Source organism: Pseudobutyrivibrio sp. ACV-2 (assembly GCF_900107545.1).
In the GTDB taxonomy this organism is placed as follows: Bacteria; Bacillota; Clostridia; order Lachnospirales; family Lachnospiraceae; genus Pseudobutyrivibrio.
The window spans coordinates 403,700-461,370 of record NZ_FNQZ01000001.1; the positions used below are offsets into that span (position 1 = coordinate 403,700).

The following is a 57,671-nucleotide window of genomic DNA, read 5'->3' on the forward strand; positions in this document are numbered from 1 at the left end:
CACGCTAGACCTGATGTTATAGTAATCACCTGCCGTAAAAACAACGGACGTAACCAGGCTTTCCTCATATACCGGCACAATTTTAACATCTATTTCCTTATTTGAGTCAGAAACCGCTATAAAATGCCATACATCACCATGAGATTTGATTAGTCTTGAATGAGGACCTATATTCTCATATACAAGCTCCCCATCCGCATATACATATACATCCATATATGTAGTAGGAAAAGAAAGACAGCCACCAGCTTCTTTAATTATATCAGCAGAAAACTTGGCATTGTATGTATTATCAGCATCAAAATATTCCTCCTCCGGCATAATGTCAACACCAGTGCTATCAGGAAACATGTCATGGGAAGTAGTACCTGATCCATTAACCACAGTCATCCCTAAAATGATGCAAAAAATTATAAGAAATAAAGAATATATTCCAAAAAGGCCTTTTTTCATATTAACCTCTATTTATCAAAATAATAAAATGAATCTACCCTAAATATACAACAACATTGAGTCCTATCAAATAATCTACAGAAAAATTCACATTCATTTAACATACAAAAAGACATAAAGATACAGTGTAATTATCTGCATCTTTATGTCTAATAAAAATATGAAAATTACGAAACTTTAATTACATATGAAGCTAATGCAGGAACATTAAGCTTAACCTCTCCATCCTGGCACTCAAATGCAATATCTGAACCAAATACATCTTTATCACCCTCAAATGCAGATGCTCCAATTATCCATAAAGGAATGTTAATTGTTCTTTCCAGATCATCCATTGAAATTACGCAAATGTACTTGTTTGAATCTAAAAATCTTGCAACAACAAGTACTCTGTCATTTGCATATAAAACTTTTCTTCCACCTTCATATAAAGCAGGCTCATTTTTTCTCATATCAATAAGCTTTTTGTAAACATCATAATATGGCTTTCCTTCAGCCTTTTCACGTCCCCAATGCATAGGATATCTACAGCCAGCATCAGAAATTGTATGGCCTTCAATACCTACCTCGTCTCCATAATAAATACAAGGAATTCCTGTCCAGAAGAACTGAGATATTGCTACGCTCTTCCATTTTTCAAAACCTATACCCTCATAGTTATGCACTCTGTCTACATCATGACTATCAAACAGATTCATCTGGCAATCAGCGATAGCCTGCGGAATCACAGTGTAATGTAAATCAGTTCTTGTAACTACATCAGCTGCGGTAAGCTTATATGGTACCTTTGCTATTTTGTCATTTCTTGCAAGGAAAAGATCTGGCATGCCTGCAAACTGGCGCATAATACGTCCAAATCCAAAATAATTCATTGGAGTATTCCATAAATCTCCCTGAAGATATTCACTGCAATCTGCCCAATGCTCACCTATAATGAAGGCATCTGATTTTACTTCTCGAATAGAGTCGCAAACGCCCTTCCATACTTCTTCAAATAGCTGGACATCGTCGTTCTTTGCCAATACGTCAGCAACGTCAAATCTCCATCCATCAATATTGTATGGTGGCTTAAGCCATTTTTTAAGTACAGAATCCTCTCCCTTATAAATAATCTCTCTAAGCTCCTCATTTCTATAATCCAGTACTGGAAGGGTATGGATGCCTGCCCATCCAAGGAGACTTCCGTCTTCTTTTTTGAAATAGTAAGGCTTGTGTTCATGAACCCACTTGTGCTCAATTCCAGTATGATTAATAGAAATATCAAGAATCAGCTTCATATCATTTTTGTGAAGTTCCTCTGATAAAGCAGCCAATGCCTCATCTCCACCAAAGTGCTTATCTACATGGAAATAATCTGTACAGTCGTATTTATGTGTGGAATATGACTCAAAAATAGGATTTAAGTAGATAGCTGTAACACCAAGCTCCTTTAAATAAGGAATCTTTTCGATGATACCCTCTAAATCGCCTCCAAAAAAGTCCATTCCATGGGCATCCTGCACTGAAAGTGGTGGCTGACTCCAGTCATCCATCTTAATGCACTTATGCCCCATATATGTGTACTCGCCATCCTGAACGTCATTATCCTTATTTCCATTGCAAAAACGCTCTGGGAAAATCTGATAAAAAACAGCCCCCTTTACCCAATCAGGATTTCTATAGTTGGTAAGAAGCACGAAATCATGCTTGTAATCAGTATCAACTGTTGAGATACCTGCCTGAGTGTAGAAATATACAACATCCTCTGTAGTGATAACAAAATGATACTGTAATTTAGGCTCATTAATCTTAACCTTTGCAGAATAATATTTTAGGCCTGATTCAATTTTAGAAACTTCCATATCTATGTATTGCTCAGCACCATTTATTATTCTTCTCAATAAAACATCCTTAACAGGAGACTCTTCCCATAATCTAAGGGATATCTCAATCTCATCTCGAAGCTCAGGTGTAGGATTACTTACAAATCCTATTGTTCCGTCACTATAAATGCTATCTAGCCAGTTTCTCATCTTAACACCTCGTTAATTTCTTTTTAAAATATAAAAGCTATATGGATTTAACTTTTCCAAATTCAACTCATTATTACTGTATAGTACTTCTTCATCGCCGCTTATAATAATTGATAAGTCAAGCTCCTCCTGTACTCTAGTAGAAAAATTAGCTATAAACACAAGGCTTTCATCGTCAGAGTTTCTCTCAAAAGCAATTATGTTTTTGTTTCCCACATCAAGGAATTCAAAGCCAGCAAAATTATCATTATTTTGAAGTGCACTATGGTTTTGCTTTAATTCAGATAAATCTGCAATTACACTACGATAGTCGCCTGTTCCTGCCTCCCAATCTACAGGATCCTTCTCCATGAATTCTATGGCATGGTCATAGCCGATTTCATCAGAGGTATAAATCATAGGAACACCCGGAAGTGTAAAAATCAAAGCAAGACTTGCAGGCATTGACTCTGTACTGAAGGCCTTTGAAATAGTCCTATCATAGAAATTCACATCATGATTGTCCAAATAATTAAGTGGGAATGTGGTTTCAGGCATCTTTGGCAAATAGAGCTTTAATTTATCTGCAGTCTTTCTATCCTGTGCCACCTCTACTAAGGTTTCGTAGAATTTGGAATTATAATTTGAATCAAAGGCATAATTTAAAAGTTTTTCGTTTACCCAGCCTAAATCCTCTGCAAGCATATAAATGTCTTTTTCTTTATCAAGCTCTGCTCTGGCCTGTTCCCAAAAATCTACTGGAACGCCTGGTGCATAATCACATCTAAAGCCATCCACATCGAATTCTTCAATCCAATATTTCATTGATGCAATCATTTCAGTTCTAAGCTCTTCATTGTCATAATTTAGATCAGCAACATCAGGCCAACCCATTCCTTCTGGTGAAATGATTTTTCCATCAGCTTGAGTATACCAATCAGGATGCTCACTAACCCATGGATTATCCCATCCTGTATGATTAGCAACCCAGTCCATCATTACATGAAATCCCATTTCATGTGCCTTATCAACCAGATTTTTAAAATCTTCCTTGGAGCCGAATTCAGGATTTACCTCTGTATAATTGTCTACAGAATAATATGAACCAAGGGTTCCTGAGCGGTTTGTCTTAGAAATAGGATGTATCGGCATAAACCATAGTGTGTTTATACCCATGTCCTTTAACTCCTGCAAATGCTCTGCAAATTCGTTGAATGTGCCTGACTTAGTATATTGTCTAACATTAACTTCATACATAACTGCAGAATTAACCCACGCTGGAGCTGTAGAGTCTTCATTTTTTAATGCATCCTTGGCTTCAGCTACAGTGTCAACTGTATCAACGCTTTCTGCTTCTTCTATTGTATTACTTGTGCTTCCACAAGCAGTTAATGCTAAAGTTCCTGCTAACATCAAACTGGTCATTTTTAACTTAAACCCCATTATAAATTACCTTTCTATAAAACCTGTTACATTTTCCTTTAAAAGAGTTTCCCCAAGGCATTTAACCTTGGGGAGAGAATGAAGAAAATATAAAAATTAAAATGGATTAACCAAAATCACATATTTATCTTACTATCCCTTTACAGATCCAGATAATCCTTCTACGTAGAATCTCTGAAGCCATACGAATAAAATTACGATTGGAATAGCTACGATTACAGCACCAGCTGCAAACTGTGTGTAATATGCATCAATTCTTCTAAAATCAGTTAACCAGTACAAACCTACTGCAACTGTATATGAGCTTTGCTTGTCACCAAAGAGCATACTTGGGAAGATGTAGTCTGACCAAGCTCCAAGGAAAGCGCCAAGTGCCTGATATACAATAATTGATTTTGAAAGTGGCAATATAATATGGAAGAAAATCTGTGCTCTTGAAGCTCCATCGATAATAGCTGCCTCGTCAATTGCCTTTGGAATTGTATCAAAGAATCCCTTACTGATGTGGTAGCCCATAGCCGCTCCTGCTACGCCTACTACGATAAGTGCTACAAGTGACTGATTGATACCAAGTCCCTTTAAAATATTATAAACAGCGATAAGTGACATAAAGCCTGGGAATAAACCGATAATCATCAGAATATTCATAAATGCTTTTCTACCTGCAAATCTTGTTCTACTTAAGATGAATGATGTAGAAAGAATTACAAAGGTATTTAATACACAAGCAAACATTGCAACGATGAATGTGTTGATCCACCATTTTGTAAATGGAATTACACTATCTTCTGCAAATAAAGCTGCAAAGTTCTTAAGTGTAAGGTGCTTAGGGAAGAAATATCCTACATAGTAACCTGGCTCCTCACGAAGTGCTGTAAGAACAATCCATAAAATAGGGAACATCCAGATAACGCTCATGATTGTAAGGGCGATGTAGCCTCTGTCTGTCTGTGTTACCTTCATAATGTAGATAAGTGTAACAAAAGCTGCCACAAGTCCAATCCAGTATCCAAATGTGAGATAACGGTTTAAAAAGTTGCTGTAAACTCCTACACCTTCAAGGATAGTCTTTGTTGAGAACATTGCGAATACCCAGAAAGCTGTAGATAAAGCCTGAACACACTGCCAAGCCTTATAGCCAACAACAGTTGTTTTAATAATGTTAAAGACAGCTAAAGCCAGCGAAAGTACTGTGAACAATATGAGGAAAATGATAATAATACTAAGTGCCGGCTTGTTGTCTGCTGCCAATATATGTCCAGCTCCGGTAATAAGGGAGATTGTCTGTCCATCTTTACTTGCATATGGCAAGAAAAGGCAAATGAACCCTACAACCGCACCAATAATTGAGTTTAAGAAATATTTTAGATTTAATCCTATTACTGTACGATTCATTAGCTAAATCCCTCCTCATTTTTCAAAGCATTAGACCTAGAGAAAGATACTAATGTAAATATAGCAGAGATTACAAATATGATGATACCGATTGTAGCAGCAAGGTTGTAATCGTTACTATCCTTTGTCAGCTTGTAAAGCCATGTTACAAGCAAGTCTGTCTTTCCTGCTCCCTTATAGTAGTCAAGAGTAAGAGGCTCTCCTGCTGTAAGGAAATAGATTGTATTAAAGTTATTAAAATTTCCGATGAGGTTTGAAATAATATAAGGGGTTGTAACAAACCACATGTAAGGAAATGTTATTTTTCTAAACATCATGAATGGGCTGGCACCATCAATCTTTGCTGACTCATATAATTCGCCAGGGATGTTCATCAAGATACCACTAACCATAAGCATGGTAACAGGAACTCCAATCCAGAAGTTGACAATGATAACTGAAAATCTTGCCCATGTTGCATTTGATAAAAATGGTAATGAACTTGCAGTGAAGCCCCACTGCTGAAGTAATACGTTAAAGATACCCTTTTCACCAAGCATTGTTGCAACTACTCTTAGTGAAATAAATGCTGGAATCGCCATTGTAAATACAAAGATTGTTCTCCATACCTTTTTGAACTTGATTCCATTTGAATTGATAATGATTGCAAGAATCATTCCACCGAAATAGCAGGTGAATGTTGCTGCAAATCCCCAGATGAGTGTCCATCCAAGAACTGGCCAGAATGTAGATGAAAGTCTATCACTTGTAGACAGAAGTGTGATAAAGTTCTTGATTCCAACCCAGTTGAAAAGATTTCCTGGTGGCTGGTGATTTGAGTCGTAGTTTGTGAATGCCATTAGAATCATGTAGATAAGAGGCATTACTGTGAATACACCAAGACCAACAACTGGAACACTCAGGAATAAAAATCTAATGTTGTTGTTTGCTAAGCTCTTTACATCCTCGATAAAGTTGTTATTATGCTTGCCCTCTTCTGCTCTTCTAAGGGCTTCCTTTCCTGAGGAAATTGTAAATAGCCAGAATAAGATAAATGCAATAGTAACTACTATTGTCACAACACCTGATAAAAGGATCAGCATTGAGTTATCTCCTGCTGTCATCTCATAGATACCAAGTGCTTCATTGAAAGCCATTCCCTGAACATTTTCGCCCAGTGTAGCTAAATCTCTTAATTTTTCAGCACCATATAAAACCATATATAAGATGTATGATATTTCAATGGCAAGGAAAATAAGTCCTTTTAATATTTGCCCGCAGGCGGCGTTAGCCGCTCCGCAGACAACATATGATATTTTAGAAATCGTATTTTTATTCATATTTTATTATTCTGTTAATGTACCTGTAATACTGTCTACAAGTGCATCAAGCTGCTCCTGAAGATTTGCTTTTGTTACATCACCGTAGTAAATTCCTTCGCCAAGGGCCTTCATTGGATCCCAATAATCACCCATCTTTGGAATACTTGGCTGGTTTGTAGCCTTTGAAGCCTGATCGTTAAGTGCAGATGCTACGAAATCTGCCTTGATTTCATCACTTGAAGCAAGTGACTCAAGTACTGGGATATCACCCTGCTCGTTGTATCTGATGAGGCAATTCTCTGGGTTAGCCATGTAAACTGCTAACTGCTGTGCGCAAAGTGGGAACTGAGTGTTTGACTTTACTGTGATTGTCTTGAAATCTACAAAGTTTGAAAGCTGAACTTCATTTCCACCGATTGTAGCTGTAGGAAGTGCAACTGCACCAAGGCTGTCACCAAGAGCTTCCTTGAACTCTGGAGCTGACCATGCACCTGATGTTACAGCACCAAGGTTACCATTCTTAAACTCTGAACCTGCAACACCGTCAACATCCTCGATGTACTTTGGATTGTTTGCAAGATCGATTAAGTATTCACCAGCTTCAAGACCGTTTGCATCATTGAATGAGCAATCTGTTGGGTCCTTGCCATCTTCTCCGAAGAGTGTACCGTTGTTTCCAAGGAAGTACATTTCTGTGTACCATGAATCTGTCATCTTAGAACCAAAGTTGTACTTTCCACTTCCAAGATCCTTTGCCATCATTGTGTCAAGGCTCTTTACCTCATCCTCTGTGTAGAGGTCCTTGTTGTAATACATGAAGAATGTATTTGGCGAGAATGGTACAGCATACTGAATATCATCAACTGTTACAGCATTAAGAGCTGACTCTGGGAGCTCATCCTTGATTGTGTCGAAGTCTTTTACGATAGGAAGAAGAAGTCCCTTTGCTGCAAGATCAGCAACACCGCCTGATGGTGTATAGAAGATATCTGCTGCTGTATCAGCATCTGTCTCAAGGTTTGCTGGTGCCTCGTCGATACCAACTACTGCGATTTCATAAGTGATGTTGAATTCATCATGAATCTCATCAAACTTCTTAACCATCTCATCTGTGATTCCAACTTCTTCTTCTGGAACCCAAATCTTAAGTGTGACATCCTGTGTCTCACCTTCTGCTGGTGCAGAAGCATTTGATCCTGCATCACCTGTGCTTGAACTGCCGCAACCAACTGCTACGCTTGCGAGCACTGTAGCACTAAGTGCAAGCGCTCCTAATTGTTTTAATTTCATTCCTTTTTCCCTCCATTAACTTTCTTAACTTAGTTTTTGCTTAACCATTTAACTAATTCGTTAAATAGTTTAGGCTTGTGAACCTTAAATGTTTTGGGTTTTATTTAGGTTAATCGCTTAACTGTAGTATAGGACCTAGGCCTCAAATCGTCAACCCCTAATATTCATTTCGATAGTTTTGACAATTTTTCTCTATGGTTTTTGGTCATATTTTACAAAACAAAAAACGAGTCGATAATCAAATCGACTCGTTTATTAGTAGTTTTATATAGTTTTTAGTTAACGAACCTGTGAAATACGTTAACGCAAGCGGATTTTATATTTGTTTTACCGACTGACGCTCTACCAGTTTAACCGGAAGATGTGCATCTAACGTATATTCCTTATTACCCTCAATCATTTCGAACATGCCTTTTGTGGCTTCCTTTGCCTTTTCCCTGAAATCCTGGGAAATGGTGGTAAGCTTTGGCGTTACGAACTCTCCTTCAGGCAAATTATCAAAGCCGATGATAGATATATCATCAGGAACATTGAAACCTACCTGTCTAACTCCCTCAATAAGACCAAAGGCTACTATATCTGACATAGTAGCAATTGCAGTATATTTATTCTTGGATAAAGCCACATCCTGTCCTACGTTTATGGCATCATCATAGTCAGTATTAGTCCTGAATATATCGTCTTTATTAAAGTTAATTCCAGCTTCTTCACAGGCTTTAATAAAACCAAGATATCTTCTTTTAACAACACTTGACTCATTGTAGTCCGGACAAACTAAAGCAATTTTGTTATGTCCTTTTCCTATAAGATACCTGGCTGAAAGATAGCCTCCACGATAGTCATCAAGACCGACATTTACTATGCCGTCTTCTTCAGTGTAGGTATCAAGAAAAACAGCCGGTGCATCTAAGGCACTACAAATCTCATGAACATCCTGTTCCATTACACCTAGGAAAAAAGCTCCATCCACATTCCATGAAGAAAGCTGCGGAATAACCTGGTGACAATCTGGAACACATCTAAGCATTACATAGTAATCCCTATCTCTTACTTCTTTTTCTAAAGAAGCAACCATCTGAGCGTAGTAAGGATTCATAAGGAAATCCTCTTCAGGGCCTATGTATGGAACAACTATACCAATCATCCTGCTTTCTCTTTTTGCAAGAGATCTGGCCATAGCATTAGGCTTATAATCCACTTCTTTAATAATTTTTTCAATTCGCGCCTTTGTCTCAGCTGAAACTTTACCAGTATTTCCATTTAAAACATTTGAAACTGTGGCTGTGCTGACTCCAGCGAGATTTGCAATATCTTTAAGATTCATCATTTCTCCTAGGTTAACAATTTACTTACGATTAACCCCAATTAACTATAATCATTTATAGTCACATTGTCAAACCCAGCTTATACATTAAATCAATTCCCTTATAGAGTCTTTGATTTCAAGATCGATGTTCTCAAATTCAATAATTTCTTTAAGCTCTTCTATGGTAGAAATAGACTGAACAAGTTCATTTACCTTTTCTTTTTCTCCTATTTCAATCCATGCATTTTCAAGTATACCAAATACTTCATCCTTGAAATTGTTTTCAGTCTTAACCTTTCCAGATACAAATACTGTCTGGCCTTCGCTTACAGGTGCAGCATCTAATGTAACGAGCTTTGCCCCCTCAAGACCTAAAATTTCAATTTCATAGCTTCTCTTCTCTGGGATAACGCTTAAATCACCCTCTGCTGGATGGATGGTAACTGTTGTCTCATTTGTGCTTTCATCATATTTTACAGTAAATCTTGTGGTAGCAAATTTACCATTTTCATATTCCATAGTGAGGCCATCATCCTCGTACATAACGAACTCGCCGTCTTTTCCAGCACCGATGAGAAGCTTAAGCTTGGTAGGATTTGCCACACCATTTCCCTCTTCTAATGAAAGAGGTATAATGCCGCCTTCCTTTAATAAAACAGGGATAGAATCAATCTTTCTATAGATGTTCTTTCTGCCACCTTCATATACTCTGCCATTGAAAATATCAAACCATCTTCCCTCTGGGATAATCATGTTAGTCTTTGACATTCTAAGTCTTGGGCTTGTTTCTTCTGTGATTGCACCTACAAGAAGTGAATCGCCGAAGAAGTATTCATTGCCCTGGTGATATGCTGCCTTGCAGTCAGGCATATGATAATACAGTGGCTGAATCAGCATCTGTCCATCCTTGTGAGCCTTGTAGCTCATGGTATAAGTGTATGGAAGCATCTGATGACGGAATCTCATAAAATCACCCATAATCTTGCGATATGGTTCATTTACTGCCCATGGTTCCTTGTTAAAGAATGGGCTACAGCTACTGTGAAGACGCATAACTGGAGAAAAAACGCCATACTGAATCCAACGAATAAGTCTCTCCTCATTTTTATCTCCCATCATATGACCACCTATGTCATGGCTCCACCAGCCGTAACCAATGTTTGAGGCTGTTGATGTGAAATATGGCTGAAATGCAAGGCTCTTCCAGCTTGAAACTGTATCACCTGAGAAGCCAAGTGGATATCTGTGGCTACCAACTCCTGCATATCTAGAGAATATCATAGGGCGATTTCCGTCTCTTTTTCTATCCTCATAGTGATAGTGATTTAAAAGGAAAAGTGGATCAATGTTGCTATTTCCCTTTTTAGTTCCCTGCTGCCAGTCAATCCACCAGAAATCTACGCCCTCATCCTCATATGGATTCATAACATGCTTAAAGTATGCTTTTCTAAAGGCTTTGTCTGCAAAATCAAACTCGATAGCTTTTTCTTCCTTTGTATCTACACCAAGCTCCTTTGCCATATTTTCGTACTGAACTTCAAAAGCACGAATACCATCTGCAGGATGAAGATTAAGTGTAGTTGCGAGGCCTCTGTCCTTAAGATTTTTAAGGAAACGGCGGTAATCTGGGAACAGCTTGTCATCCCAGGTGTAGCCTGTCCAACCTGTGCCATATTTACTGTCTACTTCAGTTAAATGCCAGTCCATATCGATAACAGCCACTGAAAGTGGAATATTTTCTGCTGCCATCTTATCAAGCATTTCGTTATAGCTATCCTCGGTATATCTATAATATCTGCTCCACCAATTGCCAAGGGCGTATCTTGGAACCATTGGTGTAGGGCCACATAATGTGAAAAAATCCTTTAGACCTGCTTCAAAATCAGTGCCATAACCAAAGAAGTAAAGATCAATTCCCTGACCTCTTCTGTCCTCAAACTCACCTTCTTCATTTAAAAGGGCTGTATCGCTATCATCAACTACCGCATATCCGTTTTCACCGAATATACCGCCATCAAGCCATACACCACCATCTGCCCCATCAAGTGTACGGGCCGTACCAAAAAGATTTCTGTCTGAATTGCCGTAAACTACACTGTAATGCCATACATTTCCGGTGTCCTTCATAGTGATAGAAAGACCCTCTGGAGAGAATTCTTCTCCATCATAGCTGAGTATAAGGTGCTCAGTGTTAATAATTAAATTTCCTTTTTCATGAGTGCTTGTATATTCCACATGTGGAAAATCACGGTTGACTACCGCTTGAGTAGGCTCGTTTACAAAAAGCCCATTTCTTTGATATTCCAGTCTTATTAATCTACTGGTAAGAACTGTAATACGATATTTGTTTCCTATTGTCATTTTTCGACCTCATTTCTAAATAATATATTTTTTAATGAGCGTCAAACCTAAAAACATAAAAAGGTCACCACTATCATTGATAGCGATGACCTAAACCCAAATCAATAATATAATAATCCCCAAAATATTTCAATAGAATTTTAAGTATTATTTGCCAGTTATAGTTTTATACGTCTGACTATTATTAGTTCCTTGCAACCGTTTAAATCTATTAAAATAAATACGATTAAATAATAAGAGGTTTATCATGACATTAAAAGACATTAAAATTGGCGAAAGCGCCAAGATATTATCAGTCGGTGGAGATGGTGCCTTAAGACAGCATTTTCTTGATATGGGAATTATCCCGGGGGTTGAAGTTAAAATCGTTAAATATGCCCCAATGGGTGACCCAATTGAAATACTTATACATGGATATAAGCTGACACTTCGCGTGGCAGAGGCTGCCCAGCTTGAAGTAACACCTGCAGGCAGCACTTTACTTTCAAATGATAATATTCAAAAGAAAAAATCCATACACCCGGGCTTTGGTGAAGATGGAATATTTCACCCTAAGGGAAGCGGAAATCCTCTAGCTGAAGGTGAGCTCATCACATTTGCTTTAGTTGGAAATCAAAACTGTGGTAAAACCACTCTCTTCAACCAGCTGACAGGAGCCAACCAGCACGTAGGAAATTTTCCTGGTGTTACAGTTGATAGAAAAGATGGTTCCATAAAGGGGCATCCTAATACATTAATTACCGACCTTCCAGGCATTTATTCTATGTCTCCATATACAAATGAGGAAATTGTATCCAGAAATTTCGTTTTGGATGAAAAGCCAAAGGGAATAATAAACATCGTGGATGCCACAAATATCGAAAGAAATCTTTATCTTACAATGCAACTTTTGGAGATGGAAATCCCAATGGTTGTAGCTTTAAATATGATGGATGAGGTAACTGCCAACAGTGGCTCAATCGATGTAAATGCAATGGAGGAAGCCCTTGGAGTTCCAGTCGTTCCTATTTCAGCAGCAAAAAACGAGGGCGTAGATGAGCTGATAGAACATGCCCTTCATGTAGCCTACTACAGAGAAAAGCCTTTAAAACAGGATTTCTGCGATGAAAATGATAATGGCGGTGCGGTCCACAGAGGTATACATTCAATAAGCCATTTGATTGAAGATCATGCAAAAGCAGCTAATCTTCCACTTCGATTTGCCACAACAAAGGTAATTGAAAAAGACGATTTGATAATTAGACAGCTAAAGCTGGCACAAAATGAGATAGAAACCTTAGAGCATATTGTTCTTCAGATGGAGGAAGAACGAGGCCTTGACAGAAGTGCTGCTATAGCTGATATGAGATATGCCTTTATAAACAGGGTCTGCTCTAAAACTGTAATAAAGCCTAGGGAAAGCAAGGAAACCATCATAAGTGAGCAGATAGATAAATTCCTTACTGGCAAATATACTGCTATACCTATATTTATAGCCATCATGGGACTGGTATTTTATCTCACCTTTAATGTAATAGGAGGCGGTTTGCAAGGACTCCTTGAAACTGGCATAGATAATTTAAGCCAGGGTGTAGAAACTCTCATGGTAGCGGGCAATGTAAATAAAACAATTCAGGGACTTGTTATAGATGGAATTTTTGCTGGTGTAGGAAGTGTGTTAAGCTTTCTTCCTATTATCGTCACCATGTTTTTCTTCCTGTCACTATTAGAGGACAGCGGATATATCGCAAGAGTTGCCTTTGTAATGGATAAACTTTTAAGAAAGATTGGTCTTTCAGGTCGAAGTATTGTTCCAATGCTAATAGGCTTTGGCTGCACAGTTCCAGCTGTTATGTCAAGCCGTACTCTTCCTAGTATGCGTGACAGAAAAATGACAATTCTTATGACACCATTTATGAGCTGTAGTGCCAAGCTTCCAATATACGCATTTTTCGTAGATGCGTTTTTCCCTGAACACAAGGCTTTGATTATGGTAGGCCTTTATGTTACAGGTATGGTACTTGGTATTGTATGTGCGTTACTTGCAAAAATCACCCGCTATAAAGGAGAGGCTTCACCATTTGTTATGGAGCTTCCAAATTATAGAATGCCAAGCCTTAAAAATGTAGGACAGCTTCTCTGGGAAAAGGCAAAGGACTTTATTCAAAAGGCTTTTACCATTATCTTCCTTGCAACCATTGTAATATGGGTATTACAAAGCTTTGATACACACCTTAATCTGGTTACAGATTCGAAGGATAGCATACTTGCTATGATATCTGGATGGCTTGTTCCTTTATTTGCTCCTGTTGGACTTGGCAGTTGGCAGATAGTTACATCCTTAATCAGTGGATTCATAGCAAAGGAAAGTGTAGTTTCATCCCTTGAGGTGTTGTTCTCAGGAGATGTGACAAGTGCTCTTTCAAGTGCATCTGCCGCCGCTCTTCTAGTATTCTCACTGCTCTACACTCCATGTGTAGCTGCTGTGGCATCAATAAAAAGAGAGCTAGGCCGCAAATGGGCTTATGGCATAGTCATTTGGCAGTGTGTTATAGCATGGCTTGCAGCTTTAGTAACTTATTCATTAGCAAGTCTATTTTAATAAATCTTCAAAAAAGAGTGGACGATTGAGGTGCCCACTCTTTATGTTTGTCTATTTATTTTTGTATTTTTTATTAATTTGTAGAGCTAAATAAATTGCAGATATTAGTATTACTCCAAGTATTCCCGCAAAGACAAAGATGCCAGAATTGTTAGCCTCTTCATTTGCAGCTGCTGGCACTGCTTCATCTGAGATACTATTTTCATCAGCATCAGATGATTGAACCACAGTACCTTCTTCTTTATCGCTTTCTTCGGTCTTACTATCATCATTATCTAAACTTAAATCATTTGAAAGTGAAATCTCTTCATTTTCAGTTACTGTCTCAGCTGAGGTTTTATTTGCTTTTCTTGACTGATTTTTAGATGTAGTAATATTGTTTGTTGTTGCCATAATCTTTTCTACATCTGCATTTGCATCGACAGTTTCAGCACTAACTGATACAGCTTCAACTTTTTGTCCATTATCACTTGAGTCAGTATTATTCGATGATGATACACTAGTCTGACCATCACTTCTGCCAGTGCTGACATTTTCATTTTTAACACTGTTATCCTGCTGTGAACTTTCAGCAGCTTCATTATCATTACCACTGACAACTTCAACAATATCTGTGATAACTTCTTTGATTTTATCAATAATTGTCTCTTCTTTCTCTTCAACAACATTTAAAACTGCATTTGGATTATTATTTTTAATAAATCCTACACTTAAGTTAGCAGTCTTGTTATTGCTAATCTCTGCATTTACTTTTCCTGCGCCATAATTAGATGAAGGCTCAAACACCTCAACTGCATATGTTGCACCATCAATTGAATTATTTTTGATAGTTACCTTATCAAGGGCGTAATTTGCTTCAAGAAGGATGCCTTCATATACTGCATCTACGATTTTGTTATTTACAATCTGATAATCTGCCTCCATTGAACGCTTTGATGCCCACATCCAAATTGCTCCAATATCATAGCTTTCATCTGACTGACGTGATCCTGCTCTTTCAAGAAGGTTTCCTGAAACAGTTGTTGTTCCGCCAAAATCCTTTTTGATATCAAACTCTGTACCAACTGCAATACCAGAACCATTGTTGATGATATCTGTTATGTAATTGTCTGTGGCCTTGTTATTTGATCCACCGTAAATTGCAATACCATTTGCAAGTGTTGGCACCTGGATTGTATTGTGTGTAATAGTATTATTTGAACTATCTGCAAGCCATGGCCAGATTGCGATTCCATCATCGCCTGTATTTCTAATGCTGTTATTTCTGACAACTGAACCATTAGTCTTTGAACACATATTGATGCCGTCTGCGTATGTATTTCTGATACGTGAACCCTGAATCACAAGATTTTCAGTATTTGCAGCCCATACACCGACCTTTGTATGCTCAATCCAAATATTTTCAATAGTTACATTAGTTGCTCTATCGCCACTACCCTCAAAAGCAGCTAAATCACCTTTGTCATCTCTTACTGTTGATACACCATTGATTGCAAAATTGTAAAACTTACTTGTTCCAGAATATTTGAATGCTGCACCAGCACCATTTAAATTTGTATACCACATACCGGCACCATAGATTTTTACTCCATTTACTTCAATGGCTTTTTTATCAGGGAAATCGAAATTTCCTTCTGGAATCCATACGCCCTTGCCAGTCTCCTTGGCAGCCTTTATAGCTTTTGTAAATCCAGCTAAATCACTATTACCATCATTTGCAACAGCTCCAAAATCTTCTACTGAGATAGTGTCTTCGGGCTGCGTAATTGGAGCATTTACATACTCTGTTTCAATTAAATCTACAACGTAATACTGGGTTGAATCTGTTTTTTCAAGCTTAAGCTTAGCGCCAGCTTCGAATGATTTAGCAAGAAGAATTCTTGTCTCATCAAAATATCTATGAGACTTTCCATTGCTTACAGTATTGTTAAAAGGATAGCTTCCATACACCCATGCATGCTTTGAAGATAATTCAATATCCTTTACAAATTCTCCGTCTACACTAAGAGCAAGGCTTCCGTTATTTCCCAGTCCATCCTCTGAGTCTGGCATAGCATATCTTAATACTAAAGAGTTTGCTTTTTCAGGAAGTGTAAATTCTACATAATCACCTGAATCATTAAGCTTTACAGCCTGTCTGCCAATTGCCTCTGATTGAATAGCTTTTGTGTACTCTGTGCTCTTTTCTAATACTTCACCATTTGTTTTCGCAGCTTCTGCCTGTAAAGTATTGTATGGTGTTTTTGCTCCAGATCCATCAAAAGAAATCTCTTTTTCTAGATCTGTATTTGGACCTTCCTCACAGTCATCCTTAACAGATGCCTCTTCTTTAGCTGCATTTTCAGCATCCTCTTTTGAAGAATAAGTAGCACCAGATGGTGTAACATATACCTTTTCTTTATCTGTAAAGAAAATATCTTCAGTCTGATTTACACCATTATTGAACACACCCCAAAATGGCTCCTCAGAAGCATCCTTAGGTACAGATACCTTCCACCAGTTATCGCCAAGACTTTCATCCTTTTTGGCAGCCTGACCTGGCCAGTCTGCACCAATTACATAGCTCTTAGAATCTTTATTTTCGTTATCTTCCTTTTCATAGAAGTAGCCATTTATGTCATCCCAGTTCTTATAATCATAGAAATAAATATCCGTCATAAGACTTGGATCTGCAAAGCCTTCTGCAAGCTCTGCTTCGTTTTTCGAGCCATATACAGCTTTTCCACCTGTAACATAAACATGTCTTTCATCAGATAATAAAAGCTCTGTTCTTTCGCTATCATTTTCTGCATTGAAGAAAATAATGCTAAATGGAGTTTTTGCAGGAACAGTAATCTTATCCCACTTTTCCCCTAGCTCGTCGGCCTTTTCAACCTCCTGACCTGGCCATGAGCCAAGAGCCTCACCAGGATTTCCATATACATAGCTTCTGATATTTCCCCAGTCCTTGCTATCTAAAAAATAAACTACTGTTTCACCTTCAAAATCAGTATTTGTATTTTCTTCCTCTTCTGGGTCTTCAGCGTCGGGAACAGAATTTTCCTCTGCCTCAGATGCTGAAGTATAGGACTCACTATTTGCTGTCACATATAGATTTTCCTCTGTTGGAAGATAAAGCTCTGCTCGTTTTGCATCATTTGATTTGTTGTAAAAAATAATATTGAAAGGTGGCACCTCTGAAACAGCAACCTTTACCCAATCTTCACCAATTTCTGATGCCGCAGAAGCTGTGGTATTTCCCCAGCCTCCAAGTAACTCACCTTTATCACCGTATATATATGCCCCCACTTCTGACCAGTGGTTAACATTGTAAAAATACACATATGTATTTTCCTCTGCTTTTGAAACTATGGAAAATTGATTGGAAAATACTATCGTGCTAAGAAGCAACAATGCAGCACATAAAAAAGATACGGCTCGTTTAAACCCCAATAATTTTTTCATAACATAATCCTTTCGTTATCATTAATAGTTAATCGGTTAACCTATTATTTAAAAAATAATCACCTGCAATAAGGCAGATGATTATTTCATAACGAAATTATTATCTTCTTTATATATTTGAAGATTATTCTATTAATTTATGAATATTATATCAATAATTAATTTTCACCAATATTTTATATACCAACTTGGTGATTATTTATAATTCTAGTATCACTGCAATAACAAGCTTATCCCCAGAGACAGTTTTATAACCTTACGGATTGCCTATAGATTTTCTTGTAATTGTTATTTTACCTACTCTTTGGTAATATATTTACGCAATCATTTTTGCCAAAACCATCTAGTTTTAGCAAAGATAATTACATTTTTATGAGGTGAAAAATGGATCAAAGTAAAATTAGAAATTTTTGTATAGTTGCGCATATCGATCATGGCAAGTCTACACTTGCCGATCGTATCATACAAATGACCGGCACTCTCACAGACCGTGAGATGCAGGCTCAGGTTCTTGATAATATGGAGCTTGAGCGTGAACGTGGTATTACCATCAAATCCCAGGCAGTCCGTATCATTTACAAGGCTGACGATGGCGAGGAATACATCTTTAATCTAATCGACACACCAGGTCACGTGGATTTCAATTACGAGGTTTCCCGCTCCCTTGCTGCATGCGATGGGGCTATTCTTGTTGTTGATGCTGCTCAGGGTATTGAGGCTCAGACTCTTGCCAATGTTTATCTTGCGCTTGATCATGACCTTGATGTTATTCCTGTTATCAACAAAATCGATTTACCATCTGCAGATCCAGAGCGTGTAATCGAGGAAATCGAAGATATTATTGGACTTGAAGCCCAGGAGGCTCCACTGATTTCTGCAAAAACAGGTCTTAATATTCACGATGTTTTAGAGGCTATCGTTCATCAGCTGCCTGCTCCAAAGGGAGACGTTTCAGCTCCTCTTCAGGCGCTTATTTTTGATTCTCTCTACGACCCTTATAAGGGTGTTATCGTATTCTGCCGTGTCAAGGAGGGCACTCTTAAGACAGGCGACAAGGTGCGAATGATGGCAACAAATGCTGAATTTGACGTAGTTGAGGTTGGATATTTCGGTGCCGGCCAATTCATTCCTTGCGACGAGCTTCCAGCAGGTATGGTAGGCTACATGACTGCTTCCATCAAAAACGTTCGCGACACCCGTGTTGGTGATACAATCACACACGCAAATAAGCCAGCAGCCGAACCACTTCCTGGTTATAAAAAGGTAAATCCTATGGTGTACTGCGGATTATATCCTGCTGATGGCGCTAAATATCCTGATTTACGTGATGCTCTTGAAAAGCTCCAGCTCAATGATGCAGCACTTCAGTTCGAGCCTGAGACATCTATTGCTCTTGGCTTTGGATTCCGCTGCGGTTTCCTTGGTCTTTTACATCTTGAGATTATTCAGGAGCGTCTTGAGAGAGAGTACAATCTTGATTTGGTTACTACTGCTCCATCGGTTGTTTATAGAGTTCACAAAACTGATGGAACAATGATTGAGCTTACAAACCCTAGCAACTTACCTGACCCATCAGAAATCGATTACATGGAAGAACCAATCGTTGAAGCTGAAATTATGGTTACCAGTGATTTCATCGGTGCAATCATGGACCTTTGCCAGGAGCGCCGCGGTCAGTATATTTCAATGGAATATATCGAGGAAACTCGTGCACTTATCAAATATACTCTTCCACTAAATGAAATCATCTACGATTTCTTTGATGCTCTTAAGAGCCGTTCCCGCGGATATGCATCCTTTGATTACGAGCTAAAGGGATATATGAAATCAGAGCTTGTTAAGCTTGATATCCTTATCAATAAAGAAGAGGTTGATGCCCTTTCATTTATCGTATTCTCAGGTACAGCTTATGAGCGTGGTCGCAAGATGTGTGAAAAGCTTAAGGATGAAATTCCACGTCACCTTTTTGAGATTCCAATCCAGGCCGCTGTAGGTTCTAAGGTTATTGCTCGTGAAACTGTAAAGGCTATGCGAAAAGACGTATTAGCAAAATGTTATGGTGGTGATATCTCACGTAAGAAAAAGCTTCTTGAAAAACAGAAGGAAGGAAAAAAGAGAATGCGTCAGGTGGGCAATGTAGAGATTCCACAGGCAGCCTTCATGAGTGTTCTTAAATTGGACGAGGACTAAAATGTCGGGAATAGAATTATATATTCATATACCATTCTGTGTTAAAAAATGTTTATATTGCGATTTCCTTTCAGGGGTTTTCGACGAAAAAATGCAGCGGCGTTACACCGCTGCATTGTGCACTGAAATAAAATATTTAGCTGCCACCCATCCTGATTGCAACATTTCTACTATTTATGTAGGTGGTGGCACTCCATCCTGGCTTTCAGAGGATTTAATGGATGATATTATCACTACTGTTAAAAAAAGCTTTAAGGTATCGCCTCTGGCAGAAATATCCGTTGAATGTAATCCTGGCACATTAACTGCAGAAAAGCTAAATGTTTACCGTTCTATAGGAATTAACAGGTTGAGCATTGGTCTACAGTCAGCTAACGATGACGAGTTAAAGGAATTGGGGCGAATACATGATTATAACAGATTCCTACACACCTATGATTTAGTCCGCAAGGCTGGCTTTGACAATGTAAATGTAGATATTATGACAGGATTGCCTCACCAGACAATTGAAAAGCTGGAAAAGACCTTAAGCTGTGTAACTATGCTTCGTCCAGAGCACATTTCTGCCTACTCTCTCATCATCGAAAAGGGAACTCCTTTCTATGAAAAATACAAATTCGATGCAGTAAAGCAGCAGGCCGGTATGGAAACTGAGGATTTACCTACAGATGAAGAATCATATCATCTTTATAAATACACCATGGAATACTTGGAAGCTCGTGGTTACAAACGCTATGAAATATCCAACTATGCCAGAAATGGCAAAGTATGCCGTCATAATATAGGATATTGGGACAGGGTGCCATATCTTGGAGCAGGACTTGGTGCCGCTTCACTATTCAACAATGTTAGGACAAGCAATATTTCAGACATCTACAAATATGTTGAGACCTCCGAGGCTATCGCCTCAGGAAAGGATATTTCCTTCGATTTAAGCTCTCCTTATTTTGAAACTGAAGAAACCCTTTCAAAAAAGGATGCAATGGCAGAATTTATGTATCTAGGCCTTAGAAAAATGGAAGGAATCAACAGAGCTGACTTTTACATGATGTTTGGCCTGGATATTGAAGCTATCTATGGTCCCGTCATAACAGCTCTTAGAAATCAAGGCTTTATGGATGCGAAAGAAGGTCGTATTTTCCTTACAGATATAGGTATTGACATAAGCAATCAGGTACTTTCAAAATTTTTATTGGATTAATTGGAAAAATTCTAATAAGCTATTGACAATTTACCATTCATTATCTATTATATTTGAGTATGCGTTGAACTGTCCGTGTCCGGCTACGACGCAATTTAAATTTAATTATAACATTTATTTTTATTCAAGTTGGAGGTGTAGCAACACATGGCAAATATTAAGTCTGCAAAGAAGCGTGTTCAGGTAGCTGCTATCAGAACAGAGCGTAATAAGGCAATCAGATCAGAGGTTAAGACATACGTTAAGCGTGTTGAGGCTGCTGTTGAAGCAAAGGATAAGGCACTTGCTGAGTCTGAGCTTAAGGCTGCTGTAAAGGTTATCGAGATGGCTGGTTCAAAGGGTGTTTATCATGACAACACTGTTAGCCGTAAGGTATCTCGTATTTCAAAGCTTGTTAATACACTTGCTTAATTAACGAATATAAACAAAAATCCAAGGTCCCGTCAGCCTTGGATTTTTTTATGTTAAAAATTATAATTTAAAAAATCAGAGCAGATGATAAACATCTGCCCCCACTATTATTATCTATTAAATTTCTTTGATTCTATCTCATCAAGGGATGCCTCTAAAGCATCAGCAAGCTTCCTCTGCCAATCCTCTCCTGTCGCGGTCTTTTTCACGCCAGCATGACCTTTTCTCGTTCCCGATAGTTTTTCCATTTGCTTAATTGCTATATATCGCTGAAGATATGATGCATGGCTTGCAGACAAAATGCATCCACTAACTACAGCACCAGAATCCATAGTTCTTTGGTTTAATATCTTACCAGTAAAGGTACCAACCATTTTCTCCCCTTCATCACCATCCTCTGTTAAATAAAGGCTGAAAGGCACATTTTTTTGTACCTGAGAACCATTAGGCTCAACAAAGCTCACACCACAATAAGACAAGTCTCTGACAACAACAGTGTAGGTTTGCCCCTGTTGTTCAATCTTCATAGCCTTGTCTAAATCAATCCTAACTCCTCTTCGTCTGTTAAATCTCTCTCCGAAGCGCTGTTTAGAAGTTAGCAGATTAATCTCCTTGCCTGTAGCTAGCTTAACTCGATATACATTGACATGCGCCCACTTAAAAACGCCATCTTCTGATATAGCAATTAAATCAAGAACAGAAACATGTCCTTTGAATGAGACTTCAAGCATCTTTTCCTGGATTTTGGTCATGATATTTTCGAGTGGTAGTATATCCTCTCCAAATCTCTTTTTAATTTCTGAAGTCTCTTCCATTGTAAGCCTAGCATACTCAGCAGGCATTTCAATGGTTTTTGATTCCAAAGTAGCTACAATAGACAGGGTATAATCTTTTGTAATATCTGAAATTGTTATCTCATTTAACTTTTTATTTTCCATATGGCTATTATAACAATAAATTCACCTAGAATACATATTTATATTGTATTATTCCTAATATAGATGATGTTATAATAGGTGAGCTAGGAGCAGAATAATGAAGCAATATAATTTTGAATTAACAAAACTATCAAACGCGAAAAAGATTTTGACAAATATTCAAGAGGCCTTAAGCGAGGACTCTTATTCTACACTTCTTTTTCACCTATATACATCAGAATTTAATGATGAACAGATTAGCGTTGTTCAGAAAGAAATTCTAAATTTCTTTCCAGAAGCCCATATCTGCGGCACCAGTACAAATGGTGATATATACCAGGGTAACATTTCTGAAAGCGGTATGATTATTGCATGCTCTGCTTTTGAATCTACCGAGGTAAATGTTAAGCTCTTTAACTGTCTGTCTTACCAGGAGACCGCTATAGGTGAGTCAATTCGCGAAATAATAGATACTACAGAAAATATAAAGGCTGCAGAAATTTTAATCACCTTAAAAAGCATTAATAGCCACACCATTTTAAATGCTGCTGAACAATTTACTACTGACATCCCTGTTTTTGGTGGTGGTAGCGCCAATGCTGAAATATCCGGCAAAGTCACAAAAGTATTTACAAATGACGCCATCAGCCATTACGGAGTTATTCTTGTAACATACTGCGGTGATGATTTGGTTGTTGATGTGCACCACTCCATCGGTTGGAAGCCTTTAGGTAAAGACTTTTCCGTAACAAAAATTATAGGTAAAAATCTTTATGAACTGAATAACATCCCTGCTGCTCAAGTTTACAAAAACTACCTGGATATAGACGCTGATGAAAATTTCTTCTCTAATATCTTGGAATTTCCTATCATGTCCCACCAACATGGATATGAGGTTTTGCGACTTCCGTTCTCTTGTGATAACTCGGATTTGTCCATAATGCTAGCAGCAGAAATAGATGCGGGAACACCTGTAAATCTTTCATATGGTGATCCGCAAGTTATTCAAAATGATACAGCCAAACTCACACAACATGTAAGGGATTTCGCACCACAGGCCATATTCCTTATCTCATGCGGAGTAAGAAAACTATATTGGAAATATCTTATCAATAAAGAAACCTCACCATTTGCAAATATTGCACCTGTCTCAGGCTTTTATTCAAGTGGAGAGATTATGCGTATGGGTGACTATCTTATAGAGCATCACGTAACACTCATTGCTGTAAGCATGCGAGAAGGCGGCAAAAGCACTACTCGACCTGCATTAAAGAGCGACAAAGAACTTCCAATGAGTGAAGAACAAAAGGTGCACAACGAGATGTCAATGGTTAGACGTCTTGCTAATTTTATAAATGTTACTGCTGCAGAACTTCAGGACGCAAACGAAAAACTTAGAGAATTGGCAGAAACAGATGAGCTCACAGGTCTTTATAACAGACGTATGCTAAGACGACTTGTTACGGACGCAATCCACCGTGCAAATAAATGTAATAATATTAATATGGTTGTTGGAATTATTGATATTGACCATTTTAAGGAAGTAAATGATACTTATGGACATACAACTGGAGATACTGTTTTAAAAGTACTCTCAGAAGCCATGTTAAATGAAGTTGAACAACTACCAAGTGGTATCTTTGGTAGATGGGGCGGAGAAGAATTCGTATTTCTTGCACCTACATTTACATTAACAGATGAAGCTTTCGATGCTATCGAAGCAGCAAGAAGACGCATCTCTTCTATTCCTATTTATCATGTAGGACCTAGAACTATCAGTATAGGCGTTACAGCTTATCAGCCAGGTGATACAGTGGAAAGCTTGTTTGAAAGAGCGGATGAGGCTTTATACGAAGCTAAAGAAACAGGCCGAAATAAAACCTGTAAAAGATAATAAAAAGGCTTATGTATTTTGTCATCGACAATTACATAAGCCCTTTTTTATGAAGCATATTTCATTATTATAAGCTCTACTGCCAGCTTTTCATCAAGCTGACCAGTCTTTACTTTTGTTTCAAAATCTGCTGAATCTTCAAGCAGTCTGCTTATCTCTTTATCAGTGTAATTTCTTGCCAACTGCAACGTTCTTTTAACAGCAAAATCAGGTGCTCCAACCTTTCTGGCTATGGTACCACTGTTTTCTCCAAAATCTGCTAGCTGCTTTATTACCTTCATCTGTCTGAACTGCCTAACTATCATATACAGGATTCTCATAGGAGGCTCCTTAGCCGCAAGCATATCCTGATACAAATCCATAGTCTTTCGTAGGTCTTTTGCGGCGATAGCATTAATCATATCGAAAATCTTGGTCTCTACTCTGGATACACATATAGCATTTACGTCGTCTATAGTAATCTGCTTTCTGTCTCCTACATAGGAGACAAGCTTTTCTAACTCTCTTGCCATATTATCCATGCTGTCGTGGGTCATTATAAGAAACTGGCTCCAGGCTTCTTTTTTCATCTGTACACCCGATTCTTTTAAAATACCTCCAACCCATCTAGCCAAATCTGATTCATTTGGCATATTTATTTCTATATCGCCACCGGCTGCTTTTGCCGCCTTATAAAGCTTTCCTCGTTTATCAGCTGTAGGTTCAACAAATATAAATATGGTAAAATCTGGAATTGTAGATAGATACTCTCCAAGCTTTTCTGGCATTTTCTTTCCAAAGCCACTGTTTTCAATGAGTATCACTCGATGTTCAGCAAAAAACGGCATGGTCTCAGCCTGATCTATAACCTGCAGCTCATTAATACCCGAATCCTGATATTTGGAGAAATTCATATCATCTCCCTCAGCCACAAGGGCATTTAAAAGCTTGTTCTTGTACTGGAGCTTCAGATAATCTTCCTCGCCGTATAACAGATAAATATTTCTAAATTGTCCTTTTGCAATATCTTCGTCTATTCTTTTCATAGCTAAAAGTATACCTTATATTCCTTCGCCATTAAAGTCTGGAATAAAGCTTTCCCTTGCCACTTTTCTATCTTGTATAAATGCATTTGTCACACCTAAATCAAGTGCATATTCCAAATACGTATCATACTCTCTTTTAGTTACTCTGCGATTTAATTCAGGATATTTATCAGCAATATGTGGCATAGGAGTATACTGACTCATCAAGCTGATATAAATGTCATCACCGTAGGTGCCATAAAGATAATCCAGTATAGCTTTGGCATCCTTTACGTGTCCTGGCAAAAGTAATTGACGTACTATAACGCCTGATTTTATAAAACCTTTGTCATCAAAAGCCGGCGCACCTGCCTGCCTAACCATCTCTTTTATGGCAGCTTTTACAACCGAAGGATAATCTAAAGCCCGAGAATATCTTCCGGCTAATTCTTCGTCCATATATTTAAAATCTGGAAGATACACATCTACTATACCTTCTAATAGCTTTAAGCTTTCCACCTTTTCGTAGCCACTTGTGTTATAGATTATGGGAATTGTAAGCCCCATATCCCTTGCTCTAGTTACCGATTTTACAATAGAAGGTATATAGTGAGTTCCTGTAACCAGATTAATATTATTAGCGCCTTTTTCCTGAAGCTCAAGATAGATTTCAGAAAGTCTTTCTATGGTAATCTCCTTACCTACTTTTCCATGGCTGATTTCTTCATTCTGACAAAAAACACAGTGGAGCGGACATCCACTAAAGAATACCGCTCCACTACCATTTTCACCAGAAATGCAAGGCTCCTCCCAATAGTGAAGAGCCGCCCTGGCCAGTTTGACTATATTTCCTACCTGACAAACGCCAAGACCAATCGTCCTATCAACATCACAATCTCTAGGGCAAAGAGTACATTTACTGTGAAATTCCATTATAAAACACCTCTTTTAGCTCCATTGGAGCCAATCTCCGGCAAGAAAGGCTTAGTTATGGCCTTTTGTCTTAATCTCGTTAACAATAAGCTCTACAAACTCGTCAAACTTAACTGTTGTAGTTTGCTGCTGCCCGTGAAGTCTGTAAGAAACTGTGCCCTCAGCCTCTTCGTTTTTACCTAAAACTGCAAGATAAGGAACCTTCTGAATCTGAGCTTCACGCATCTTGTAACCTAGCTTTTCTGAACGTGTATCAAATTCAACACGAACATCAGCGTCATTAAGAGCATCTACAAGCTTCTGTGAGTAAGCGTTAAGGTCTGCATCATCATTTTTAACTGGAAGTACCTTAACCTGTGTAGGAGCAAGCCAAAGTGGAAGATTTCCCTTTGTCTCCTCAAGGATGTATGCCATAAATCTATCAAGAGAACCAAGGATAGCTCTGTGGATTACTACAGGTGTCTGCTTGTTGCTCTCAGCATCTGTGTATGTAAGGTCAAACTTAGCTGGTAAGCAGAAATCAAGCTGACATGTAGAAAGAGTGATTTCGTTACCAATAGCTGGCTTAACGTTAACATCAAGCTTTGGTCCGTAGAATGCAGCCTCGCCAATCTCCTCTGTGAACTCAATACCAATTTCTGTAAGAGTCTCACGAAGAGCCTGCTCAGCTGTGTTCCACATCTCATCATCCTGATGATATTTCTTTGTATCAGCTGGATCACGAAGTGAAAGAACACATCTGTAATCTGTAATACCAAAATCCTTATATGTGCTGAAGATGAGGTCGCAAACATTTTTAACCTCAGACTTAATCTGCTCCTGTGTACAGAAGATATGTGAATCGTTCTGGCAGAAGTGACGGCCTCTTTCGATACCCTTAAGTGTTCCTGATGACTCAAAACGGAAATCGTGAGCGATTTCTGCGATACGAATAGGAAGCTCCTTGTATGAGTGAGGACGGTTTGCAAAAATTCTCATGTGATGTGGGCAGTTCATAGGACGAAGAACAAAGTTCTCTCCTTCAACTTCCATAGCTGGGAACATGTTCTCCTTGTAGTGATCCCAGTGACCAGATGTCTGGTAAAGCTGAACTGTACCAACACAAGGTGTCATAACGTGGAGGTAACCAAGCTTACGCTCCTTGTTGCGGATGTAGTTTTCAAGCTCTGTCCAGATTGTATAACCATTTGGAAGATACATTGGAAGTCCACGACCGATCAAATCATCTGCCATGAAAAGCTGCATGTCCTTACCGATTTTACGGTGATCACGCTCCTTTGCCTCCTCAAGGAGTGCAAGGTGCTCGTCAAGCTGCTCCTGTGTAGGGAAGCAAACACCGTATACACGGTTTAATACCTGATTTTCAGCATCGCCCTTCCAGTATGCACCAGAATGCTTGATAAGTTTGAAATAGCGGCAAAGCTTAACATTATCAACGTGAGGTCCACGACAAAGATCTGTGAAATCGCCCTGGTCGTAGCAAGAAATTACTGTTGTAGCTTCGTCCATATTATTAATAAGGTCAACCTTGTATGGGTCGTCCTTGAATTCCTCTAAAGCCTCTGCCTTTGAGATTTCTCTACGGTAAATCTTGGCACCTGACTTTGCAACCTTCTTCATTTCCTTTTCGATTTTAGCAATGTCCTCATCTGTGAGCATTACATCGCCAAGATCCATGTCGTAGTAGAAGCCCTCTTCTACTACTGGACCAACCCAAAATTTTGCGTTTGGATAAAGGTGCTTTACTGCCTGTGCCATCATGTGTGCACATGAGTGATTGAGCATGTTTAAAGCTTCATCTTCTTTGAAATTAACCATGTTTTTCTCCTTTTACTAATGAATGAATTTAAGTAGCAACTTTACTAAGGGTGCCATAAAATAAAAAAGCCCCTAGGATGACTATGATAGTCGTCCTAAGGGTGCAAATTAATCATAATAATAGGCACGGTTCCACCTTAGTGTTTCACTCATTTTGTCTTTAACGGAACTACCCGGAGACGCTTCACCGACCAAAATATCGGCTTCTACGTTCAGCTCAAGAATGGTGTTCATATAAGCTTCCACTAGACGCTTCCAGCCTAGGCGTCCTCTCTCTTAGCTTCCACAAATACTACTGTTTCTGTCATCGCTTTTTCGATTGTTATACTAACACAATTTAATTATTTAAACAACCCTGCCTTACCAATACCAGGTGGCTTTTACCATATTTTCTGTATCTTTGGTCTCCGCTTTGACCAAATCTATATATTTAGGAACAAAGGTATCTGTCTCGTGCCATAGAACAATAGCATCACTATCCCATGGTATCAAATCAGCTCTGCCTGCAGTCTTATCTTTCTGGCAAACTCCAGACCATCCTCATCCCTCTGGGCAATAAGAAGTGGCCTGTTACCCTTTATAGACATAATGTAATCTAAAACCTTTTGCCTTAATGTATCATCCATTCCTCTAAATGGTTCGTCTAAAACTATAAAATCCGCAGGAACAAAAAAAGCTCTTACAAGTTCCACTAGTCTTCTGTCCGCATCTGAAAGCTCTGATACAGGAAGTTCCATTTTATCAATGGTTATAAATCTTGAAAGCTCTTCAATGGCTCTTCCCTTGCTGGCCCATCTGTGGACTTTTTTTACATTCCATATAGCATTTTTTTTGAGGTTCAGCTGACCGTTCTGGGATACATAAGCACTCTGCAGAGTAGGATATTTATAATCTCCCATACGGCTAACCTTTCCTTCATCAGGCTTTTCAAGACCCATAAAAATCCTTAACGCTGATGTTTTTCCAGAGCCCTCTGGCCCAACAAAAGCATAACATCTGCCATCCTCTATCTCCACATTAAGCTTGTCTAAAACCTGTCTTCCCTCGTATGTTTTGCTGATGTTTTCTAGTATAATTGTCATTTTAGTTTATCCTTCTATCTAATTTAGTAAGCTTTTTTCCAGCTCTCTTAAAGTAATCTCATACTCACAGAATATATTTTATCATTGCTAGCCTGCACAAGATACTTATTTCTTATAGCAAATTTAATCGTTCCCCAAATATGTTTCTATCCCATCTAAAGTGATTTTAATTTGGCCTGAATTCATAGTGTAATATATATCATCTGTCACCTCTTCTATGCGCTTTATTGCCTCATCCGATGGATGACCATAGCGATTTTTCTTTGAGCAGCTAATAATAGCTGTATCTGGCGATAAGGCCTGCAAAAATGAACTATCGGAACTATAACGACTGCCATGATGACTGACCTTTAATAAATCTACATGATTGACATAGCCTGATTCAGCGATGGCTTGCTCCTGTGCTGCAGCTATATCTCCACCAAAGAAGGCTACGTAATCTGCCACCTTATCTAGATTTTTATCATATTTCATTAAAAGACAAAGTGATAAATCATTTACATCATCCGATGTCATCCCCTCATATGGATATATGCAAGTGAAAGATAAATGTTTTGTTCCACAGATTGTCCCCTGGGACATATAAATAATCTGAGTGCCGTTTGCTTCTGCCAATCCTTTTAGTTTGCTTAGTGTCTCACCATCAGGTATTTCTGATGATAACACTATATTTTTAATATCATAACCCATTTCCAGTAATTCAATCACGCCAGAAACATGGTCCAAATCCATATGTGTCAAAAACCAATAATCTATAGAACGTACTCCTTTGTATTTTAGAAATGGAAGCATGGTGTATTGACCTACTGCATCTGAAGATGTGCTTCCTCCATCGATAAAAAATTTTGTTCCATCTCCTGAGTTAATATATATTCCATCGCCTTGTCCTACATCTAAAACATCTATTTCAAATTCCCCTTTACCTGGGATAAGCCATATTAAAGATAAAAATAAAAAGCTACCCATAATTATATAAAGCTTTCTTTTTAACAAAATCAGGCTGTTTTTATCTTTTTTCTTTGTATAAATGGTAATGAGTGCTAATACACAGTAGTAAAGAAAAATGGCAAATATGTCTCTTTTTCCAACTATCACTGTTGAATGCGGTGTTTTATAAGCAATATCTGAAATCATCTCATAGAAATAAATAATAAAATGACATGGCAATAAAAACAAGCTACTCCCAGGTAGCCAAAATGCACCAATTAACCCAGCAACCAATCCTATCCCAAGCAAAAATGGCATCAGTGGCAGGATAAGTAAATTCAAAACAACTCCTAATATAGGAGTCTGATAAAATAGCCCCGTAACTATAGGAAGCATCCCTACAAACATTGAAAATGAAAATATAAGGCTATTTATTAAATATTCAAAAAGTTTTCTATGCAACGAAACTTTCTTAGCATAAAAACTGTCCTTTGGCTTTAAACCATGAAATCTAATTCTACAATAATTCGTATATACGTTATTAACTGGTAATACAAATAGAGCTATAGAAAGTACTGCTCCAAAAGAAAATATAAAGCTTGAATTCGTTATGTATAAAGGTTCTTGTAGCAATAGAATAAGACCTAAAAGCGATAATGAGGTGAGCATATCATAGCTTTCTCCTAAAATCTGCGCACCTAAATAAACAAGAAACATTCCTATGGCTCTTATAGAAGATATGCTCCCACCTGTGAGAAACCCATACACAATTGAAATAGAACCTGCAAAAATTCCACTTATGGTAAAATTGGCTCTCCTTTTTCTAAAGAAGGAATATACACCCATACAAATCACTGAAACGTGCAATCCAGACACTGCCAAAATATGTGCTATGCCAACATTTTGAAAAAGATTCTTTAATGACATATCAAGAGCACCTTTTTCTCCAACAACCACACTGGCTAAAAATCCGGCTTCTTCTGCAGGAAGGCAGCTTGAATAGACGTAAGCTATCTGCTTACGCAATTTGAATGGTATATCAAGTCTTTTCAAATACCCCGCGGTAAATGAATAGCCTTCAATATCTGTTATCTCAAAATAAAGTCCCAATGAATTATAGTACTTTGCCATATCAAAGGCCCCTTCATTTGTCGCAACAGAAAAATGTTGAACCTTACCATCAATATTTAGTTTACAAAAATTTGGAATTTCGTCTGAATCTAATTTGAATATAAAAGAAGTTTTTGATAGTGTTTCGCTTCTTGAGGTAATAGAAGCATTTTTAACATAATATAAAACTTTGTTATTTTTTATTTCCTTGTGATAAACATAACCGGTTGCTTTAATATGTTCCTGCTCTTCTAAAACAGTATCAGCAACCTTTGCTTTATCATATAGCCCCAGAAAGTCCCAGGGGCTATATGCACTTAAAGCAATTAGTAGAATAATCAGCAAGGAAATCTTACAAAGTACTCGGCCTTGTAATTGCAATACATATCCTCCTATTATTCCTGTATAATCTCATCCTCAGGAATATTTTCATCTTCTGTCGTTGAAAAATCTCCCTCTGGTATAAACCCATCTTCTTCGAATATCGTATAGTCATCATCTGCAGAAGTCTTATTTATTATATCTTCATTACGAGATAAAGGCGCAGATAAGTCTACGTCAATATTTGATAGATGAGGTGTAGCACCATTAACAAGTATTTGTACCTGTTTGATATTATCAAGCTTTGTTAATGAATTTATTATGGAATACAGTGTAACGTTTTCTGTAATACCTGCCATTGCCGTCTCAAAAGAGCTATCAAAGTTTACTATACATACTCCGTTTTCTGTAACTGAGATAGAATTAATCTTTGTGCTGTCAGGTATTGCAGATAATAATCCTTCGGTGCTTGGACCCTTAAACAACTGCTCCATTACAACTTTTTCAATAGTTACATTACTGCTGTAATATACAACCCTATTCTCTTCAACAAGTGACATTCCATCTGCACTGGCAAAATATAAGGTGAGCTCTGTTGAAAGTAAAGAATCTGTCTCCTGTCCAAAATCCTCAATAAAAGTATCAGCTGTCATGGCCCCTACAGCCTCACCTGAAGAATCAACAAGAGGCTTATTATTCACATAAATAGATACATTCTTTACATCTTCTATTTGAGTAAGCGTTTTTACGATTGCTGCCCTTACTAATACTTCAGTGTAGACATCTATTGATTCATAATCACCTATAAAAAATAGTGAAAGTGCTCCATCTGTTAATTCCCATCGACTTATTTCGATGCTTGAAGGTATTGTAGTAATATAATCTATATCATCAGTATCCTCTGATAGCATCTTAAGAGCCTCTTTTATCTGTGCTCTTCCATCGTCGCTATTATACTCATAATTAACAGCAGTAATGCTGTTTTTATCTGTGGAAAGGTAAAAAATCTGCTTATCCGAACCTGTCTCATTAAAAGTACATCCAACAAAAATCGCAATGGATAATGTACAACACAGCAATAGACTAGTAAGCTTTTTCATTAGTGCACCTCCTTTTCAATATAGTTCAAAGGAATACGCACATCAAATGTTGTACCCTCACCCAATTTAGAGCGAACTTTAACCTCACCATTATGCATGGCAATGGCACTCTTTGTGATAGCAAGACCAAGACCTGTTCCACCAATTTCTCTTGAATGAGATTTGTCTGCACGATAGAATCGCTCGAATATGTGATCCACAGAATCTTCTGGAATGCCAAGTCCGTTATCTTCAACCTTAATATAGAAAAATTGATGATCGCTGTTCAAAGAAATATGAACCCAACCGCCCTCATCATTATATTTGATAGCATTTTCAACAAGGTTAGTAACCACAAGAGTAAATTTAACCTCATCAACTTCAGCTACTACTGGTCTGAAGGACTCAAACACAACCTCGATATTGGCAGTATCCGCTATAGGCTTTAATCGCTTCAGTATGGATTCTATCAATGTGTTGATGTTTACAGCTGTTACATTAAGCTTAGCCTCACTTTTATCCATACGTACCAGGCTCAATAAATCATTTATAATTTTAGTTTCTCTATCGATTTCATCTCCGATATCCAACATAAATTCCTTGTACATCTCAATAGGAACATCTTCAGAACCATTTAAGGAATCGGCCAAAACTTTCATTGAAGTCAACGGTGTCTTAAGCTCATGAGACACATTGGATACAAATTCCTGTCTCGATTCATCTATAGCCTGAAGTTTCTTTATCACCTGATTGATTTTATCGGAAACTTGTTCCAGTTCATAATATGATTTTACGTTAGGCAACTCATTTGAATATTCCCTTGTGATAGCATCCAGTCCATCTGCCATTTTACACATAGGTCGTGAAAAATAAATAGAGAAAAATACACTAGCTATTATGGAAAGAATAATAACAAGCATTACACCAATCAAAATATATGATAGAAAAACATCTCTATTCTGATTAATATAATCCATCGATTTATTAATAACAAAGGTACCAACAATATCGCCATCAGAATTATTGATTGGAACTGATACTATAAGATAGTTTGTATCCTCATCAAAATAATAAAGATACTCTCCATGCACAGAACGAATGATATTCTCCCAAATGACAGTCTTTCCAATATCGGCTGAATATGAATCCTTCACTATCTTAAGAGAAGAATTAACAAGCAAAATTCGACCATTATAACTGTCGGCTACCGCTTTTAATTCTTTATCCATTAGCGGATTATTTTCTCCACGAATGTAGCCACTGGTAACAATCTGACTGTTATACTGAGCTGCCTGTGCCATAAGGTTGTTGGCATCTGTGCGAATGGAAACTGATTTGTATGCACTCAAAGAAATAGGCACGCAAACCAAAAATGGAATGATGCCTATGATAATAATAATCAGTGCCAATTTAAGTCTTAAACTATGAAAAGCCGCGAAGCTAAATCTATTTTTCATTAAAAACTCTCTTTTGTAAAAAACTAGTAACTCCCCCAATTCTACCAACGTCCAGATAGACTTATTGATAATAATATCCTACTCCCCATTTTGTACGTACGTATTTTGGCTCCTTTGGATTAGGCTCTATCTTTTCACGAAGACGTCGTACATGAACATCTACTGTACGCTCATCACCTGGATAATCAGTGCCCCAAATAGTCTGCAGTAAATCCTCTCTCGAAAAAACTTTGCGAGGATTAGTTACCAATAAAAGTAACATATCAAACTCTTTTGATGTGAGATTATATTCTGTTCCAAGAATGGTTAAACGTCTGTTACGTTTATCTAAAACAAGATCACCGTTTTCAATAATATTTTCGTCTGCAGTATTTTCTGTGGAAGCCTGACCAATAGATGCGCGCCTCATAATCGCCTTTATACGAGCTTTTACCTCTAGGATATTGAACGGCTTGGTAATGTAGTCATCTGCTCCATACTCAAGTCCAAGGATTTTGTCCATATCATCGCCCTTGGCTGTAAGCATTACAATTGGAACCGTAGAGAATTCTCTTATATTTTGACAAACCTCAAAGCCATCAAGCTTTGGAAGCATTACATCTAAAAGAATCATGTCGTAATGATTCGCAGTTGCTAAATCAAGTGCCTCCTGACCATCATAAGCACAATCTACTTCCATACCGTCCTGTTCAAGAGAAAAGCGAATTCCCTTTACAATGAGTTTTTCATCGTCAACTACCAAAACCTTTTTTGCCATAATCATCCTACCCTATTAAACTTTTATAAGTGAGTTAATTTGTTTGAATATCCCGTCACCAATTCCAGAAACATTTTTAATATCATCTACTGAAGAAAATGAGCCATTGGATTGCCTGTATTCTATGATTTGTCTGGCTTTGTTTTGACCAATCCCGGGCAAAGTAGTGAGTTCAGCTTCTGATGCTTTATTTATGTCTACTAAACCATCATTGATAGCTGCTGCTTCCTCTTTGGCTTGTTCTTCTTGTTTTTCTTCAAAAGTGTAAATATATATCTTCTGACCATCCTCCAAGACTGAGGCTTGATTAATATCAGAATCATCGGCAGAATCTAAAAGACCTCCTGCCGCTTCAATCGCTGCACATACTCGCGAACCAGCTTTAAGCTCATATACTCCAGGTTTTGCCACGGCCCCCGCAACCTGTACGAAAATCATGGTTGGAATAACTTCTGATAGCTCTTCCTGTGTCTCTTTAGTTTCTGTTGTTTCTTCAATCAGCTTAGTACTTTGAAAATATGATGTATTGCCACAGCCTGAAAATAAAAAAAGGCTAGCAAATACGAGAATAAATAATTTTTTCATGTAATCTCCTATCTAAACTTTGTTTAGGCTAGAAGATGTCAGTATCACTCGTATATTGTAGCCAAAATTTATAATTATTACAATAGTTTTACGGTATTATGTCACGTAAAAAATTAAATTAAAAATGAATCAAATACTTTCTCTATCTTTTCTTTGAATTCGTCTACGTCCTTTTCAGTAATAACAAGAGGTGGAAGAAGCCTTAAAACATCAGCCCCAGCAGACAAAACCACGAGATGCTCATCAAGTAAAGCTTTAGATACAACATCTTTTACAGGAATGGTAAGTACAAGGCCCTGCATAAGGCCTAGACCTCTTCTTTCTGTAATAAAATCATATTTATTTACAAGAATATCAAGAACCTGCTCAAAATAAGGGGTAATCTGATTAACATGATCTACGAGCTTATAATCCTCAAACATATCAAGAACCTGTGAAACAGCCGCAGTACAAAGTGGATTTCCACCATAAGTGGTTCCGTGATCACCAGGAACTAAAGAGCTCTTAGCCACTTCATCTGTAACCAAAAATGCGCCAACAGGTACACCATTTCCCAATGCCTTTGCTGTAGTCAAAATGTCTGGCTTGATTCCATATTTTTGGAAAGCATACATGCTTCCTGTACGGCCCATTCCGCATTGAACCTCATCAAGAATCAAAAGAATCCCCTCATCATCACAAAGCTGCCTTACTTTTTTCAGGAACTCCTCATCAGCTGGAAACAATCCGCCCTCTCCCTGAACGGTCTCCATAATGATTGCACAGGTTTTATCAGTTAGATTTGCAAGTACGCTGCCAAAATCATTGAAGGTAGCAAATTTCACACCTGACATCAATGGATAGAATGGCTCTCTGTAGTGGTCGGTTCCTGTAACAGAAAGGGACCCAACTGTACGTCCATGGAAGCTGTTTTCCATGGCAATAATCTCATAATCTCCCGGCCCCTTATTCGTATATGCGAATTTTTTAGCAGTCTTTAAAGCGCCTTCAATTGCCTCAGCACCAGAATTTGTAAAGAAAACCTTGTCCATACCTGAAGCCTTAACCAGCTTTTCAGCTGCTTCAATCATAGGAATATGATAGTAAAGATTAGAAGTGTGAGTAATTCTTTTAAGCTGTGTAGTAAGAGCATCCTCAAAATCCTCATTACCATATCCAAAGGCCATAACGCCTATTCCAGAAGCAAAATCCAGGTATTCTTCATCCAATTCATCATAAAGATGAACACCCTTACCATAATCAAAGATCACAGGAAATCTATTGTAAACATGTAAAAGATTTTCTTCAGCCTTTTCAATATATTCTTTCTTATTCATTGTAATACCTCGTGTCCTTGTCACCGATTATTGCTGTGCCAATACCTTTATTTGTAAAGAATTCAAGAAGCAGACAGTGAGCGATTCGTCCGTCAAGAATATGCACTCTGCTAACCCCCTGCTCAATAGCTTCGATACAGTTATTTAGCTTTGGAAGCATACCTCCGCCGATGTATCCGTCGCCAATTAAATCTCTTGCTTCATCAACTGTCAGCTCAGAAATAAGAGTATTTGGGTCATCCTTATCCTTGTATACACCTTCAATATCTGTAAGGAATGCAAGCTTTTCTGCATTTACAGCCTTTGCTATGGCACAGGCAGCATCGTCAGCATTGATATTGTAAGTCTGGAAATTGTCATCCATACCGATAGGGCAAACAATAGGAAGAAAGTCATTATCCAAAAGATCCATGATAATCTTAGGATTAACCTCTGTTATCTCTCCTACAAAACCAATATCCTGACCATTAGAAAGCTTCTTTTCTACCTTTAAAAGACCACCATCCTTGCCAGAAACACCTACAGCATTTACTCCAAGCGACTGAACATTTTGAACCAGCGATTTATTTACCTTATTAAGAACCATTTCAGCAATTTCCATTGTGGCTTCATCTGTCTTTCTAAGACCATTGATGAATTCTGGCTCCATACCAGTTTTTTCAACCCAACGGCTTATTTCCTTTCCCCCGCCATGAACTATGATCGGCTTAAAGCCAACAAGCTTAAGTAATGTACAGTCCTGAATAACCTGCTTTTTTAGCTCATCGTCCACCATGGCACTTCCGCCGTATTTCACTACGATAATCTTGCGATTAAATCTTTGAATATATGGCAGTGCTTCTATTAAAACCGCTGCTTTATCCAATATTGGTTGCATACTACTATCCATTCAATTATCCTCCTATATCTTACATTCAGGTAAATTAACTTCTATAATCCGCATTAATCTTTACATAATCGTATGTAAGGTCACAACCCCAGGCTGTTGCCTCTGCCTCACCTTCGTGCATATCTACAAAAACTGTAACTGCATCGGCCTTCATGATTTCAAGGGCTTTTTCCTCATCAAAAGCAATAGGTGTTCCTTTATCAAATACCTGCAATTGACCATTTTCGCTCTTAAAGAAAAGCTCCACATCGTTCTGGTCAAAATCTGCTCCTGAATATCCCATAGCACATAAGAAACGACCAAAGTTTGCATCGCATCCAAATATTGCAGCCTTTGAAAGATTCGAGCCAACGATTGCTCTTGCTAAGGTTTTAGCATCTTCCTTTGACTTCGCATTTACGATATGAGCTTCAAATAATTTACTCGCCCCCTCACCATCTGCGGCCATTCTTTTTGCGAGGGTCTCACATACATACAAAAGAGCCTCTTTAAATGTGTTATAATCCTCTCCCTCATCTGTAATTACAGGGTTTTCTGCAAGTCCATTTGCCATGCAAAGAAGAGTATCATTTGTAGATGTATCACCATCCACAGTAATCATGTTAAAGGTATCAGCTACCACTTCACTTACTGCCTTTTGCAAAAGCTTCTTTTCGATTGCAAGATCTGTGCCAAGGAAAGCAAGCATTGTACACATGTTAGGATGAATCATACCTGAGCCTTTGCTCATGCCACCTAAAGTAACTGTTTTGCCGCCAATTTCAAAGGAAACAGCCACCTCTTTATTCACTGTATCTGTAGTCATAATGGCCTTTGAAGCATCAGTTCCTGCATCTAAGCTTTCGTCAAGCTGTGGAGCCATTGCCTTCACACCTTCCACAAGCTTTTCCACTGGAAGCTGCATGCCTATTACGCCAGTAGATGCCACAGCTACGGAATCATAAGGAATTGAAAGAACTTCTTCTACACCCTTTGCTGTGGCTTCGCATGCATCAAAGCCTTCCTTTCCTGTACAAGCATTTGCAATACCTGAATTAATAACAACAGCCTGAAGTGGCTTATCCGTATTTACGATATTCATGTCCCACTGCACACATGCTGCTTTTACAACATTTGTAGTAAAAGTTCCTGCACTGACGCATGGAACATTGGAGTATACCATTGCCATGTCGGTGCGGTTTTGATATTTAATTCCTGCTGCTGTGCTGGCCGCTTTAAACCCCAGCGCAGCTGTAATTCCACCTTCTATTATTTTCATGTTTTTTCTCCTGTAGTCCGGCTCTTAAATCTAGTCCGCCTGCAACCTGTATAATAAATAATTTTTCATCGTTGTCGTCGGCAAAGCCTCCTGATTATGAATAAATTCATAATCACTTTGTCACTATACTCTCAAAATTATTCATTATACAGGTTACAGGCTCGTCTAAAGTTTTTACTTTTTATGATAAGAGCCTCATCTAATTATTTAAAAATATTAAGTAATCAACTTGTAATTACTGTACGCTTTTACGTTATTTTAACTGTTAAAACGAATAATATTTTCGTCGTTTAGGACGAAGTCGTAGGTGTTGTAGTCTATGCGTTCGCTCCAGCCTTCGGTGTGCCAGAATTGGTTGCCTATTTGGTTGCCGGCAAAGGCTACAAGTTGGATTTTATTTATGCCTTCGTCTTTTAGTCGATGCATAGCTTCTGTTACCATTGCTTTTCCTATACCGTGTTTACGATATTCTTCCTGTACACATACGTGATAAAAGCTGCCGTGTCGTCCATCATTTCCTACTAAAATAGAGCCTACAATTTTTCCATCTGCTATAGCAACAACTGACAACTGACTATTACGATTTAAAAACCTTTGAACCCCTTCCCGCGAATCATCTATTGAGCGCATCGCAAACCCATGAATTGAGGTCCATAAGCTATATACTTCGTCGTAATCTTCAATTGTCATTGTTCTAATTTCGTAATACATTAAATTCTCCCGTTCATGCCAGTTCTATGGGAACATTGGTGCAAAATCAAGTCCTGTTTTTTCATCAAGGCCAAATATAATATTCATGTTCTGAACCGCCTGTCCTGCGGCACCCTTAACCAAATTATCAAGAGCTCCCATCATAACGATTCTTCCGGTTCTTTCATCAATCTTGCAGCTAACATCCACAAAATTGCTTCCTTCAACCCACTTTGTTTCAGGGCACTCTCCATATTCTAAAACTCTTACAAAGAATTCATCGTCGTACATGTCATGATATGCTTTCATCACCTCTTCTTTAGTTGGAAGCTTACCATCTTTTTTTACAAGAGTTGCATATTCTGTAACTAAAATACCGCGATTCATTGGCACAAGATGTGGAGTGAAATTAATCATTATCTCCTGGCCACAAGCATATCCAAGCTGCTCTTCAATCTCAGGTGTATGACGATGGGATGTAACACCATAGGCTTTAATGCTCTCATTTACTTCGCAATATAGGTTAGGCAGCTTTGCTCCACGGCCTGCTCCTGATGTGCCCGATTTTGCATCTACTATAAGTGTAGTTGGATCAATGAAACCAGCCTTTACTAACGGATATGCTGTAAGAATTGAACAGGTTGTATAGCAACCAGGATTTGCAATAAGTCTTGCCCCCACTTCCTTGTCTCTATTTATTTCACACAGACCATAAACTGCTTCTTCTATGAATTGTGGACTCTTATGCTCTATTCCATACCACTTCTCATAGGTTGCAACATCTTTTATTCTGTAGTCAGCTGATAAATCGATAACCTTACAATTATTTAGAATTTCTTCTGTAAGTACTCCTGCCAAATACCCCTGAGGTGTGGCTGTGAAAATCACATCTACCTGCTTAGAAAGCTCTAGTATGTTGTCATCAAGACATTTTTCTTCCACCAGTGTAAACATGTTCTTATATATAGAAGCAAATCTTTCATCCACATAGGATCTGGATCCATACCAAACAATTTCAGCTTCTGGATGACTATAAAGAAGTCTAACAATCTCTGCTCCGGCGTAGCCTGTAGCTCCAATAATTCCAACTTTTACCATATTTGTCTCACTCCTTTTGTATGAATAGCCTAATTGTAGTACTTCACTTTTATAAAGTAAAGTGTTACAGCGAAATTTTATAAATAAATCTTGCATAAATATACACGTACAAGCATAATATTTCAAGTGTAATTTTCACAATATTCATATTTATTCCTATTTTATGCATATTTTTACACTTGTATTTTGTGATTTAATGTAGTAAAGTATTTTCAAATCAAAAAAGCAAATTTTAAATTTTCAATAAAAAGGAGATATTACTATGGCACAAGAAAAAGTTGTTCTTGCATACTCAGGTGGTCTCGACACCACTGCAATCATTCCTTGGTTAAAGGAAAATTATGGATATGAAGTTATCTGCTGCTGTATCGACTGCGGACAGGGCGAAGAATTAGATGGGCTTTCAGAAAGAGCAAAAGCTTCTGGTGCAGCAAAGCTTTATATAGAAGATATCGTTGATGATTTTTGTGATAACTATATTGTTCCATGCGTACAGGCAGGGGCTATTTACGAAAACAAATACCTTCTTGGTACTGCTATGGCTCGTCCAGGTATCGCAAAGAAGCTTGTAGAAATTGCTAGAAAAGAAGGCGCTGTTGCCATCTGCCACGGTGCTACAGGAAAGGGTAACGATCAGATTCGTTTCGAGCTTGGTATCAAGGCTTTAGCCCCAGATATCAAGGTTATCGCTCCATGGAGAAATGATAAATGGAAGCTTCAGTCTCGTCAGGATGAAATCGATTATTGTAAGGCTCACGGCATTGACCTTCCATTCTCTACAGATCAGTCTTACAGCCGTGACAGAAACCTTTGGCACATCAGCCATGAAGGTCTTGAGCTTGAAGATCCATCACAGGAGCCAAACTATGAGCACCTTTTAATGCTTACTACTCCACCTGAAAAAGCTCCAGAGAAGCCTGAATATGTAACCATGACATTTGAAAAGGGTGTTCCTACATCTGTAAATGGCAAGAACATGAAGGTTTCTGAAATCATCAAAGAATTAAATGAGATTGGTGGCAGAAACGGAATCGGTATTATAGATATCGTCGAGAACCGTGTAGTTGGTATGAAATCACGTGGCGTTTATGAAACTCCAGGTGGAACCATCCTTATGGAAGCACACGCACAGCTTGAGGAACTTTGCCTCGACCGCGCGACAATGGAAATGAAAAAAGAAATGGGTAACAAGCTTGCACAGGTTTGCTACGAAGGAAAATGGTTTACACCACTCTGCGATGCTATCCAGGCATTCGTAAAGTCTACACAGGAATATGTTACAGGTGAAGTTAAGTTCAAGCTCTACAAAGGAAACATCATTAAAGCCGGAACAACTTCTCCATACTCACTCTACTCTGAGTCACTTGCATCATTCACAACTGGCGATTTGTATGACCACCATGATGCAGAAGGATTCATCACACTTTGGGGACTTCCACTAAAGGTTCGTGCAATGAAACTTCAGGAGAATCAGAATAAGAAATAAAACATCTTAACAATCAAGGGTTCATGAGAAATTTCATGAACCCTATTTGTTTACAATAAACAATCTAAAATGAGCCCTTGGCGAAAGCCAAGAGCTCATTTTTTAACTATATTCCTAATACAATGATTAGAACTTACCAGCTGTAGCAGCTTCCTCAACTGAAACTGCAACTGCAACAGTAGCACCTACCATTGGGTTGTTACCCATACCGATAAGACCCATCATCTCAACGTGTGCAGGAACTGAAGATGAACCAGCGAACTGAGCATCTGAGTGCATACGTCCAAGAGTATCTGTCATACCGTATGAAGCAGGACCTGCTGCCATGTTATCTGGGTGAAGTGTACGTCCTGTACCACCACCAGAAGCAACTGAGAAGTACTTCTTACCAAGGTCGATGCATTCCTTCTTGTATGTACCAGCTACTGGATGCTGGAAACGAGTTGGGTTTGTAGAGTTACCTGTGATAGAAACACCAACGTTCTCATGGTGCATGATAGCAACACCTTCCTGAACGTCATCAGCGCCGTAGCACTTAACTGTTGCACGAAGACCATTTGAGTAAGCCTTCTCAGATACGATGTTAAGCTTAGCTTCCTTGTAATCGTACTTTGTCTCAACGAATGTGAAACCGTTGATACGTGAGATAATCTGTGCAGCGTCCTTTCCAAGACCGTTAAGGATAACACGAAGTGGCTTCTGGCGAACCTTGTTAGCCTTCTCAGCGATACCGATAGCACCCTCAGCAGCAGCGAATGACTCGTGACCTGCGAGGAAGCAGAAGCACTCTGTCTCCTCCTCAAGGAGCATCTTACCAAGGTTACCATGGCCAAGACCTACCTTACGGTGATCAGCAACTGAACCTGGGATACAGAAAGCCTGAAGGCCCTCTCCGATTGCTGCAGCTGCATCAGCAGCCTTGCGGCAGTTTTTCTTGATAGCGATTGCAGCGCCTACAGTGTAAGCCCAGCAAGCGTTCTCGAAGCAGATAGGCTGAATCTTCTTTACCTGCTCGTATACATCAAGACCAGCGTCCTTTGTAATCTTCTCAGCTTCTTCGATAGAGCTGATACCATACTGATTAAGAACAGCATTGATCTGATCAATTCTTCTCTCATATGATTCAAATAAAGACATTATTGTTTCTCCTTTCTATAATTATTCCTGACGTGGATCGATAATCTTAACAGCATCGTCAACACGACCGTACTGGCCCTTTGCCTTCTCCCATGCTGTATTAGGATCATCACCCTTCTTGATGAAGTCTGTCATCTTTCCAAGAGAAACAAACTGGTAACCGATAACTTCGTTATCAGCGTCAAGAGCGATACCTGTTACATAGCCTTCAGCCATTTCAAGGTAACGAACACCCTTTTCCTTTGTTGCGTACATTGTACCAACCTGTGAACGAAGACCCTTTCCAAGATCCTCAAGACCAGCACCAACTGCAAGTCCGTCATCAGAGAATGCAGACTGTGTACGTCCGTAAACGATCTGAAGGAAAAGCTCTCTCATAGCTGTGTTGATAGCGTCACAAACAAGGTCTGTATTAAGAGCCTCAAGGATTGTCTTTCCCTGAAGAATCTCTGCAGCCATAGCTGCTGAATGTGTCATACCTGAGCAACCAATTGTCTCAACAAGAGCTTCCTCAATAACACCATTCTTAACATTTAAAGATAATTTGCAGGCACCCTGCTGTGGAGCACACCAGCCAACACCGTGTGTGAAACCGCTAATATCAGAAATCTGCTTAGCGTGTACCCATTTTCCCTCCTCAGGGATAGGAGCTGGTTCATGCTTTGCGCCCTTTGCTACAGGACACATGTTTTCTACTTCTTTTGTGTAAATCATTGTAGAACTCCTTTCTTCGTTCGATTAATGACCATTAAAATGTAATTGCTACTTACATTAATGACATAATTGGAATCGCGCTTGTAAACTCAAGCACGCTATCGATAATATTTTCTCACTTTCCACTAATTTAGTAAAGTGTTTTTTAGTTAAATTTTTGACAATATTATCCTACTGTTTCTTTACAATATTATCCTGACTTTTAAAGATGCTGTCAGCCTCAACCACACCTCTAACTGGAGAAAGTGGATAAATATTTGAACGAGGGCAAACTACTGTACCAGGATTAAGAACTGAATTACAGCCTACCTCCACATTGTCCCCCAACATAGCGCCGAACTTCTTAAGTCCTGTTTCAATTTTTTCTCCATCACGTGATTTAACAACAACAAGAGTCTTATCACTCTTTACATTTGATGTGATCGAGCCTGCGCCCATATGAGATTTATAGCCCAGCACTGAATCACCAACATAGTTGTAATGTGGAACCTGAACATTATTAAAGAGGACAACATTTTTAAGCTCAGTTGAATTTCCAACCACGCAGTTTTTGCCAACAATAGCCGAGCCTCTAACGAATGCACACTGACGAACCTCTGCATCCTCATCAATAATAAGCGGACCATTTAAATATGCGCTATCAAAAACCTTTGCTGATTTAGCAACCCATACATCCTCTCCTCTTTGTTCGAACTTTTCAGGATCAAGTGTTGGACCAAGTTTTCTAATGAAGTCCGAAATCTCTGGTAATACTTCCCAAGGATATTCCTTGCCTTCAAATAAGTCCTTAGCAATTGTTTCATCTAAATTATACATTGATTTAATTTTTGCCTGTTCCATTATAATTATGTACTCCTTTACCTATGCATTGTAATTTTCAAATACAAATTCTGTTCTGCACTGTTCATTCAGCTTTATTCTAGCATCAAAGAATAAACCTTTTTTGCTTAAAAATCCAGAGATGACATCTGTCTGTTTCTCATTAATAAGCTTTATAAACTGATCCTCCGGTATGTCAACGCCAGCCACTTTACCCAAATAGAATGGACAGCTATCCTGGTTATCCCTTACATTGTTTTTGCATCTATAACCGAAATGATTTTTAAGAATTACCCCACCACATTTTGGACATTTAATTCCTTTCAATTCCTTTTCATTGTCTTCAAAAACAAATTTGATGCCAGTAACTTTTCCCTCTTCATCCTTACCAAGTGCAAGCTTGGCATCGAACTTGGTTCCTTTTTTTGATTTAAATCCGGAAATTGATTCAGTAATCCCATTTGCAAGAAGTGCCTTTACCTGAGCTTCTTTAAGCTTCACACCGGCAATCTGGCCTACATTAAACCTGCAGGAATTATCAGGATCATCCTTATTGTAGTTGCTACATCCATAGCCAAATGGTGTAACCACGATTTTGCCACCACACATAGGACAAACTACATCTTTGATTTCTTTAGCTTCCACATTGTCAAAGTCAAAAGTAATCTCCTGCTTTCCGGTCTCCTCATTCTTTTTAAGTATAAGGCAGGCATCAAACTTTTTACCTGATTTCCCCTTGAAGCCTCTGACTGTTTTGGTAGCCCCATTTGTAAGAAGTTCCTTTACATCAGCATCAGTAAGCTTCTTTGAAGCTATCTCGCCTATTACAAAATCACATTTGTTTTCTTTATCAAAATATTTCTCACAGGCAAATCCAAAATTGGTCTTTACTATTTTCGAGCTGCATTCAGGACAAACTACCTCTGGCAAATAATTAGCTTCGGCATTCTCGAAATCAAATACCACCTCAGTCCTGTTAGTTTCCGCATTCTTTTTAAAAATTAAAACTGCATCAAACTTTTTACCAGATTTTCCTTTGAAGCCTCTTAATGTTTCTGTCTTTCCTGTAGTTAGCAGCTGTGTAGCTACCTGTGGAGAAATATTTTTCCCGGCTATTGTCTTACCAATATAAAACTTGCAGGAATTTTCATTTGTAGAGCTATAATTCATGCAGCCATATCCTGACATCTTAACAGCTATATCACCACCACAATCAGGGCATTTACAGCCCTCAAGTTTGGTAGCCTCTATTCCGTCAAAATCAAATGCAATAACTTTTCTGCCATCATCGTTTGTTTTTAGCTTCAGCTTTGCTTCAAATTTCTGATTAGTCTTTGATTTAAAACCACTTAATACAGGTGTGGTGCCTTCTTTTATAAGTGCCGAAAATTCTTCTAACGAAAGCTTTCTACCAGCGACTTCACCTATCGAAAAATAACATTGATTTTCTTCTTGAAAGCGATGCTCACAGGCAAAACCATAGGTGGTGGCGAATATTCTTCCCCCGCAGGCTGGGCAATTGAGTCCGTCAATAAATTCTGTAGGTGTCTCAGAAAAATCAAAGGAGGTGATAAAATCGCCATCTTCGTTTTTTTCCAATTTAAGAACCGATTTAAAAGGCTTGCCCGATTTACTTTTAAAGCCTTCGATTAGGTCTGTTTTTCCTTCTGTGACAAGCTTGATAAACTGAGCTTCAGGAATGTCCACTCCAGCCACTTGCCCTAAATTAAATTTACAATTAACTTCATCATTGAAGTAGTTAGTACAGCCATAACCAAAGGACGTGGTCGTTAGTTCACCACCGCATTTTGGACATTTAATTCCAAGAGGCTTTCTTGTAGCAACACCTTTTGATTCTTTTCCTGTAAACTGATTGATATTGAGTGCGATTGTTTGAGTCAAATCTTTATCAATCATGTTTTTCGTCTCACGACGTATATAATCTTCAAGCTCTTTTCGATAGTCAGTAAACTCTACAGAACCATTGATAATACCCTCAAGCCCCTTTTCCCAGTTAGCCGTCTGCTCTGGTTTTAATAATGAAGGAGTAGTCAAAAGAACTACCTCATATATCATTTCACCAAGCTTTTCAGGAGAAATAACCTGAGTCTTGTTATTTTGATTCAGATAACCGATTCTAACAAGCTTTTCCAAAATCTCGCCTCGTGTGGCAGATGTACCAATACCTGTGGTCTTTATTTGCTCGCGAAGTGCTTCATCTTCAATGAGTTTTCCAGCATTTTCCATTGCAAGGATAAGTGAACCAGAAGTGTATCTCTTTGGCGGTGAGGTTTTACCTTCTTTTAAATCGTATCCATTTATAAGAATCTCATCACCAATATTTGCCTGTTCAACAAACTTTACAAAATCCTCTTTTGAAAAGCTGTCCTCATTTTCTTCTCCATCCTCGCCCTCTGTCTCAGATGAATCTTTAGCCTTTGGAATACCTGCTATTTCTAAATATCCAGGTTTAACTAAAAGCTTTGCTCCTGCAAAAAACTTTTCAGCGCCAACCTGAACTGTCACCTTTACATTTTTGTATTCTGCAGGTGGATAAAAAATAGAAAGGAAACGTCTGACAATCAGCTCATACACCCTTTGACTTAAAGGAGACAGCCTGTCAATTCCATTACACTGCCCTGTTGGGATGATTGCATAGTGATCTGTAACCTTGCTATCGTCTGTATACGAACTTTTTTCCAAGCCAATATATTTTCTATCTGCCAGTATTTCATGAACGAACTTTGAAGTAGGTTCATAGCTCTGTAATCTGTTAAGATTTTTAGATATTTCCTTTGCTACAGCCGTAGTAAGAACTCTGGCATCAGTACGTGGATAGGTAGTATATTTTTTTTCGTACAACTCCTGAATGATATCCAGTGTCTGAGCTGGAGAAATCTTAAATCGTTTAGAGCATTCTGACTGCAACTCAGCCAGGTTAAATAGTAAAGGAGCCTTTTTCTTTGAAATTCCTGCTTCCTTATCTGAAATCCTGGTCGGTATATTAGTTAATTCTTCAATTAATTTTTCTGCACTAGTCTTTTCTTTAAAACCATTTCCCTTATCACCATATAAAAGTGGCGACTCATAGTATTTAGATGTGGCAACCGCTTTCCACTCGGCAGGAAAATTAACTTCTGAGAACTTACCAATTACTTTAAAGAAAGGATCTTCATTAAAGTTTCTGATTTCCCTTTCTCTCTCAACAACCATTCCAAGGACACAGGTCATAACACGACCAATGGCGATAGCCGAATATCCGGAGGTTGCTGCAGCATCATTTATAAGTCTTCCATATTTAACTGACAAGGCTCTGGAGAAATTAATACCCAGGCTGTAATCTTCGATGGTACGCATAATTCCAGATGCTCCAAGCTTCGCGTACTCACTCATTGGCTTTGCTTCTCTAATACCACGCATTATTTCATCGTCAGTCTGAGAATCTATCCATACACGTAGTTCTGTCATACCCGGACGAACACCGCCATACATTCTGATATTTTCTTCTATGGTCTGTCCTTCTTTTCCCGAGTCACCTGCCCAATATACAGTATCGATATCCTCCCTGTGAAGAAGTCCATTTACGACCTTGTATTGGTCTGCTGAGGATTGAACAACACCATATTTATATTCCTTAGGAAGAAATGGCAAATCCTCAAGATTCCACTTCTTGTATTTGATGTCATATTCCTCTGGATAAACCATCTGTACCAGATGACCATAACACCAGCTCACGACATATTCATTATTTTCAATATAACCATTTTGATTGCCGCTGACCTTTAGCACTCTTGCGAAATCTCTGGCAACAGATGGTTTCTCAGTAATAATGAGTTTCTTTCCCAAATTATAGCTCCCTTTATATTTATTAATTTTAGAATTAATATTCTCATATAATATTGAGAGCCCCTCGCTAACTGCAAGGGGCTCCTAGTATTATAACTTTATAATTCGGTCATGTCCACTAAGACTACCGATTTATTTTCTTTCGATAAATCAACCAATTTACTGTCAAATTTTGTTGCTGAGAACAAATAAACTGTATTCGCAGAGATACGAGCCTTTTTCATTGATTCAAGTAATTCATCGTATCTCAAATAATTCATCTGCTTATCTGCCCAATTACATATTCCAACAACATTTTCTCTATTTGAGCTTTGTCCAATCACATCAATTGTACCCTCTTTTCCAATCCAGGTACCTATTTTGATTAATTTGATTGGAAGCTTTTCCACTACGTTTAATAGATGTAAATATTCACGGCAAACATCTACGAAATATGCCTGTAAATATTCATCTAAATATGGAGCAATAAACTCATTATAAAATGACTCTGGCTCTCTTGAGATCAATTCCGAAAGATGTGGATATACGAATGTGAACCAAAAATTTATATATGGATCCACAATTCTATACACACCTTTTTTTGTATTATCCCATCCACCTGTCTCAAAGGATACTACCTTATCAATAACATCAAAGGCTGCAAGATTTTTCATATAAACAGAAATTTTTGCTCTGGAATAGCCTGTATCTTCAAATAAATCATTAAGCTTTTCATTACCACTTGCAATGGAGCCTAAAATTGTGTTATAGCATGAAAGTTCTCTAAGTTCTGTAGAGATATATCCTTCCGCTTCCTTATATAGGAAACCTGTGGGGCTTAAAATATGTTCGCAGACATTTTGCTTGATAGTCCTTTTTCCATTCCATCTGTCTATATATTCTGAAACACCACCAATGATGCCATAAGTACTAACAGACTGTGCCACTGAATATTCTGGAAACGCTCTAACTACATCCAAAAAAGATAGGTTCTCAAGCTTTATTGAATCATCAACTGCGTTTTTATGTGTACCTACAATTTCACAAAATGTATTCTCAGCCCAAACAATTGACGAGCTGACAATAATTATCATAACATTGCCAGGAAAAAGTTTTCCATTTTTCAAATCTATAAGACTGTCAAAGAGCTGATTTGTTTTTTTAATAGAAAACTGAGCTTCGTCAATAATAACCACATGCTTCGACCCATCCTTCGAACGAAAATTCTTAAAACTTTCCTCAAAGGACTGACTAATCTTCAGGTAATTGTATGTCTGACGCATCTGTTTATCAAAATATGATAGTTGCTTTTCATCTGAACACTGGCGGCTTCTATAATAGAAATATGATTTGCCTGTAGTAAACGAATCCAGAAGACTTTCCTTACCGCAGCCAATTCTTCCATACAAAAGCACAATATTGCTGCTATTATTTTGATAAATAGCCTCTAACTTTTTAAGCTCATTAGTTCTAGTAACCATAACAATTCTCCCTAGCTAAAATCAACCTCATATTGTACGGCTACTATCATAACACATTTTACTTTAGCAGGCTACAGTAAAAAAGAATTTTATTCAAATTTAATTATTTGGGTATTTATAGTAAATTAAGAACCCCATCCCTATCGACTTCACGCATTAATTTCTCCAGCTTTTCATGGTTTTCCTTAACCTCCGCAGGTATACTATATTCTTTAAGCATATTCATAATTGATTCTGCTGTATCAAAATCATAGGCTTCTACCAGTTCTTTTATATCTCTGTACGCGTCTTTAAGCACATCTACCGAGATTTCAGGTAATACCTCATTCTCTTTTACACAGGCCGATAAACTGTCTTTATAAGACAAATATCTGGCAATAAGCCCAGGATTCTTTTCCCGTATGAATTCCAGTTTTTCTTCATTACCAAGCTGTTCTAATTCAGCTGCCATATCAGATAATTCCATAGCTCCAACCAATCTTGCGGAGCTTTTTAGAGCGTGAACCAGCACAGTATAATTCCTTATATCCTGCTCCTTAAGGAAGCCCTCTATAGCTTCTACTTTTCCATCTATAGATGAATAAAAGTCCACAACTACTTTTTCAAGAACATCGACTCCGCCGCAGTTTTTCACAGCCTCTTTCAAATCTACATCCTTAAGCTCATTCAAAAAACTATCTGTAGGAATTTCCATATTAAAATCAGGCACGTATTCTTCAGAATCCTTTTCTACTGAGACAGATATTATTTTTTCTTTAGGAAGGTAATATTCCAGCATTTTTTCCAGTTCACTTCCATCAATAGGCTTAGAAAGATAGTCTGAAAAACCATGTGCTACATACTCTTCCTTTGCACCCGAAACGGCATTTGCTGTGAGAGCTATTACAGGGATATTCTGATTTCTGTTTCCCTCCAACACCTTCATAGCTTCAAATGTCTCAATTCCGTCCATATTAGGCATTCTATGATCCAGAAAAATAACATCATAGCTATTATTTTTTACCTTTTCCAAGGTTTCTAGCCCACTTCCAGCTGTATCTATCTGTACATTAGTCTGCTTTAGAAGACTCTTTACAACTGTTAGATTCATTTCCGTATCATCCACTACAAGAATCCTGGCATCAGGCGCACTAAATCTCCTATGATAATCATTTGCACTGTTGATAAAGTCCTTATACTTTTCAATAAAGTTTCCAATCTCTTCCCAGGAAACTACTTGTTGCTTAATTGCAAAAGAAAATGTTGACCCTTTACCATATTCGCTTTTAACTTCCATTTTAGTATCCATTAAAGCTAAAAGCTTTCTTACGATACTCATACCAAGGCCAGTGCCTTCAATAGTACGATTACGTATTTCCTCAATTCTTTCAAAAGGTGAATATAATTTTGATAAATCCTCCTCTTTTATACCTATACCAGTATCTGAAACTGAAAATTTAAGAAAGATAGACCTATCATTTATAGGTTCAAAGGATACATCAAGTGAGATTGCCCCTTTTTCAGTATACTTAACAGCGTTTGTCAGTAAATTTGTAACACATTGTTTTATTCTAAGCTCATCACCAATCAAAAGACATGGTATATGCTCATCCACATTAATATCAAACCTTAAACCTTTCTCCTCGGCTCTTGTTGCCACCATATTAATCAAATCATTAATAGTAGAACCCATCTGGTACTGCGCCAAAATGATTTCCATTTTTCCTGCTTCTATCTTTGAAAAATCAAGGATATCATTTATGAGGCTAAGCAAAGAATTGCTTGCAGATTTTGCATTATTAGCATATACCAAAATCTGAGGCTCCTTACTTTCCCTTAGTATCATTTCATTCATGCCAATAACAGCATTAATAGGAGTTCTGATTTCATGGGACATGTTAGACAAAAAGCTAGATTTAGCCTCGTTGGAGCGCTTTGCTATTTCAAGTTCACTCTTTAGTTTTTGCTCTGCCTTCATACGCCCAATATATGCCTCCATTTCGTATACTGTGGCATGTAACGCATTATATACAGTCTCGATTTCGTCCTTTGAGGTAATAGCGATATCATCAATTTTATGTCCATATAATATCTTGTCTTCGTCAGAAGTATAGGCATACTCCTCTAGAAAATCAGCCATTTCGCCAAGTGGTGCTGCAATAAAATATTTAGTATAAAAGCTTGAAAATGCCGCAAGTGGTGCTCCTACGCAGAACATTAAACATATCATTTTTAAGTCAAATGATATCATTGCACCATCCACAACAAAATCCAGTTCATCTATCCTCTTTAAATTTAGTAGCTCCCCTGTGACTTCGTTTTGTATATCGTCTCTATGAGTAAAAATCTTTTTCATATCAGGGAACAAAACCATCATGAAAACAGCTACAAATATGATTAACACAATCTCAATAGAAAAAATAGTTCCTGTAAGCTTTATACTAACCTTAGTCATCCTAAGTTTCTTTTTTATATTTTCATCGTTTTTTACAGCCTCAGTATAAACAATGCCTATAGGAAACACTTTTTTTACATTGTCAGGCGCAAATTTATAAAAGAAGTGTAAGAAAAGACCTACACCATATATTGCAAGAATTTCCTTATATGAATGATATGTACTTGCAAAAATATTGTGAGCTTCATAATTCATTGTAGCAACTGCATGTACGCAAAGATAACTCATTCCTGTTACAGTAACAAATGTTATGGAGCATAAAATAATCGTCTTCCAAAAAGAAATATACCATTCATAGCGGCCTATTATAGCAAAACAGACTATAATCCCCATGTAAATTACCATAGTATATGTATCTCCCATATTAAAAAGAAGAGAGCACACAAAAGCCGCTGAAAATGAAATAAAAGCTATAATATATCCATATAGTCCGGCCAAAAATAGAATGGGAAGTAAATAATAGCCTGCCACTACATGTCCATTATCACTTATGTAATAATTAGCGCTGTGTGCTGAAACTATATGGCAGAAAATCAGTGTTAACAATAGATATATAACCCAAGCAATAATTAAACTCATTTTATTGTCTGGTGTAAAAAGTTTAACCACAAAATTCTTTTTATTTTTATCCATAATGGCCACCCTAATTCAAAACTATTAACAGGGGCTAACACCGGGTAATTATCCCTTGAGTGCAATAAAATAGCATCCCTTTCTATGCTACCATAAAAAGGGATGCTAAAATTTGATATTTTATGAACTTATTGTTATTTCTTTGTGATGTAGCCCTGAGCCTTAAGAAGCTCTGCGCAAAGCACTGCTCCACCTGCTGCGCCACGAACAGTGTTGTGTGAAAGTCCTACAAACTTCCAATCATAGATGCTGTCCTCACGAAGACGGCCAACATTAATTCCCATACCATTCTCATAATCTACATCAAGAGCAACCTGTGGTCTATTATCCTCTTCCATGTAGCGAATGAACTGCTTTGGTGCTGAAGGAAGCTCAAGCTCCTGTGGAACACCTGAGAAGTTGTTGATTGCATCAATAAGCTGTTCCTTTGTAGGCTGTTTCTTGAACTTAACAAATACAGCTGCTGTATGACCATTAAGAACTGGTACACGGATGCACTGGCTTGTGATTTTAACATAATCAGCAGGAACGATTACGCCGTCCTTGATTTCGCCCCAGATTCTAAGTGGCTCCTTCTCAGACTTCTCTTCCTCACCTGAGATAAATGGGATGATGTTGTGCTCCATCTCTGGCCAATCCTTAAATGTCTTACCTGCACCTGAAATAGCCTGATATGTTGTAACAACTACCTCGTATGGCTCAAATTCCTTCCATGCTGTAAGTACTGGAGCATATGACTGAATTGAGCAATTAGGCTTAACTGCAACGAAGCCTCTTGTTGTTCCAAGTCTCTTCTTTTGGAACTCAATTACTTCCATGTGCTGTGGATTGATTTCAGGCACTACCATAGGAACATCTGGAGTCCATCTATGTGCTGAGTTGTTTGAAACTACTGGAGTCTCTGTCTTGGCGTAAGCTTCCTCGATGGCCTTGATTTCATCCTTTGACATATCTACAGCAGAAAATACGAAGTCAACTTCCTTTGCTACTTCCTCAACCTCGTTTACGTTCTTTACGATGATATCCTTAACTGCCTCTGGCATTGGAGTATCCATCTTCCATCTTCCGCCTACGGCATCCTCATATCTCTGTCCTGCAGAACGAGGGCTGGCTGCAATAGTTGTAACCTCAAACCATGGATGATTCTCTAAAAGAGAAATGAATCTCTGTCCAACCATACCTGTTCCACCAAGAATACCGACTTTTAACTTATCGCTCATTTCAAACTTCTCCTTATAATCTGTATTTCTGTCACGGACATTTGTCCGTCATAGAGTGTAATTTAGTTGGTATTATAATCAAACTAAATAAAAAAAGCAAGGGATTTTTGAATATTTATTACAAATCCCTTGCTTTTATTTCAATAATTATTCAAATTTAAAAATGTTTGGTATATATTCCAAAAATTCTCTACTCACCTGTATTTCTTCAAGCATGGCATCATGTCCTGGAGCACCTACTGTCAATCGCTTATTAACACAGGTTTCCATGGAAATTGCATCGAAAATATCCTCCTCAAAAGCTGGAGAAATATTCTGTAGCTCCTCTAAAGACATATCGTCAATAGCAATACCCTTTTCGATACAGTAAAGTACAACCTGGCCAATAATTCCGTGAGCATCTCTAAATGGAACACCATGATTAACCAGATAATCAGCTGCATCTGTAGCATTAGTAAATCCGTTTTTAGCGCTGTTAGCCATAACGTCTTCATTGAAGGTCATAGTGGCAAGCATGCCATCAAAAAGTACTATACAATCCTGTACTGTCTTCATGGCGTCAAAGGCCTGCTCCTTATCCTCCTGCATATCCTTGTTGTATGCAAGTGGAATACCCTTCATAGTGGTAAGAAGTGACATTAAAGCGCCGTAAACACGACCTGTCTTTCCTCTTACAAGCTCTGCAATATCAGGATTTTTCTTCTGTGGCATAATTGATGAGCCTGTTGAGTAAGCATCGTCAATCTCAACAAAACGATATTCATTACTGTTCCAGATAATAACCTCTTCTGAGAATCTAGAAAGATGCATCTGGATTGTAGCAAGAGCTGATAAAAACTCAATTAGATAATCTCTATCTGATACGCCATCCATAGAGTTTACTGTAGGGCCAAAGAAATCTAAAAGCTCAGCTGTCATATCTCTATCAAGTGGATATGTAGTGCCAGCTAAAGCTCCAGAACCTAAAGGACACCAGTTCATTCTGACTTTTATATCAGATAAACGCATTACATCCCTTTTGAACATCTCAAAATAAGCTCCCATATGATGAGCAAGTGTTATAGGCTGAGCCTTCTGAAGATGTGTAAATCCTGGCATGATTGTATCGATGTGTTCTTCCATAATGCCAAGAATTGTATCAAGCAGATGAGAAAGCGCGTGTGCTGTAGCATCAATCTGGTCTCTTGTGTAAAGACGCATATCAAGCGCTACCTGATCGTTGCGGCTGCGGCCTGTGTGAAGCTTCTTTCCAGCATCACCAATTCTATCGATAAGATTAGCTTCAACAAAACTGTGAATATCCTCATATTCAGAGGTTATCTCTAAGGCACCAGAATTAACATCTGCTTCAATGCCATCCAATCCCTTTAATATTTCGTCTCTTTCAGCCTCTGTAATAACGCCTACACTTGCAAGCATCTTTACGTGTGCGCGACTTCCTCTAACATCCTGCGCAAAAAGAGTCTTGTCGAAATTAATGGATGCATTAAAATCATAAACCATTTGATCGGTAGATTTTGTGAATCTACCTCCCCATAACTGTGCCATATTTTGTCCTCCGTGTTTTGTATTAGGCTTGCACCTGTTCCTTTTGTAACTGTCTTTCTCTAAATGAAAATACACATCCACAGTAATCCTGTCTGTACATATCATATTCCTTGGAAAGCTCTGTGGAGCGCTTGTAGCCCTCCTTCTTTTTAAAATCACTAGGTAACCATTTTACACCAATTTCTTCGCTGATACGAACACCAATTTCATTGAGCACCTGTGAATCTTTCATTGGGGATATTGTAAGCGTTGTTGTGAAAAAGTCAAACCCTTTTTCTTTTGCTTTAAGGGCCGTACGTCTCAAACGCAAGTCATAGCATCTGTGACAACGGGCACCCTTTTCAGGCTCATGCTCAAATCCTTTAGCGATTTCATAAAAGCTTTCTTTATCGTAGTCTCCCTCTATGAAGGACACTGGATGTTTGGTAGGAAAGGCTTCTATGAATCTCTGTTGCTCTTTTACCCTGTGATAATATTCGTCATCTGGATAAATGTTTGGATTGTAGTAAAAAACCGTAACATTAAAATACTGAGACAAATATTCGATACAGTAACTACTACATGGCCCACAACAGCTATGTAATAATAAAGAAGGCACTACGCCTTCTTTATTAAATCCTGATATTAATTTATCCAATTCCTTTTGATAGTTGATTTTGTTCATTATCTATTTGCCCAAATAAAGAAAAATGTAACTGCAAAAGCGTAAACAAATGCCATAAGTAACATGAATGGAACCTGTGAAGCTATTATGCCACAAACAATCTGAGCAATGAAAACAAGTCCATGTACCCAGATAGGAATGCGATTAAGACATGCTACTAAACCTGCCTCAAGTATAACCATAACACACGCAACTACTACATTTATCTTGAATAAAGCACATGAAAGTACAATGGCAACAACTGTATATACCACTAAAAAAATAAGACTTAACAATGGTAAATTATCCTTAGAAAGGAATGATTTTATGTTAAATGAGTTGTTAGATTTTTTGATTATATCAGACATAATGCTCCCCCATTTCGTTAATGATTAAGTACAAGTGACATTATAATAAAACCTTCTTTTTTTCTCAACATTTAATTGATTTTTTTCTCGTATTATATTATAGTGAAAATCGCGGTTAATATCATAAATATAGGATGTAAATCATTTTATTAATATGCTCCGATAGCTCAGTTGGTAGAGCACCTCACTCGTAATGAGGGGGTCGTCAGTTCGAGTCTGATTCGGAGCTTTTCTTGTACATAAGTACAGGTTTATAAAAGGAGGATTATATAATTGGAATTTATTCAATTTGACCATGTATCAAAAAGCTATGACAAGCAACTGGTTTTGGATGAGCTTGATCTTTACATCAAGGAGAACACCTTCGTTACACTTCTTGGACCATCAGGCTGTGGTAAAACCACTACTCTTCGTCTTTTAGGCGGTTTTGAAAAGCCTGATGCTGGTAAAATCTATCTTAATGGCAACGACATCACTGCACTTCCTGCAAACTTGCGACCTATCAATACGGTTTTTCAAAAATACGCATTATTCCCACACATGACAATAGAAGAAAATATTGCATTTGGATTAAATATTCAGAAAAAATCCAAGGAATACATTAAAGATAAGGTAAAGTATGCCCTTAAACTTGTTAATCTTGACGGCTTTGAAAAACGTTCTATAGATTCACTTTCTGGTGGCCAGCAGCAGCGTATAGCCATAGCCCGTGCCATCGTTAACGAACCAAAGGTACTTCTTTTAGATGAACCTCTTGGCGCACTTGATTTAAAGCTTCGTCAAAGCATGCAGTACGAGCTTATGAAAATCAAACAGGAAGTAGGCATCACCTTCCTCTATGTTACTCACGATCAGGAGGAA

General features: G+C 38.1%; 42 protein-coding genes and 1 tRNA gene (2 of these 43 running past the window's edge). 8 read left to right on the forward strand and 35 right to left on the reverse strand.

Translation table 11 applies throughout. The features are described 5' to 3' along the window. From BLV53_RS01895 to BLV53_RS01930, 8 genes are all read right to left on the reverse strand, one after another. On the reverse strand, nt 1-453 hold the beginning of the coding sequence (locus tag BLV53_RS01895; RefSeq protein ID WP_090296316.1) for a GGDEF domain-containing protein. The gene continues 1,152 nt to the left of window position 1, outside the view; the window shows 453 of its 1,605 coding nt (coding positions 1-453); its start codon is at nt 451-453; its stop codon lies off the left edge, out of view. A 167-nt stretch (nt 454-620) separates the two neighbouring features. Beyond that, nucleotides 621-2,465 (reverse strand): alpha-amylase family glycosyl hydrolase, encoded by a 1,845-nt coding sequence (locus BLV53_RS01900; protein ID WP_090296318.1) that lies wholly within the window; start codon nt 2,463-2,465, stop codon nt 621-623. 12 nt (nt 2,466-2,477) lie between these two features. Beyond that, the gene (locus tag BLV53_RS01905) at nt 2,478-3,887 is read right to left on the reverse strand and encodes an alpha-amylase family glycosyl hydrolase (protein ID WP_090296321.1); all 1,410 of its coding nucleotides are present in this window, start codon (nt 3,885-3,887) and stop codon (nt 2,478-2,480) included. A 132-nt stretch (nt 3,888-4,019) separates the two neighbouring features. Continuing rightward, complete coding sequence (locus BLV53_RS01910) at nt 4,020-5,282, reverse strand: sugar ABC transporter permease (RefSeq protein ID WP_090296325.1); 1,263 nt, start codon at nt 5,280-5,282, stop codon at nt 4,020-4,022. Then, entirely contained in the window at nt 5,282-6,601 is a 1,320-nt protein-coding gene (locus BLV53_RS01915) for a carbohydrate ABC transporter permease (RefSeq protein ID WP_090296328.1), read from the reverse strand. The genes BLV53_RS01910 and BLV53_RS01915 overlap by 1 nt, the downstream gene beginning before the upstream one ends. A gap of 6 nt (nt 6,602-6,607) precedes the next feature. Then, nucleotides 6,608-7,873 carry an extracellular solute-binding protein gene (locus BLV53_RS01920; protein WP_090296330.1) on the reverse strand — a complete coding sequence of 422 codons (1,266 nt, stop codon included), beginning with the start codon at nt 7,871-7,873 and terminating at the stop codon, nt 6,608-6,610. A 316-nt stretch (nt 7,874-8,189) separates the two neighbouring features. Continuing rightward, nucleotides 8,190-9,200: a LacI family DNA-binding transcriptional regulator gene (locus BLV53_RS01925; protein ID WP_090296333.1), complete on the reverse strand. Its 1,011-nt coding sequence runs from the start codon at nt 9,198-9,200 to the stop codon at nt 8,190-8,192. Between the two features lie 84 nt (nt 9,201-9,284). Next, entirely contained in the window at nt 9,285-11,540 is a 2,256-nt protein-coding gene (locus tag BLV53_RS01930) for a glycoside hydrolase family 31 protein (protein ID WP_090296336.1), read from the reverse strand. Between the two features lie 247 nt (nt 11,541-11,787). Here BLV53_RS01930 and feoB point away from each other — a divergent pair, with 247 nt between their 5' ends. Continuing rightward, nucleotides 11,788-14,121: a ferrous iron transport protein B gene (gene feoB / locus BLV53_RS01935; RefSeq protein ID WP_090296339.1), complete on the forward strand. Its 2,334-nt coding sequence runs from the start codon at nt 11,788-11,790 to the stop codon at nt 14,119-14,121. 51 nt (nt 14,122-14,172) lie between these two features. Here the strand turns inward: feoB and BLV53_RS01940 are convergent, their stop codons facing one another. Continuing rightward, nucleotides 14,173-17,565: a starch-binding protein gene (locus BLV53_RS01940; protein WP_090296342.1), complete on the reverse strand. Its 3,393-nt coding sequence runs from the start codon at nt 17,563-17,565 to the stop codon at nt 14,173-14,175. Nucleotides 17,566-17,949: 384 nt separating this feature from the next. On the opposite strand from BLV53_RS01940, the gene lepA reads away from it, so the two are divergent. From lepA to rpsT, 3 genes are all read left to right on the forward strand, one after another. Next, on the forward strand, nt 17,950-19,755 hold the full coding sequence (gene lepA, locus BLV53_RS01945; protein ID WP_090296345.1) for a translation elongation factor 4: 1,806 nt from the start codon (nt 17,950-17,952) through the stop codon (nt 19,753-19,755). A 1-nt stretch (nt 19,756) separates the two neighbouring features. Next, the gene (gene hemW, locus BLV53_RS01950; RefSeq protein WP_090296347.1) at nt 19,757-20,956 is read left to right on the forward strand and encodes a radical SAM family heme chaperone HemW; all 1,200 of its coding nucleotides are present in this window, start codon (nt 19,757-19,759) and stop codon (nt 20,954-20,956) included. A gap of 147 nt (nt 20,957-21,103) precedes the next feature. Further along, nucleotides 21,104-21,367, forward strand: coding sequence for a 30S ribosomal protein S20 (rpsT, locus tag BLV53_RS01955; RefSeq protein ID WP_090296350.1), 264 nt, complete (start codon nt 21,104-21,106; stop codon nt 21,365-21,367). A gap of 110 nt (nt 21,368-21,477) precedes the next feature. On the opposite strand, the gene BLV53_RS01960 is transcribed toward rpsT, so the two are convergent. Further along, nucleotides 21,478-22,305: a PilZ domain-containing protein gene (locus BLV53_RS01960; RefSeq protein WP_090296352.1), complete on the reverse strand. Its 828-nt coding sequence runs from the start codon at nt 22,303-22,305 to the stop codon at nt 21,478-21,480. Between the two features lie 97 nt (nt 22,306-22,402). Here BLV53_RS01960 and BLV53_RS01965 point away from each other — a divergent pair, with 97 nt between their 5' ends. Continuing rightward, nucleotides 22,403-24,178 (forward strand): sensor domain-containing diguanylate cyclase, encoded by a 1,776-nt coding sequence (locus BLV53_RS01965; RefSeq protein ID WP_090296355.1) that lies wholly within the window; start codon nt 22,403-22,405, stop codon nt 24,176-24,178. A gap of 47 nt (nt 24,179-24,225) precedes the next feature. On the opposite strand, the gene holA is transcribed toward BLV53_RS01965, so the two are convergent. The 15 genes from holA to argC all read right to left on the reverse strand — a co-directional run bounded on the left by holA (nt 24,226) and on the right by argC (nt 40,502). Further along, complete coding sequence (gene holA, locus BLV53_RS01970) at nt 24,226-25,203, reverse strand: DNA polymerase III subunit delta (protein WP_090296358.1); 978 nt, start codon at nt 25,201-25,203, stop codon at nt 24,226-24,228. 15 nt (nt 25,204-25,218) lie between these two features. Then, a complete protein-coding gene (locus BLV53_RS01975; protein ID WP_090296360.1) occupies nt 25,219-26,115 on the reverse strand; it encodes a radical SAM protein in 897 nt (298 codons plus the stop codon). A 51-nt stretch (nt 26,116-26,166) separates the two neighbouring features. Further along, the gene (gene thrS, locus BLV53_RS01980; RefSeq protein WP_090296363.1) at nt 26,167-27,933 is read right to left on the reverse strand and encodes a threonine--tRNA ligase; all 1,767 of its coding nucleotides are present in this window, start codon (nt 27,931-27,933) and stop codon (nt 26,167-26,169) included. Between the two features lie 360 nt (nt 27,934-28,293). Further along, on the reverse strand, nt 28,294-28,425 hold the full coding sequence (locus BLV53_RS17485) for a hypothetical protein (RefSeq protein WP_278335372.1): 132 nt from the start codon (nt 28,423-28,425) through the stop codon (nt 28,294-28,296). Next, nucleotides 28,422-29,015: an ABC transporter ATP-binding protein gene (locus BLV53_RS01985; RefSeq protein WP_090296365.1), complete on the reverse strand. Its 594-nt coding sequence runs from the start codon at nt 29,013-29,015 to the stop codon at nt 28,422-28,424. The genes BLV53_RS17485 and BLV53_RS01985 overlap by 4 nt, the downstream gene beginning before the upstream one ends. A gap of 123 nt (nt 29,016-29,138) precedes the next feature. Beyond that, entirely contained in the window at nt 29,139-31,433 is a 2,295-nt protein-coding gene (locus tag BLV53_RS01990) for a DNA internalization-related competence protein ComEC/Rec2 (RefSeq protein WP_090296368.1), read from the reverse strand. Nucleotides 31,434-31,447: 14 nt separating this feature from the next. Then, on the reverse strand, nt 31,448-32,473 hold the full coding sequence (locus tag BLV53_RS01995) for a GerMN domain-containing protein (protein WP_090296372.1): 1,026 nt from the start codon (nt 32,471-32,473) through the stop codon (nt 31,448-31,450). Next, nucleotides 32,473-33,909: a sensor histidine kinase gene (locus BLV53_RS02000; protein ID WP_090296374.1), complete on the reverse strand. Its 1,437-nt coding sequence runs from the start codon at nt 33,907-33,909 to the stop codon at nt 32,473-32,475. The genes BLV53_RS01995 and BLV53_RS02000 overlap by 1 nt, the downstream gene beginning before the upstream one ends. Before the next feature lie 61 nt (nt 33,910-33,970). Next, nucleotides 33,971-34,666, reverse strand: a complete 696-nt coding sequence (locus BLV53_RS02005) for a response regulator transcription factor (protein ID WP_090296375.1) — start codon at nt 34,664-34,666, stop codon at nt 33,971-33,973. 15 nt (nt 34,667-34,681) lie between these two features. Further along, nucleotides 34,682-35,251 (reverse strand): helix-hairpin-helix domain-containing protein, encoded by a 570-nt coding sequence (locus tag BLV53_RS02010; RefSeq protein WP_090296378.1) that lies wholly within the window; start codon nt 35,249-35,251, stop codon nt 34,682-34,684. 113 nt (nt 35,252-35,364) lie between these two features. Continuing rightward, nucleotides 35,365-36,567 carry an aspartate aminotransferase family protein gene (locus BLV53_RS02015; protein WP_090296380.1) on the reverse strand — a complete coding sequence of 401 codons (1,203 nt, stop codon included), beginning with the start codon at nt 36,565-36,567 and terminating at the stop codon, nt 35,365-35,367. Beyond that, nucleotides 36,560-37,456: an acetylglutamate kinase gene (argB, locus tag BLV53_RS02020; RefSeq protein ID WP_090296383.1), complete on the reverse strand. Its 897-nt coding sequence runs from the start codon at nt 37,454-37,456 to the stop codon at nt 36,560-36,562. The genes BLV53_RS02015 and argB overlap by 8 nt, the downstream gene beginning before the upstream one ends. A 34-nt stretch (nt 37,457-37,490) precedes the next feature. Next, complete coding sequence (argJ, locus tag BLV53_RS02025) at nt 37,491-38,714, reverse strand: bifunctional ornithine acetyltransferase/N-acetylglutamate synthase (RefSeq protein ID WP_090296386.1); 1,224 nt, start codon at nt 38,712-38,714, stop codon at nt 37,491-37,493. A 258-nt stretch (nt 38,715-38,972) separates the two neighbouring features. Next, a complete protein-coding gene (locus BLV53_RS02030) occupies nt 38,973-39,425 on the reverse strand; it encodes a GNAT family N-acetyltransferase (protein WP_242879019.1) in 453 nt (150 codons plus the stop codon). Between the two features lie 24 nt (nt 39,426-39,449). Beyond that, a complete protein-coding gene (gene argC, locus BLV53_RS02035; protein ID WP_090296389.1) occupies nt 39,450-40,502 on the reverse strand; it encodes an N-acetyl-gamma-glutamyl-phosphate reductase in 1,053 nt (350 codons plus the stop codon). A gap of 262 nt (nt 40,503-40,764) precedes the next feature. Between argC and BLV53_RS02040 the strand changes: the two genes are divergently transcribed. Continuing rightward, the gene (locus BLV53_RS02040; protein ID WP_090296392.1) at nt 40,765-41,988 is read left to right on the forward strand and encodes an argininosuccinate synthase; all 1,224 of its coding nucleotides are present in this window, start codon (nt 40,765-40,767) and stop codon (nt 41,986-41,988) included. A 126-nt stretch (nt 41,989-42,114) separates the two neighbouring features. On the opposite strand, the gene BLV53_RS02045 is transcribed toward BLV53_RS02040, so the two are convergent. From BLV53_RS02045 to BLV53_RS02090, 10 genes are all read right to left on the reverse strand, one after another. Next, on the reverse strand, nt 42,115-43,125 hold the full coding sequence (locus BLV53_RS02045) for a GGGtGRT protein (RefSeq protein ID WP_090296394.1): 1,011 nt from the start codon (nt 43,123-43,125) through the stop codon (nt 42,115-42,117). Nucleotides 43,126-43,146: 21 nt separating this feature from the next. Then, nucleotides 43,147-43,839, reverse strand: a complete 693-nt coding sequence (locus tag BLV53_RS02050; RefSeq protein WP_015549537.1) for an iron-sulfur cluster assembly scaffold protein — start codon at nt 43,837-43,839, stop codon at nt 43,147-43,149. A 171-nt stretch (nt 43,840-44,010) separates the two neighbouring features. Continuing rightward, nucleotides 44,011-44,679, reverse strand: coding sequence for an acyltransferase (locus tag BLV53_RS02055; RefSeq protein ID WP_090296397.1), 669 nt, complete (start codon nt 44,677-44,679; stop codon nt 44,011-44,013). 21 nt (nt 44,680-44,700) lie between these two features. Next, on the reverse strand, nt 44,701-48,504 hold the full coding sequence (locus tag BLV53_RS02060) for a DNA topoisomerase III (RefSeq protein ID WP_090296400.1): 3,804 nt from the start codon (nt 48,502-48,504) through the stop codon (nt 44,701-44,703). Nucleotides 48,505-48,602: 98 nt separating this feature from the next. After that, nucleotides 48,603-49,964: an ATP-binding protein gene (locus BLV53_RS02065; protein WP_090296404.1), complete on the reverse strand. Its 1,362-nt coding sequence runs from the start codon at nt 49,962-49,964 to the stop codon at nt 48,603-48,605. Between the two features lie 115 nt (nt 49,965-50,079). Further along, a complete protein-coding gene (locus BLV53_RS02070) occupies nt 50,080-52,743 on the reverse strand; it encodes a response regulator (RefSeq protein ID WP_242879020.1) in 2,664 nt (887 codons plus the stop codon). Between the two features lie 422 nt (nt 52,744-53,165). Then, a complete protein-coding gene (gene asd, locus BLV53_RS02075) occupies nt 53,166-54,251 on the reverse strand; it encodes an aspartate-semialdehyde dehydrogenase (RefSeq protein ID WP_090296407.1) in 1,086 nt (361 codons plus the stop codon). Between the two features lie 147 nt (nt 54,252-54,398). Then, complete coding sequence (gene argH / locus BLV53_RS02080) at nt 54,399-55,799, reverse strand: argininosuccinate lyase (protein ID WP_090296409.1); 1,401 nt, start codon at nt 55,797-55,799, stop codon at nt 54,399-54,401. A 22-nt stretch (nt 55,800-55,821) separates the two neighbouring features. Next, nucleotides 55,822-56,463, reverse strand: a complete 642-nt coding sequence (locus BLV53_RS02085; protein ID WP_090296412.1) for an epoxyqueuosine reductase QueH — start codon at nt 56,461-56,463, stop codon at nt 55,822-55,824. Beyond that, nucleotides 56,463-56,810: a hypothetical protein gene (locus BLV53_RS02090; protein WP_090296414.1), complete on the reverse strand. Its 348-nt coding sequence runs from the start codon at nt 56,808-56,810 to the stop codon at nt 56,463-56,465. Before BLV53_RS02090 ends, BLV53_RS02085 begins: the two co-directional genes overlap by 1 nt. Before the next feature lie 156 nt (nt 56,811-56,966). Here BLV53_RS02090 and BLV53_RS02095 point away from each other — a divergent pair. Both BLV53_RS02095 and BLV53_RS02100 read left to right on the forward strand, forming a co-directional pair. Then, nucleotides 56,967-57,039, forward strand: a tRNA-Thr gene (locus tag BLV53_RS02095). Between the two features lie 44 nt (nt 57,040-57,083). Then, on the forward strand, nt 57,084-57,671 hold the 5' portion of the coding sequence (locus BLV53_RS02100) for an ABC transporter ATP-binding protein (protein ID WP_090296417.1). 480 nt of this gene lie beyond the right edge of the window; only the first 588 of its 1,068 coding nucleotides appear in the window; the start codon lies at nt 57,084-57,086; its stop codon lies off the right edge, out of view.

Excerpts from the sequence above, each read along its gene's own strand:
- BLV53_RS01900 (WP_090296318.1), bottom strand. The coding sequence starts at position 2,465 with ATGAGAAACTGGCTAGATAGCATTTATAGTGACGGAACAATAGGATTT.
- BLV53_RS01905 (WP_090296321.1), bottom strand. The coding sequence starts at position 3,887 with ATGGGGTTTAAGTTAAAAATGACCAGTTTGATGTTAGCAGGAACTTTA.
- BLV53_RS01910 (WP_090296325.1), bottom strand. The coding sequence starts at position 5,282 with ATGAATCGTACAGTAATAGGATTAAATCTAAAATATTTCTTAAACTCA.
- BLV53_RS01915 (WP_090296328.1), bottom strand. The coding sequence starts at position 6,601 with ATGAATAAAAATACGATTTCTAAAATATCATATGTTGTCTGCGGAGCG.
- BLV53_RS01920 (WP_090296330.1), bottom strand. The coding sequence starts at position 7,873 with ATGAAATTAAAACAATTAGGAGCGCTTGCACTTAGTGCTACAGTGCTC.
- BLV53_RS01925 (WP_090296333.1), bottom strand. The coding sequence starts at position 9,200 with ATGATGAATCTTAAAGATATTGCAAATCTCGCTGGAGTCAGCACAGCC.
- BLV53_RS01930 (WP_090296336.1), bottom strand. The coding sequence starts at position 11,540 with ATGACAATAGGAAACAAATATCGTATTACAGTTCTTACCAGTAGATTA.
- feoB (WP_090296339.1), top strand. The coding sequence starts at position 11,788 with ATGACATTAAAAGACATTAAAATTGGCGAAAGCGCCAAGATATTATCA.
- BLV53_RS01940 (WP_090296342.1), bottom strand. The coding sequence starts at position 17,565 with ATGAAAAAATTATTGGGGTTTAAACGAGCCGTATCTTTTTTATGTGCT.
- lepA (WP_090296345.1), top strand. The coding sequence starts at position 17,950 with ATGGATCAAAGTAAAATTAGAAATTTTTGTATAGTTGCGCATATCGAT.
- hemW (WP_090296347.1), top strand. The coding sequence starts at position 19,757 with ATGTCGGGAATAGAATTATATATTCATATACCATTCTGTGTTAAAAAA.
- rpsT (WP_090296350.1), top strand. The coding sequence starts at position 21,104 with ATGGCAAATATTAAGTCTGCAAAGAAGCGTGTTCAGGTAGCTGCTATC.
- BLV53_RS01960 (WP_090296352.1), bottom strand. The coding sequence starts at position 22,305 with ATGGAAAATAAAAAGTTAAATGAGATAACAATTTCAGATATTACAAAA.
- BLV53_RS01965 (WP_090296355.1), top strand. The coding sequence starts at position 22,403 with ATGAAGCAATATAATTTTGAATTAACAAAACTATCAAACGCGAAAAAG.
- holA (WP_090296358.1), bottom strand. The coding sequence starts at position 25,203 with ATGAAAAGAATAGACGAAGATATTGCAAAAGGACAATTTAGAAATATT.
- BLV53_RS01975 (WP_090296360.1), bottom strand. The coding sequence starts at position 26,115 with ATGGAATTTCACAGTAAATGTACTCTTTGCCCTAGAGATTGTGATGTT.
- thrS (WP_090296363.1), bottom strand. The coding sequence starts at position 27,933 with ATGGTTAATTTCAAAGAAGATGAAGCTTTAAACATGCTCAATCACTCA.
- BLV53_RS01985 (WP_090296365.1), bottom strand. The coding sequence starts at position 29,015 with ATGACAATTATACTAGAAAACATCAGCAAAACATACGAGGGAAGACAG.
- BLV53_RS01995 (WP_090296372.1), bottom strand. The coding sequence starts at position 32,473 with ATGAAAAAGCTTACTAGTCTATTGCTGTGTTGTACATTATCCATTGCG.
- BLV53_RS02000 (WP_090296374.1), bottom strand. The coding sequence starts at position 33,909 with ATGAAAAATAGATTTAGCTTCGCGGCTTTTCATAGTTTAAGACTTAAA.
- BLV53_RS02005 (WP_090296375.1), bottom strand. The coding sequence starts at position 34,666 with ATGGCAAAAAAGGTTTTGGTAGTTGACGATGAAAAACTCATTGTAAAG.
- BLV53_RS02010 (WP_090296378.1), bottom strand. The coding sequence starts at position 35,251 with ATGAAAAAATTATTTATTCTCGTATTTGCTAGCCTTTTTTTATTTTCA.
- BLV53_RS02015 (WP_090296380.1), bottom strand. The coding sequence starts at position 36,567 with ATGAATAAGAAAGAATATATTGAAAAGGCTGAAGAAAATCTTTTACAT.
- argB (WP_090296383.1), bottom strand. The coding sequence starts at position 37,456 with ATGGATAGTAGTATGCAACCAATATTGGATAAAGCAGCGGTTTTAATA.
- argJ (WP_090296386.1), bottom strand. The coding sequence starts at position 38,714 with ATGAAAATAATAGAAGGTGGAATTACAGCTGCGCTGGGGTTTAAAGCG.
- BLV53_RS02030 (WP_242879019.1), bottom strand. The coding sequence starts at position 39,425 with ATGTATTACGAAATTAGAACAATGACAATTGAAGATTACGACGAAGTA.
- argC (WP_090296389.1), bottom strand. The coding sequence starts at position 40,502 with ATGGTAAAAGTTGGAATTATTGGAGCTACAGGCTACGCCGGAGCAGAG.
- BLV53_RS02040 (WP_090296392.1), top strand. The coding sequence starts at position 40,765 with ATGGCACAAGAAAAAGTTGTTCTTGCATACTCAGGTGGTCTCGACACC.
- BLV53_RS02045 (WP_090296394.1), bottom strand. The coding sequence starts at position 43,125 with ATGTCTTTATTTGAATCATATGAGAGAAGAATTGATCAGATCAATGCT.
- BLV53_RS02050 (WP_015549537.1), bottom strand. The coding sequence starts at position 43,839 with ATGATTTACACAAAAGAAGTAGAAAACATGTGTCCTGTAGCAAAGGGC.
- BLV53_RS02055 (WP_090296397.1), bottom strand. The coding sequence starts at position 44,679 with ATGGAACAGGCAAAAATTAAATCAATGTATAATTTAGATGAAACAATT.
- BLV53_RS02065 (WP_090296404.1), bottom strand. The coding sequence starts at position 49,964 with ATGGTTACTAGAACTAATGAGCTTAAAAAGTTAGAGGCTATTTATCAA.
- BLV53_RS02070 (WP_242879020.1), bottom strand. The coding sequence starts at position 52,743 with ATGGTAATTTACATGGGGATTATAGTCTGTTTTGCTATAATAGGCCGC.
- asd (WP_090296407.1), bottom strand. The coding sequence starts at position 54,251 with ATGAGCGATAAGTTAAAAGTCGGTATTCTTGGTGGAACAGGTATGGTT.
- argH (WP_090296409.1), bottom strand. The coding sequence starts at position 55,799 with ATGGCACAGTTATGGGGAGGTAGATTCACAAAATCTACCGATCAAATG.
- BLV53_RS02085 (WP_090296412.1), bottom strand. The coding sequence starts at position 56,463 with ATGAACAAAATCAACTATCAAAAGGAATTGGATAAATTAATATCAGGA.
- BLV53_RS02090 (WP_090296414.1), bottom strand. The coding sequence starts at position 56,810 with ATGTCTGATATAATCAAAAAATCTAACAACTCATTTAACATAAAATCA.